Here is a 51920-nt window from a genome sequence, read left to right as displayed (position 1 = left end):
GCTCTTCCGCATCGTTTGTCTCCTCGTTTGGAGAACAGGCTAACTTCAAACCGCGGACTTTTCAGGGGAGCAGGTCACGCTCCACCGCTTCCAACGGTTATAAAGCGTTTTGTGTGGTCCATAGGCCGAAGGTGCGTCGCGCCACCTCAACCCATTGCGATTAATAAAGATAATTCCGCTCAACACACGTCGATCATCCCTCTCGGGACATTGCTGCGCAATGCCCTGCCGGGCAGTGAACGTGTGGCTTGCCGTAGGACCTCGGGGAAGAAGGGCTGAAGGCGCGCCATCTGCGCATCCGTCAGCCAGAAAAGATCAGACATGGGCACCGCTCGGTTTTCGAACCGTGAATCACGCGGCGGGACGGAAATCAATGGGTCCTGACCCTAGGCTATGGCCCATCGTCACGGCGCAAAGGAGCGACGGCGCATCAAGGCGCTGATGTTGTAGTCGAAAAGAAGTTACAGCTCAGCTGCCCAGGGCGGGTTCGCACCCGCGCGGGAGACGGTCACGGCGGCGACACCTGCGCCGAAGGACAGCGCATTTGCAAGCATGTCTGCGGGTAAGTTGCGCAGGGCCGCTTTTTGTAAGACGCCCAGTTCGCTGAGCCGGGCCAGCAGGCCGGCGTTGAAGGTGTCCCCGGCTCCGACCGTGTCTACAATCTGAACGGGACGGACCCGGGTTTGCACGCTTTCTCCGCCCGCCAGAAACCCCGTCGCCCCCTTACTGCCCTGGGTCATGACTACCACAGAAGGACCCTTGGCTTGCACGACCGCAACCTTTTCCGGCAGCGGCATCGGCCCTGGAACAATCCAGTTTAGGTCTTCATCCGACACTTTCACGATATCCGCCAGCGCCATCATCTTGTCCAGGCGGGCGCGGAAACGGTTGATATCTTCGATAAAGCCCGGCCGGATGTTCGGATCCAGCATCACCGCGCGGGATGCGCCTTCGCGCGCCAGAAGATCCTCATAGGCGGTGGCGCAGGGTTCGCAGGCCAGGCTGATGCCCCCGAAATAGAGCGCCGTGAGATCCTCCGGCAGCTGCGGCATATCAGCAGGCAGCAGCATCCGGCCAGCCGAGTTTTCATCGAAGAAGCTGTAGGACGCGTGGCCATCCGTCAGTTTGACAAAGGCCAAGGTCGTCGGGCGATCCGAGGTGATGACATGGGTGGTATCCACGTGACTGGCCTTCAGGTCCTCGACAAGCTGCTGACCGAACATGTCGCGGGACAGGCCGGTCAACATACCGGTCTGCACGCCAAGCCGCCCAAGCGCGATGGCGGTGTTGAACACGGCGCCACCGGAATGGGGCACAAACCCGTCGCGCCCGCCATCGGTCGGGGTCGGGATCATGTCGATCAGGGCCTCACCACAGCATAGGATCATGACATTCGCTCCGCGTAGTGCTGCGCCGCTGCCGCGCCTGCGCGCGGGATTTTGCATTGAAACCGGGTCATAACGCCGCCAGCCCGGCGTTGGTATCAAGCAGGAACTGCGTGAAGATCGGCCCCCCGGCAGCGCCAATGCTGCGGGCGTTTTCGCCGACGGCTCCAGCCTCGATCTGCGGCGAGATCAAACCGCGCTTGTCTTGATTGGCCAGATAGCGGCGCACGCGTTCGACCAGTTCCTCACGCACAGCGACCGGGAAGGCGCCATCGATGATGATGGCTTCAAAATCGATGACGGAGCATATCGACAAGGATGCCTTTGCCAACTCCTGTGCCGTTGTGCCGATCCAGGCCTCCACATAGCGTTCCAGACCGCTCCAGTCCTGCGGTTTGCGCCAGAGGATTTCGGGACCGATCCCGGCCTCTACCAGGCGCGCCTCAAGCAGGTGCAGCGACGCGGTATCGATCAGTTGCAGGCTTTCGCCCAGGGGGCCGGTGGTGCGCATCGATCCCAGCGCCCCGGCATTGCCCCGATTGCCTTCGAAAACGGTGCCATTCATCGCCACCCCGCCGCCGATGAAGGACCCAATGAAGAAATAGGCATAATCGCGGAAATCCTTGCCCCGCCCGAACATATGCTCGGCCTGACAGGCCGCCGTGGCATCGTTCACGACAAAAACCGGCAGGTCGCTGAACCTGGCCACTTCTGTGGCAAAATCGACATCTTCCCAGGATTGAAATTCTTCCGCAGCGGCTCCGGTCAGATCATGCCACTTCCACAGCTCAAAAGGCCGCCCGATGCCGATGCCGCAGACCCGGCCCTGCTGCTTTGCGGTCAGGCCGGACAGAAGGGTTTCAAGCCCATCTTTCAGGAATTCGAAGATCGCGTCCGGCATGGGATAATCATAGGTCGTACGCAGCTGCTGGCGCACGTTGCCGGCAAAATCCAGCAGCAGCAGATCCGCGCTCTTGCGGCCCAGGTTCATGCCCACGGACAGGGCCCCCTCGGAGCCGAGTTCGATGGGAATCGAAGGCTTGCCGACCTTGCCCTTGACCGGCTCCCCCCGCTGGACGAAGCCGTCGTCCTCCAGCCTACGCAGGATGGTGGAGACCGTAGGGCGGGACAGGCCGGTCCGGCGGGCGATCTCGGCGGCGGACACGGCGCGGTGGCGAAACAGAATGGACAGAATGAGGCGTTCGTTGTGATCGCGGACACCCCGCTGATTCACCCCGGCACTTCGTTCTTTGATACTGACATGGTCCATTCGGACGAACATAGTTTGCCGCCTTTCTTCAGAAAAGATACTCTGTGGCGATTAGTTAGTAAAGTTAACAAACAAATTGACACCCTATGAGGAATCAGGCTTTTTAGGGCTCACGACCTGCCCAGATCGCTCTAGGCGGGTCCGGTTGGAGAGGAGCCAGCCGGATTGAGAACAATAATTTCGGGAGGACCACGTGAAAAAACTCATGACCATTTCCGCGCTCGCCCTGGCCTCGGTGGCTGGCGCGGCGCATGCAGAGATCAACGCCTGTCTGATCACCAAGACCGACACCAACCCCTTCTTCGTGAAGATGAAGGAAGGCGCGACCGCCGCAGCCGAAGCAAACGGCATCAATCTGTCCACCTATGCGGGCAAGATTGACGGCGACGTGGAAAGCCAGGTCGCAGCGGTTGAGACCTGCATTGCATCGGGGGCCAAAGGCATCCTGATCACCCCGACGGACAGCCGCGCCCTGACGCCCGTCATCACCCAGGCCCGTGACGCCGGTGCGCTGGTGATCGCGCTGGACACTCCGTTCGAACCGGCCAATGTAGCCGATGCGACCTTTGCTACCGACAACTTCAAGGCCGGGGTGCTGATTGGCCAGTGGGCCGCGGCAAAGCTGGGTGACGAGGCTGCAAACGCCAAGATCGCCCTCCTGGACCTGAATGCCTCGGAAATCTCGGTGGACTACCTGCGCGACGGCGGGTTCCTGCAGGGCTTTGGCATCGACATCAAGGACCCCACCGACATCGGCGATGAAGATGACCCGCGTATCGTTGGCCACGACGTGACCAACGGCAACGAAGAAGGTGGCCGCACGGCGATGGAGAACCTTCTGCAGATCGACCCGGGCATCAACGTGGTCTACACGATCAACGAACCTGCCGCTGCCGGCGCCTATGAGGCGCTCAGATCGGTGGGCCGTGAAGACGACGTGCTGGTCGTTTCCGTCGATGGCGGCTGCCCCGGCGTGCAGAATGTCGGCGAGGGCGTGATCGGCGCAACCTCCATGCAGTTCCCGCTGCGGATGGCCTCGCTCGGTATCGACGCGATCAAGGCCTGGGCCGAGAACGGCACCAAACCGGCGAACACCGAAGGGCTGGATTTCTTCAACACCGGCGTTGAACTGATCACAGATGCGCCGGTCGACGGTATCCCGTCGCTCAGCTCGGCCGACGGCCTGAAGAAGTGCTGGGGCTAAATTCAGCAAACACCACAGGACCGGGGCAGCAAATGCCCCGGCCAAATGCCATCAATCTAAACCTTTGACCGTATCAGAGGCCGTAGCATAGGCTTCAGGCCGGGGAGGTCGTCATGTCAGAGACATCCGGAATGGGCTCAAAAGGCCAACACTACGAACAGGTTCTGGAGGGAAGTGATACACGCGTCGCCCAGTTCGAAGTTCGCAACACAACGCTGCTGAGCCGGGTGCAGCATATCCTGCACAACAACCCAACCTTCGTGCCGGTCATCGTGCTGGTCATCAGCCTGCTGGCCTTCGGGCTGATCGCCGGAGGGCGGTTCTTTTCCGCCTTCAACCTCAGCCTGATCCTGCAGCAGGTGTCGATCATCGGCATGCTCGCAGCAGCGCAGTCACTGATCATCCTGACCGCGGGCATCGATCTGTCGGTCGCGGCGATCATGGTGCTGATGTCGGTCATCATGGGCAATCTGGCGGTCAACTTGGGCGTGCCCAGCCCCTTTGCGATCCTGCTGGGGTTCGCTGGGGGCATGGCGGCGGGAGCCATGAATGGGCTGCTGATCACCAAGGTCAAACTGCCCCCCTTCATCACCACGCTCGGCACCTGGTCGATCTTCTTTGCGCTCAATCTCTGGCTCTCCGGAGCTCAGTCGATCCGCAGCCAGGACATCGACGATCAAGCGCCTTTCCTGAAGTTCTTCGGCAATGCCTTCAATATTGGCGGCGCCCGCATCACCTTTGGCGTGATCCTGATGGTCGTGATCTTTGTTGCGCTCTGGTACATGCTGAATAAGACCGCCTGGGGGCGCCACGTCTACGCCATAGGCGACGATATGGAGGCGGCGGAACTGTCCGGCATCCGCACCGAGCGCACGCTGGTCTCGGTCTATATGCTCGCCGGTCTGGTCTGCGCCATTGCGGGCTGGGCTTCGATCGGACGGGTCGGCTCGATCTCGCCGCAATCCTTTTACGAAGGCAACCTGCAGTCCATCACCGCCGTGGTAATCGGTGGCATCTCGCTGTTTGGCGGGCGTGGATCGATCCTTGGGGCGCTCTTCGGGGCGCTGATCGTCGGCGTTTTCCAGTCGGGGCTGCGCATGGCCGGGGTGGATGTGCTCTGGCAGGTCTTCGCCATCGGCTGGCTTATCATCATCGCGGTCGCCATCGACCAATGGATCAGGAGGGTTTCGGCATGACACCAGTCGTTCAGGCCAAAGGTATCGTGAAACGCTATGGGCACGTCACCGCCATCAACCATTCGGATTTCGAACTGCGCCCCGGGGAAATCCTGGCCGTGATCGGCGACAATGGCGCGGGCAAATCCTCGATCGTCAAGGCGATTTGCGGCGCCACCATCCCGGATGAGGGGGAAATCCTGATTGAGGGCAAACCGGTCAGTTTCTCTTCCCCCATCGAGGCCCGCGACATGGGCATCGAAATCGTCTATCAAACCCTCGCCCTGTCCCCCGCCTTGTCGATTGCCGACAACATGTTCACCGGACGCGAAATCCGCAAACCCGGATTTCTGGGCAAATACCTACGGATGCTGGACAAACCGGCGATGGAGAAATTCGCGCGGGAAAAACTGACCGAACTTGGCCTGATGACCGTGCAGTCGATCAAGCAGCCGGTCGAAACGCTGTCGGGCGGTCAGCGGCAGGGTGTCGCCGTCGCCCGAGCGGCCGCCTTTGCCACCAAGTTCATCATCATGGATGAGCCGACGGCGGCCTTGGGGGTCAAGGAAAGCCGCAAGGTGCTGGAACTCATTCAGGACGTGAAGGCGCGCGGCATCCCGATCATCCTGATCAGCCACAATATGCCGCATGTGTTCGAAGTCGCCGACCGGATCCATATCCACCGGCTGGGCAAACGGCTCTGCACCATCGATCCCAAGGACTATACCATGTCCGATGCCGTGGCCTTCATGACCGGCGCCAAGGAGCCACCTGCCCAGGACGCGGCATGAACGAGCCTGAAGCGATCGCCGAAAGGCTCCTGGATCCCATTCTGACAGCGCCGCGCTCCGGACAACGCAAACTTGTCGCTCTGGCCGGACCGCCAGCCTCTGGCAAATCCACGCTGGCGGCAGTCCTTGCGGACAAGCTGAACGACGCCGGGTGCCAGACCCAGGTCGTGCCAATGGATGGCTTCCATCTCGACAACGCCATTCTCACCCAGCGCGGTCTTCTGGACAGAAAAGGCGCGCCGGAGACCTTCGACCTAGGTGGTCTGCTTCGGCTGGTGAAAGCCCTGCCGGATGCACCGTCGGTGATCTTCCCGGTTTTCGATCGGGACCGGGACATCGCAATTGCTGGCGCGGGCCTACTTCCCGAGACATGCGACACCGTCATCGTCGAGGGCAATTACCTGCTGTTTGATGCCCCCGGATGGCGGGAGCTGCGCCGCTTCTGGGACTTCTCGATTTCTCTGGACGTCGACCTTTCCACTTTGCGCCAACGTCTGATCGATAGATGGCTCCACCACGGTCTCCCGCATAGCGAAGCCGTGGCCCGCGCCGAAGGTAACGACCTTGAAAACGCCCGCCTGGTCGCCGCGGCCTCGCTCAAGGCAGACAAGACGATCACCTAGTCTTCGGTATCGACCCAGATCAAAAACGGGAGAAGGGCAGCGTCGGCTCAGGCATCCTTGAAAACAAAAGACGTCTGAACTGAAATTTGCCCCCGCCCCAAGGCTGCGGCGTCCACGATCTGCTTGCCCAGCTCAGCGGCCAGTCGCAGGAATTTGCTTTCGCCCTGTAGCCCGGCGATATCGCACACGGCCATGCACTCCCTGATCCGCTCAGCCGGGAACAGCGGACCAGCGGTCTGATCTTTCCCGGTCGGGGTTGCGTCAATCAGAATGTCTGCCGCGCGCTCTTCCTCCCAAATACGGACCTTGGGCCAATGCGCGCGCAGGATGGCTGCCGTTTCCGCCAGCCGCCCCTCATCCGTGTCGCTGAGAACAACGTCGCTAACGCCCGTTTCGCACAGCGCATCGGCAATGGCCCGACCGGCACCGCCGCCTGCCCCCATGATATGCGCCGACCTACCAGCAACCGGCACCCCAGAAACGCGCAGCGCCTCCATAAGAGCCAGCCCATCCGTCATGTCGCCAACAAGCACATCACTCTCACGGCGCAGGGTATTCACGGCCCTGATGCGCCCGGCCCGGTCCGTCACCTGGTTCGCTTCCTGAAAAGCCGCCTGTTTGTGCGGATAGGTGATCGAGCAGCCCAGAAACGTTTCGGAGGCGCGCAGCAGCGCCCAGAACTCTGTCAGCACAGGGGCCGGAACGTCCAGGGGCAGCATCCGGCAGTCGATACCGCGGGTGCGAAACCAGTCGTTCATACCCGGCGGCGACACCACCCCCGCGACGGGGGCACCGATAATCGGCAGCAGCTTGGTCGTCCCTGAGATGTCCATAATGCGGCGCTCCGAAAGTTGACGGTTGACAGTAATGTGAGGCACTTTTAAAAATATCCAACATTTTTGCGTATATGGAATGAAATGATCTTCTCTGGCAAGAAAAATGAAGACAGCACCATCGTCGAACTGCTGGCGTCCTCGCTACGGAAGGACATCGCGTTCGGCACCCTGCTGCCGGATCAGAAGCTGAAGCTGAATGAGCTGCGCAGCCGCTATGGTGGCTCCAACCATTCCATGCGGGAAACCCTGCGCATCCTGTCCTCTGAAGGTCTGGTCGAAGGCGCCGCGCAGCGCGGGTTTCGCGTCACCTCGGCGACCGAGGACGACCTGCGCGACATTCAACTTGTCCGGCAGGAAATCGAAAGCATCGCCCTGTCGCGCGCGATCGCACTGGGAGATGTCGCCTGGGAGGGGCAGGTCGTTGCCGCCCATCACGCCCTGCAAAAGGCCGAGGCCGCCGTAGCCACGACCCCGGACGATCTGACGGCGCTGGAATGGGATGATGCCTGCCGCGCCTTTGCCACGGCATTGATCGCGGCCTGCGACAGCCCGCGCCTGATCGATTTGCAGCGCAAGTTCTTCGACCAGAGCCGCCGCTTTAGGCTGGCGCTGCTGCGCGAAGGCAAGCTGAACTGGGCCGCTCGCAAGGCCCGGCAAAAAGCGCTGCTGGATGCGGTTCTGGACAGAGATGAAATCACGGCTTTGGCCCTGCTGAAGGAAGAGATCGAGGCAGACCTGAAGGCGTAACACTGATCTATAAGGGAGGAAGATCATGATGAAACTTAATCGCCGCAAGGCATTGGCCCTGATGGGCGGAACCGTGGCCGCGACGGGGCTTGCCGCCCCTGCGCTGGCCCAGAACAAGAAAATCAAGGTGGGCGCGCTGCGCTTCACCTCGCATTCCGGCAGCTTTATCGCGCAGGAGCGCGGCTATTTCGCGGATGCCGGGCTGGACGTGGAACTGGAGTTCTTCCAGGCCGCGCAGCCGATGGCGGTGGCCATTGCCTCGGGCGATGTGGATTACGCCGTGACCGCCATTTCCGGCGGATTGATCAGCCTCGCGGACAAGGGAGCGATCAAGGTCATCGGCGGCGCCCTGACCGAAGAGGACGGCATCGACGGACAGAAGTACCTGATCTCGGATGCCTCTTATCAGGCCGGCATCAAGACGCTGAAGAATCTGGACGGTAAGAAATACGCCGTCACGCAGGCGGGTTCGTCCTTCCACTACATGGGCGCCAAGATGGCCGCTGCCGAAGGCATCAACCTCAGCTTCACACCGCTGCAAAAGGTCGGCGCGATCATCGGCGCGATGAAATCGGGCCAGGTCGATGGCTGGTCCATCGTGCCCCATATCGCCAAACCGCTGGCGGCCGCCGGTGCCTGGCACATGGTGGGCAACGTGTCGGACTACATTCCCGACTATCAGGTGACCACTGTCTTCACCTCGGCCAACAATGCGGCCAAGGAACGCGGACTGACCGAAAGCTTCCTTCAGGGCTTCTCGCGCGGGGTCGATGATTATGCCGCAGCCATGATCGATGGCACCGCAGATCAGGACGAGATGGTCGATCTGATCCACAAATACGTCTACACGGATCGCCCCCGCGAAAAGGCGGCCCCCTCGATCATCAATGGCACCATGCGGCTGAGCCAGGGCGCGGCGCTGAATATCGCCAGCGTTCAGGATCAGCTGAGCTGGTTCCAGTCCGAAGGTCTTGTCGATGGCGACATCACGCTCGACACGCTTGTGGACGATTCCTACGTCAAAACGCTGGGCGCCTAAGCCACGCCTTGTACGTTCTTCCGGGCGCCTTGCTTTTTGCGGGGCGCCCGTCCTTCTCCTGTAGTCAAAGGACAGCGCATGGACATCCGTCTGGACGGCATCAGCCATTCCTATAACGATTTCGAAGTGATGCGGGATATCTCTCTCGACATCGCGGACGGGCAGATCGTTTGCATCGTGGGACCGTCGGGGTGCGGTAAATCCACCCTCTTGCGCTTTATCGGCGGGCTTGAGCGCCCCAGTAAGGGCCAGGTTCTGCAACTGGGCACACCGCCCGAGGGGTGCCTGAACCCGCTCACCTATATCTTTCAGGATTTCGCCCTGCTGCCGTGGCGCAGCGTCTCGGGGAATATCTCGCTGGTGCTGGAGGACCACGGCATCAAGGGCGCCGAGGCAAAGCGGATCATCGACGATGTGCTGGCCCGCACCAAGCTCAGCGATTTCGCCCAGGCCCTGCCCAAGCAGCTGTCGGGCGGCATGAAGCAACGCGTCGCAATCGCACGTGCCCTTGCGGTGAAGCCCGCCGTGATGCTGATGGATGAACCTCTGTCTGCGCTCGACAGCCAGACCCGTGAATTGCTGATGGACGATCTGGTTGATCTCTGGATGCGCCAGCCGTTCACCGCCATCTACGTGACGCACAACCTGGCCGAAGCGGTCCGACTTGGCCACAAGGTCGTGGTTCTGTCGCGCCGCCCCGGCCAGATCCGGGAGATCGTCGAAATCGACAAACCCCTTTCCGAGCGCGCCTTTGGCGATGCTGATCTTGATGCCCACCAGAAACACCTGTGGCAGCTAATGCGCGAAGAGGCGCGGGCTGCAGATGCGGAGCTGATCCATGTCTGACATGACACAAGAAAAACCCGTCGCATTCCGGGGCGGTGGTTTTGCGCCGCACTCACGTCGCTGGGTCGGCGTGGCCGTTTTTGTCGCCCTGATCCTGCTGGCGGAATGGGGCACCCGCACGGGTTGGATTTCCGCCCTGACCCTGCCGCGCCCCTCGGACGTGCTGGATACTTTCCGGGAGCTGTATGACAGCGGCATGCTGTTCAAACATCTTGGCCCGTCGCTGACCCGTCTGGCGGTCGGCGCTGCCATCGGTGCGCTTCTTGGTATCTGTATCGGGGTGCTTATCGGCCTGTTTTCCTACATCCGCTCCGGGCTGGTGCCGCTGGTTGCGGCCATATTCCCCATTCCGAAAATCGCGCTATTGCCGCTTTTCGTGATCTGGTTCGGGATTGGCGAAGGATCGAAATATGCGCTGATCGCCTTTGGTACCTTCACCCCCACGGTGGTCGCTACCTACAGCGCGGTCGACAACGTCGACCGCACGCTGATCCGCATGGGGCAAAGCTTTGGCCTGTCCTGGTGGTCCATCGTGCGCAAGATCGTTCTGCCGGGCGCCATGCCGGGGATCCTGTCCGGTCTGCGCATCAGCCTTGCCATCGCCATCATCCTTCTGGTCGCTGCAGAAATGCTGGGCGCGGAATATGGTATCGGGGCCTATATCCTCGAAGCGGGCTCGCTTTATGATCTGGAACGGCTTTTCGCTGGCGTGGTGATCCTGTCGCTTCTGGGCGTCATCACCAGCGCAGTGATCGGGTTTATCGAACGGCGCCTGCTGGGGTGGCGGACATGATGGCAAAACCCGAAAGCGACTATGATGTCGTCGTCGCAGGGGGCGGCGCAGGGGGGGTTGGTGCCGCACTTGGCGCGGCCCAGTCCGGGGCGCGGGTCCTACTGGTCGAAAAATACGGTTTCCTTGGCGGCGCCGCGACCAACGCACAGGTGCTGGCCTACTGCGGTTTTTATCAGCAGGGGCCTGAGCCCATCAAAGTCGTAGGAGGGGTAGCCGATCTGGTCCTGGATGAGCTGCGCAACCTCGGGCTGGATTGCGCACCGTTTCAATCGCCGACGACGCTCAACTGGATCATCCTTCTGGAACCAGAAGCGGTCAAACTGGCACTGGACCGGGTGCTGGCGGCGCAGGGCGTTGACGTGTTGCTCCATACCCGCGTGGCGGCTGTGACACGCACGTCGGATCGTATCGAAGCGGTGACACTGGCCGGTATGGACGGGCGCACCCGGGTGGTGGCCGAGGCATTTGTGGATGCCACCGGAGATGCTAACCTGTCATTGGTCGCCGGTATTCCCTGCCGCACCGGGGATACCAACGGCAACCTGCAGGCAATCTCAGCACCCATTCGGATCGCTGGGCGTGACCGGTCACAGCCAATAGACCGCGAGGCCATCAAGGCAGCCTTTGCACGCTACAGGCGCAATGGACGCTGGCCCTCTGCCCGCGATGACGGCGGCATCTACACCGAAGTACCCAACACCGGCGAAATGTGGTGGATGATGTTCGACCACCCGATGCCGGATCTGAGTTCCGCCAGTTTCAGCACGGCCGAACGCGCCGCGCGCGAAGCGGCACACGACTATGTCGCGCTGCTGCGTTCTGATGTGCCTGGGTTTGAAAACGCCTATCTGGTGCAGACCGGCCCGCAGATCGGCATCCGGGAAAGCCGCCACCCAGCAGCCCGCTATGAACTGACCGGAGAAGATATTGCCACCGGGCGCCAGCGCGACGACGAGGTGGCCAAGGCGGCTTGGCCAATGGAGGATCACACGGTCCCCGGGCAACCGATTTATACCCCCGTAGGCGGAACCGGGTGTGCCTCCATCCCGCTGGACGCCTTGCGCGCCAAGGGCGTGGATAACCTCTATTTCGCCGGGCGCACCATCGGCGCCGATCCGATGGCCTATGCCTCTATTCGGGTGATGGGCACCGCCTTTGCGACCGGAGAGGCCGCTGGACGGGCCGCCGCTGCCCCGGGGCAAGGCATGGACGCGCAACAGGAATGGCGTAAACTGGGTTGACCCCCAGCCCAATCGCACCAGCCCAGCAATTGCCAGCCGCTGCCATCGGCGCAGCGCTGGTAAGAAAAGCTGGTGCAAATGCCGTCAGCGAATCAGGCTATGGACTGTGCCGACAGAATTTCCACTCAAAGATGATATCGATCAAAGTGTAGCGACTGCGCTTGCATACACTGGCCAACGTTAAATGCGACAGCACCAGGGCGTGCTTAACGATGGAGACGGTTATGGCAGATTCAGTTTCAACCTCCGGCGGCGCCGCTCAAGGCGACCTATATGGTGATCTTTGGGTGCTGACCCGGGATCTTGACCCAAGTGATGGCGGCGGCAACGGTGAACCGGTGCTGGATGAGAACGGCCAGATCGTGCCGATCGGCTATAATCCTGAAACCGGCGAGACCTTTCCGATCCACCTCGTCGAAGGCGGAGAAGGCGAATACGAAGTCCCAGCTGACCAGCTGGATTACATCCAGGAAATCGAGATGGAGCGGGCAAACATTATGCGCTCGCCCGATCAGGTGGTCGAATCCGCTCTGGAAGAGGCGCTTGGCAAGATCAACGCCGGAACCGAGATCTCGACTGATGCGTCGGGCCGCATCATGGTGGACGGTGTCCTGATCGATTCCCCACGCGAGAACCTCGCGCTTTACAAGCTGATCATGACCGCAGGCGGCGCAACAAGCTGGACCGAGGTTCAGGCGAATGTCGCCGGGAACATTCCGCAATCGCTGATCGACCTGATGAACACGGGCTGGAACCCCACCGGGCTGCTGGCCGGCGTCTTCTCCAAGTTCCACCCGGTCAGCATGGACGCGACGCTCACCGCGCATACCTTCATGGGGGTGAACGAAGTCACCGGTTCCGGCGACACCCAGACAATCGACTATTTCGGCTTTACCGACGGCAGCGCAGAGACCTTCGACTATGACCGTATCGCCACCTATGGAGATGCCTGGGTCCAGTGGTACCAGGACATGGACGGAGATCCCTCCGACCTTGAGGCAGTGCAGCGTACACTGCTGGACGTGATCTGGGGCAAGGACCGCAACGGCGACGGCGTCAATGACGTTGGCACCGGCAAGGACTGGGTGGACGAGTACATGACACTCTCTGCCGATGGCGAGAGCTATGAAATGGCCGAAGGCTCGGCCGCCGGGATCAACGACTGGGCTCAGTCGGTGGAAGACGCCCGCGAAGCCATCTACGTGCTGCACGAATACGTCGGCACCACGGAAATCGCTGCGCCAGAGGCGACCGACGACGTCATCGAGGGTAGTTCCTACGCCGACTACATCGCCTCCTGGGGCGGTGATGATCTGATCCTTGGCCACGAAGGCGACGATCTGATTGACGGCGGCGAAGGCAACGACACGCTGAAAGGCAACCTTGGCGATGACAGCCTCGAAGGTGGCGCGGGCAATGACGTTGTGCGGGGCGGGTTTGGCGACGATGTGCTGGTCCGCGGTGGCGGCAACGACAAGCTGTTTGGTGGTCGCGGGTCCGACAAACTGAACGGCGGCGCTGGTGACGATACCATGGACGGTGGCGCGGGCGATGACATCCTGCGGGGCGGCCGCGGCGCCGACCTTTTGACCGGTGGCGACGGAGCCGACGATTTCTTTTTCCGGCTTTCGGGTCCGAGAGGGACCGACACTATCGCCGATTTCGCGAGCGACGATCTCGATATCATCCGACTGGACCGGATCGACGCTGACAACTCCACTGAAGAGGACGACGCCTTTACCTTTATCGGCAGTGCTCACTTCAGCGGCACCGCAGGGGAACTTCGCGCGGCGGATCGTGGCGATTTCCAGCGCATCGCCGGCGATGTGGACGGTGATGGAAATGCAGACTTCGTGATCAAGGTCCTTGGCACCGATGCGGCGGAGGCCGACTGGTTCGCGCTCTGACCTCACCGCCCCGGGCGGAGCAATGAAAACGAAGAACGCTGCCAGCAACATATGCTGGCAGCGTTTTCATTTCTACGATCCGATGCTCACAGCAATTTGCCCCATGGCTTTCCGTGCTTTGGCAAAGCAGTCACAGCCCCGGCAGCCACAGCGCCAGCTGAGGAAACAGGATCAGCAAGGCGACCAGCAGCATCGAGCAGGCCATATAGGGAAAGGCCGACATGTAGATATCGCGCATCGTGGTATCCTTGGGCGCTACCCCTTTCATCACGAAGAGCAACAGCCCGAAGGGCGGCGTGGTGAAGCTGATCTCCAACGCCAGCAGGATGATCAAACCGAACCATATCGGATCGAACCCCAGCGAGGCCGCCAGCGGAAAGAAGATCGGCACGGTCAGCAGCATCATCGAGATCTGCTCCATGAACATGCCCAGCAGCAGCAGCACACAGAACATCACCAACAGCATCGCAACCGGCGCCAGATCAAAGGAGGTCGCCCAGCGGATCAGCCCGCTGGAGGCACCGGAAAAGGCCAGCAGCTGGCTGAAAGTGGCTGAGCCGAACACGATCAGATAGGCCATCAGCGTCACTCGCAGCGCGCCGACGACGGACTTCTTCATCGCCTCCCAGCTGAGACAGCGAAACAGAATGGCAAGGATCAGGACCCCAAGCGCGCCAAAGGCGGCGGCCTCGGACGGGGTGATCAGCCCACCAACCATGCCGATGACGATCAGAACCATGACCGACAGCATGGGCAAGACGTCTCCGAACAGCAGCCGTGCCTTTTCGCCAAAGGTGAGCGTCTCAACCTCATAGGCAGGGGCAGCGGTCGGGTCGATGCGGGTCTGCAGATAGATGACGCCGATATAAAGGCTGGCCAGCACCAGCCCCGGCAGGATCCCCGCGATCAGCAGCGCGCCGACGTCGATGCGGGCGAGCGTCGCCAGCAGCACCGCCAAAGCAGAGGGCGGAATGATGATCGCCAGACCACCGGTTCCAAGGATCGGCCCGATCGACATGTGCTTCTTGTATCCGCGGCTGGTCATCTCGGGCACCATTAGGCTGCCCAGCAGCGCGGTCGAGCCCATGGAGGAGCCGGACAGCGTTGAAAACGCTGTCCCGCCCAGCACAGTCACATAGGACAACCGCCCGGGCAGCTTACCCAGAAGCCGGTCGATGGCATTGAACATCCGTGCCCCAAGGCCAGTGTGAAAGAAGACCTCTCCCATCAGCAGGAACAGCGGGATCGGCACCAGCGCATAGTTCGTCAGCCCGCCAAACCCGTTGTTGAGCAGCAGCGTGATCCCCTTGGCACCGCCCATGAAAAACCAGGCCCCAACGATATTGGCCGCCAGAAAGGCAAGCGCGACCGGCATGCCGATGGCCATCAGAACCAGGATCGAACCCAGCAGCAGGGCCAGTGATTCAAACCATTCCATTATTCGTGTATCCCCGCTTCGCCCGAATGCATCAGGTCGCTGCCAAATACGAAACGGGAAAATTCAATCGCCATCAGTCCAAAGCTGACCGGAAAGGCGATCGTCAGGATCCATTTCGGAAAGTAGTAGGCGCGCACGTCCAGATCGTTGCGCGCGATATTGCCCAGAAACAGCTCTGCGCCCTTCCAGGCTAGGATCACCGACACCAGAACACAAAGCGCGGCCACAAGACGGCTGACCACCCGGCGCACCTCAGCGGGCAATGCAGCGGTAATCAATTCGATATGCACATGACCCTTTTCACGCACCAACCAGGGGGCGCCCATCATGGTCATGTACAAAATGGCGTATTCGGATGAGGTGAAAAGCCAGGCAAAGGGCTGAAGCCCAGCATTGCGCATCACCACGGACAGGGTGACCGAAATCATCAGCCAGACCAGCATGAAACCCGCGATGCCCGCCATCGCATATAGGAAGCCTTGATAGAGCTTTCCGACCATTGCCATTTCTCATCCTTTCCAAAGGCAGGCGGCACGCCGGACCCGCGATCCGGCGTGCCGTCCCGTGGCTGTTTACTTGTCGTAGAACAGCTCGATCAGCTTGTCGTAGTTGCCGTCTCCCTGGGGGCTGTCGGCCATCAGGCCCTTCATGCGGTCCCAGGTTTTCTGCGTGGCGGCCGCCAGATAGGCGTCGGCGGCGTCACCTTCCAAGGTCACGACTTTCATGCCGGCCTCTTCAAGGGCCGCGAAATCCGCGTCGCGCAGGGCACCCAGTTTGGCGGCGCTTTCCGCCTCGTGGGCGATTGCGACATCCTGCAGGATCTTGCGCGATTCCTCGGACAGGCTGTTCCACTTGTCGAGATTCACGATGGTGCCAAGGTCGGTCGAGAAGAAGCAGGGTTCGATCCGGTAGTTCAGGAATTCGTTCCACTTCAGATCGATCAAGCCGATCTGGGTCCAACCGGTCGCATCCACCACGCCGCGCTCCAGCGCCGAATAGACTTCGGTGGTGGGCAGGTCGATCACCTGCGCGCCCAGATATTCGGTGAAGAATGCGTTGTAGACCGCGTTGCCGCGCAGTTTCAGACCGGACACATCAAGGTTGCCGTCCGCGTCCAGCTTCGGCTCATTGCGGGTCCACAGGTTGTAGCAGACTCCCGAGTCGAACCAGCCCAGGTATTTGACGCCCATCTTTTCCTGGTGAATCTGGTCAATCAGTTCCAGACCGCCATTGGCGCGGGTTTCCACCGCCGTCAGGTTTGAGGTCACAAGCGCGTCTTTTTCCGGCAGGGCGCCGGCATAGAAGCTGCCCGGTGTGTAGACCATGTCCACAACGCCCGAACGCACCGCGTCCGGCTGCTGGAACATGCCGATGGCCTCGGGGCCGCCACGGACCTCGATATTGACGACACCTTCACCCGCCGCGTTCACCTTGTCGACGAACTCAAGGAAAGATTTGGTGTAGATCAGCGATTCCGGAAAGGCGTGTACGGCGGTCAGCGTGTCTTCGGCAAAGGCAGCCGAGGTCATCGCCGTGGTGACAAGGACTGCACCAATCATACTGTGCTTCATTTTGTCTTTCTCCCTGGTGATGGGGTGCCTTGTGACGCCCCTTTGGTTGTGGCCTCGGCCCCCATCAGGGCCCGTTGCCGTCTTACGTCGCGGGCCAGGCCCATGGGTGCTGAGAAGCACGGGCCGCCCGAAACGTTGAAATCCGTTCTTGGTGCTGAGCGGTCAGGTCGATGTCGTCCCAACCATTGACCAGTTTCTGCTGCCAGACGGGATCAATCTCGAAAGAGACCTCCTGCCCGGCGATGCTGGCACGGCCAGCAGCCAGATCGACGGTGACCGCCACATCATTGCTGCCGATGGCGCTGATCAGCGCCTCGATCTGTTCTTCTGGCAGGCGGGCGGGCAGCAGGCCGTTGTTGACGGCGTTGCCAGCAAAGATGTCGCCAAAACTGGGGGCGAAGACCGCCTTGATCCCGAAATCCACCAGCGCATAAACGGCAGCCTCGCGGCTGGAGCCGCTGCCGAAATTGCGCCGCGTCACGAGCACCGAGGCGCCGGGATGCAGGTTCAGCACATGCACGTCGTCATCCTGACGCGCATCGTGCAGCAGAAATTGGCCATACCCCTCGCTGCGCGGCGCCGACATGAACCGCGCCGGGATCAGCTGGTCCGTGTCCACATTCTCCTGCGCCAGCGCCACCGCCCGACCTTCGATCTTGCTCCACCCGCTCATGACCGGCCCTCCAGCAGCGGGCGCACATCGGCAAGATGTCCGGTAACGGCGGCGGCGGCGACCATGGCGGGACTCATCAGATGGGTCCGCGCGCCGCGTCCTTGCCGCCCGCGGAAATTCCGGTTGGTGGAGGAGGCGCAGCGTTTGCCCGCCTCGACCAGATCACCATTCATGCCCACACACATGGAACAGCCGGCATCGGCCCATTCAAGGCCCGCATCGGTAAAGATCTGCGCCAGCCCTTCAGCCTCGGCCTGTTTCTTGACAACGGCGGATCCCGGCGACACCAGACCGGGCACCTTGGCCTGGCGTCCCGCCAGAACCTTGGCCGCGAGGCGCAGATCCTCGATCCGGCCATTGGTGCAGGAGCCGATGAACACCTGATCAACCGCGATGTTCTCAAGCGGCATCCCTGCTTCAAGGCCCATGTAATCGAGCGTTGCACGCGCCTGATCCTGCTTTCCTCCGGGCAGGTCTGCCGGGCGCGGCACACGGCCAGTGATCGGCAGCGCCTCTTCCGGAGAGGTGCCCCAAGTCACCGTCGGGGCGATCTCTGCGGCTTCGATTGCAACCTCCTGATCGAAGATGGCCTCCGCATCGCTGTAGAGCTTTTGCCAATCCGCCAGAGCAGCCTCCCAGGCGGCACCCTTCGGGGCGAAATTGCGCCCTTTCAGATAGTCGAAAGTGATCTGATCCGGCGCGATCAGACCCAGCCGGGCACCACCCTCAATACTGAGATTGCACAGGGTCAGGCGACCTTCGATGCTCAACGCCTCAACCGCGCTGCCCGCGTATTCGATTGCGTGACCCCTGGCGCCATCCGCGCCCAGTTCGGCGATCCAGTGCAGTGCAAGATCCTTGGCCGTGACACCAGCGCCAAGGGCGCCATTGACCGAAATCCGCATGGTCTTGGGCCGACGCTGCCAGATCGTTTGGGTTGCCAGAATATGGGCGACTTCGGTCGCCCCGACGCCAAAGGCCAAAGCCCCAAGCGCCCCGTGAGTGGAGGTATGGCTATCCCCGCAGTTGATCAGTAGTCCAGGCAGCGTCAGCCCCTGCTCGGGGCCAAGCACATGCACAATGCCCTGCCCCGGATCGTGCAGATCGAACAGCCGGATGCCCTGTGCCCGTGCATTCTGGCCCAGAGTGTCGATCATCCGGCGGATATCGGGCGCGACAGCGCCCGGTCGTGTTGGCGCATAGTGATCGACCACCGCAAAGGTCAGATCGGGTTCGGCCACCTTCAGGCCCCGCTGCGCCAGCTTGGCAAAGGCGTGGTGCGAGCCTTCGTGCACCAGATGCCGGTCCACCCAAAGGAGGGACATGCCATCGTCGCGTCGCATGATTTCATGCGCAGCCCAAAGCTTGTCGAACAGGGTCTGCGGGGTGGTCATTCGGCTGCCTCTTTGCGGGCCGGATTGATCACCGGCTCCCAGTGGCGGGTTTCGCCCACGCCGACGTGGTTCAGCGACATCTCAAGCCGGAACATGTCAGGCCGGTAGAGCGCGGCAAGGTATTCGACCCCGCGGCCTTCCTCGTCGCGCACAACCCGGTCGAGGGACAAGAGCGGCGCGCCGATCCGAACACCCAGCGTTTCGGCAACTTCCGGAGAGGCCAGCGTCGCGCTGACCGTCTGATGGGCGGAATCGACTTTGACGCCCGAGCGCTCCAGAAGGCGGAACAGTGGCGTCGTGGCCAGTTCAGCCTCTGTGTAATTCTGCGCGATTTCTTCCGGCACCCATGTGGTCAGATGGGAGAAAGGTTCATTTTCAACCAGACGCAGGCGTACCGCTGTCTGAACCCGTACCTGCGCCCCAAGGCCCAACGCCTCGGCAACGCCGCCGGGCGCGGCGCCATAGCTGAAGGAGAGCAGCCGTGCGGTGGTGTTCTGCCCCATTTCGACCAACTGCGGCATCAGGGTACTGAAGTCCGCCGCCATCGAAGGACTGGACTTCTGCGCGCAGACCGTTGTGCCGGATCCGACACGGCGTTCAACCAGCCCGTCCTTCTCCAGCACATCTAGCGCCCGACGCACAGTGACACGGGACACGCCCAGAGTCGCGGCCAGCTTCTGCTCACCCGGCAGCACGCTCCCCGGCGCGTAGACACCACGGGTAATCTCTTGATGCAGATGCAAAAAGACACGCTGCGCCTTCCCCCCTTCAGGCAGACCTTTGCTTGCGGAAGATGCCAGATTCTGTCCCATATTTCTCCTTTCACTGCCTCTCAAGCCTAGCGATGGTTTTTTCAAAAGCAACAAATCTATTCACAGATGTTCAAAATATTTGACCTATGCGCAGCAAATAATCTGTATTACAAAAGATACCAATTTAGAAAGGGAGACTTCATGCCCGTCATCGAACTCCACGTGATGCAGGGATATAGCGCAGACGAGAAAACGCGACTGTGCGCGGCGCTGACCAACGCGATGCGAATCGTCGTGCCCGCCCCGCCCGAGGCCGTCACCGTTATGATTCATGAGCTGGATCCTGCGGGTTACATGCGCGGCGGCGCGCATCGCAGCCCCGCCCCCGCCCTCCCCGATCCGGTATCTCTGGTGCGCAACTACCTGACCGCGATGGAAGCGCGCGAGATAGACACGGCCCGGGCGCTGCTGGCTCCCGGCTTCTCCATGACGTTCCCCGGCACCGCCCCGATGACGACGCTGGAAGAGCTGATCGAATGGGCAAAGCCCCGATACAATTTCGTCACCAAGACATACGAGGGCTTCGAAGCGCTGCAATCGCCGCAGGACGCCGCCGTTGTCTATTGCCGCGGCACCCTGTCGGGCGAATGGCCGGATGGCACCCCCTTCAGCGGCATCCGGTTCATCGACCGCTTCGAAGTGGTGGACGGGCGTCTCACCCGGCAGGACGTCTGGAACGATATCGCTGAAACAAAGGCAAACCCATGACCAAAGAGATAGACCCGATCACGCTGGCCGTGCTGGCCGGACGGATGGAGCAAATCGCGGATGAAATGGATGCCACTCTGTTTCGCGCCGCCTTCAACCCAATCATCGCCGAGGCCCATGACGCATCGCACGGCCTCTATCACGCGGTGTCGGGCGACACTCTGGTACAGGGCAAATCCGGCCTGCCTATCTTTGTCGGGGTGATGTCCTTTGCGGTGAAGGCCGTCATCGAAAAGGCCGCCGAAAACGGCGACCTGGAAGACGGCGACATCTATATTTTCAACGATGCGCATCTGGGCGGCACCCACCTCAGCGACATGCGGCTGGTGCGGCCCTATTTCCACGATGGCAAACTGTTCTGCTATCTCGCCTCGGTCGGACATTGGCACGATGTGGGCGGCGCGGTGCCGGGCAACTACAACCCCGCTGCCACCGATGCCTTTCAGGAGGCCTTTGTCCTGCCGCCGGTCCGGCTGGCCAAGGCAGGCAAGATCCAAACCGACATCACCGACATCCTGATGCGCAACACCCGTCTGCCGCAGTCGGCGCAGGGCGATCTGAACGGTCAGCTGGGAGCGCTGGATCTGGGCGTGAAACGTCTTGATGAATTGCTGTCCGAATATGGCGCCGAAACCGTGCGCGCGGCCCTAGATGCCTTGCAGGACAGGGCCGAAGCGCTGATGCGTTCGGAGCTGACGGAACTGCCCGACGGTCGCTGGGAGGCCGAGGATTTCCTCGACAATGATGGCATCACCGATACGCCGCTGGCAATCAAAGTCGCGCTGGAGATCAATGATGACCGGATGACGCTGGATTTCACAGGAACGGCAGACCGCTGCGCAGGCCCGGTGAACATTGCACTGCCGACGGCGGTCGCAACCGCCTATGTGGCGATCAAGCATATCTTCCCGTCCCTGCCTGCGAACTCTGGCGTAATGCGCCCGATCGAGGTGAAGATCCCCGATGGATCGCTGCTGTCTGCGCCCTTCCCGGCGCCGGTCGGCGGCTACACCGAAACGATCCTGCGCATGGTTGACGTGATCTTTGCCGCGGCCTCACAGGCGGCGCCGGATCGCGTCGTCGCCAATGCCTATGGCACCATCAACGCCCTGTCGATTTCCGGCAAACGCGCCAATGGTCAACCCTGGGTCATGTTCAGCTTTTACGGAGGCGGCCATGGCGGCTCCATCGAAGGCGACGGGCTGAACCACGGCAATGCGCCAATTTCGACCGCGACAATCCCGCCGATGGAAATCCTTGAGGCCGCCTATCCGGTGATGTTCAAGCAATGGGCACTGCGCCCAGACAGCGCAGGCCCCGGCATGCATCGGGGCGGCATGGGCGCGACCTATGAAATTGAAGTACTGGAGGAAAACGCCACCGCCTTCCTGTTCGGTGAACGTGGCCGCTTTGCGCCCAAGGGCGCGGCTGGCGGCGGCGATGCTGCGCTCAATGTCTTTTCCTACGAGCAGGCAGATGGCTGGCATCACCCGCCGATGGCCTCGAAAATGGTTGGGATCAAGCTGGAGCGCGGCCAGTCAGTGCGGCTCGATACCCCAGGCGGCGGCGGCTACGGCCCTGCGTCACAGCGCCCGGCAGCCGATGTCGCCCGCGATGTCGCAGGCGGGTTGATGAGCCCTGACGCAGCGACCGAAACCTATGGCCCGGCCTGGAAAGAGGTGACCCAATGACCAGCAGCAACCGCATGATCGGCGTCGATGTCGGCGGCACCTTCACCGATATCTTCGTTCTGGACGAAGCCACCGGCACCGCCGAAGTCGCCAAGGTGCCCACCACGCGCCCGGACCAGTCCGGCGGCTTCCTGTCCGGGATCAATTCCCGCGTCGATGATCTTTCGACCGTCTCGGTGGTGGTGCACGGAACCACCGCAGGCACCAATGCGCTGCTGGAGCGTAAGGGCGCCCGGATCGGGGTGATCACCACAATGGGCCTACGTGACGTTCTGGAGATGCGCCGCCGCGATCGCCCGCGCACCTGGGGTCTGCGGGGGAACTTCACTCCGGTGGTGGACCGCGCCCTGCGGCTGGAAGTGCCGGAGCGCACACTGGCCGATGGCACTGTGCGCACGCCGGTGGATCTGGACGCGGTGCGCGCCGCAGCTCAGCAACTGATCGACGAAGGGTGCCTTGCCTGCGCGATCCTCTTTGCCAACAGCTATGCCAATGGCGAAAACGAACGCGCCGCCGTTTCTGCCGTGCGCGAGATGTGGCCCAATGCGCATGTTTCGGCATCTTCGGAGATCCTGCCGGAAATCCGGGAATTCGAACGTTTTTCCACGACCGCGCTCAATGCCTATCTGCAACCCGAAGTCTCGGGTTATCTAGCGCGGCTCGAAACCGCGCTGAAGGACGGCGGGTTCGCCGGGGAGTTCATGATCGTCCAGTCCAATGGCGGCGTGATGGATGTGGACACGGCGGCAAAACTGCCGGTCCGCACTGCTCTGTCGGGCCCGGCGGCCGGTGTCATCGCAGCCGGATACATTGCCGAAGCGGCCGGATTTCCAGATGTCATCACCGGCGACATGGGCGGCACCTCCTTTGATGTCAGCCTGATCGCCAAGGGCACATCCATGCTGTCGCCGCAAACCTCAATCGATTTCGGCATGGTGGTCCGCTCCCCGATGATCGAAATCACCACTATCGGCGCGGGCGGCGGCTCGATTGCCTGGGTCGACAAGGGTGGCCTGCTGAACATCGGACCGGAAAGCGCCGGCTCCACTCCCGGCCCAGTGGCCTATGGTCAGGGCAACACCCGCCCGACCGTGACCGATGCCAATGTCGTTCTGGGCCGCATCGATCCCGACAACCCCATCGGCGGTAAGCTGGACCGGCTGGATGTCGAGGCCGCCAAGGCCGCGATCCTGGAACACGTCGGGCGTCCGCTGGGCATGGACGCGCTGCAAGCCGCCGAGGCGATCCTGCGCGTTGCCAATAGCCGTATGGCCGGAGCGCTCAGGCTGGTCTCTATCGAGCGCGGCTTTGATCCCGAACGTTTTGCATTCATGCCTTTTGGTGGTGGCGGCGCGCTGCATTCTGGCGCCATGCTGGCCGAGGTCGGTCTCGCCCGCGCCATCGTGCCGCGCTATCCCGGCGTGACCTCGGCGATGGGCTGCGTGATCGCCGATATGCGGCAGGATTTCGTGCAGACCATCAATTCGGTCCTGGCCGGTATCGATCTGCAAAGCCTGACCGGGTTCATGCAAAGCCACGTCGACAGCGGGCTGGCCACACTGGACGCGGCGCGCACCCATTTCGAGCGGCGCGACACCGAATTCACCCTTGATATGGCCTATCTCGGGCAGACGCACACGGTGCCCGTCACCCTGCCGGTCACCGTTGAAAACGGCGTCGTGACACCGCCGACCGAGGCGCAGATCGCCGATGCCTTTGATGCGGCTTATCGCGCCACCTACGGTCGACTTCTGGAAAACGGCACCCGGCGGGTGATCAACCTGCGCTCGGCCATCACAGGCCGCCGTCCGCGGTTCGATCTGGCAACGCTGGCACCCAAGGGCGGCAGTACCGAGCAGGCCTTCCGGGGCACGCGGCAGGTGCATTTCGACGGCACCTGGCACGAAACCAGCCTCTATGACCGGCTGGCCCTGCCCGTCGGCGCCGAAATCGCGGGTCCGGCCATTCTGGAGCAACCCGACACCACCGTCTTGATCGAACCCGGGCTCGTCGGCAAAGTCGACGCCTACGGCAATACACTGATCGAAAGGGCCAGCGCATGACCCCTTCCTCCACTGCCCTGCTGACAATTGACCTGCAAAACGACTTTTTGCACCCCGAGGGTGCCTATGGCCGTGCGGGTCAGGGCGCCGACAGCATCAAGGCCCTTCCGGACCGGATCGCGCCGGTGAAAACCGCCCTGACCAAGGCCGGGGGTAGTTATATCTCCGCCCAGTTCACGCTGGTGCCGGGTCGTGGTGGGGAGCCGCTGATCTCGCCGCACCTGAAAAAGCTGCGCCCCTTTCTGACCAAGGGCGATTTTGAACCGGGCAGCTTTGGGCACAGCCTTGTCGATACTCTGGCTCCGGCCGATTTCACGGTGGAAAAGGTGGCCTATTCGGCGCTGTATCAGACCCGTCTTGAATATATCCTGCGGGCGATGAAGATCGACACGCTGATCATCGGCGGTATCGTCACCAATGGCGGCGTTGCCAGCACCGTCCGCGATGCCCACCTGCGCGACATTCACACCATCCTGCTGTCGGATGGCTGCGCGGCCTTCAAGGACGACGTGCACGAGGCCACTCTGAAATCTCTCGGCTCGGTGACGGAGATCATGACCTGCGCCGAGGCAGTGACACTGCTGGGAGGCACGTCATGAGCCTGCGCAAGCGCCTGACCTCGCCCGAGATCCTGCTGGCCCCCGGTGTCTATGATGGCCTGACGGCCGCGCTGGCCACCGATGCCGGGTTCGAGGCCCTATACCTGTCGGGGGCCGCGGTGGCCTACACCCGCCTTGGCCGCCCCGATATCGGTCTCACCACCGCCTCGGAGATGGCAGATACCATGGCGTTGATCGCGGATCGAACTGACCTGCCGGTGATCATGGATGCCGACACCGGCTTTGGCAACGCGCTCAATGCACGGCGCACCATGCAAAGCTATGAACGTGCAGGTGCTGCCGCCCTTCAGGTCGAAGACCAGAGCTATCCGAAAAGATGCGGCCACCTGTCCGACAAATCGCTGATCTCCAAGACCGAGATGTCGGGCAAGATCGCCGCCATGGCCGATGCCCGCCGTCAGGACACGCTGATCATTGCCCGCACCGATGCCATCGCCGTCGAAGGATTTGATGCCGCCATCGACCGGGCCGGCAGCTACATCGAGGCAGGCGCCGACGTGCTGTTCATCGAGGCCCCGCGCGATAGTGATGAGCTGGCAAAAATCGCGGCGACCTTCAAAGGCAAGGTGCCGCTGCTGGCGAATATGGTCGAAGGCGGAGCCACGCCGATTTCCTCGGCCACGACCCTTCAGGACATGGGCTTCGACATCGTGATCTTCCCCGGTGGTATCGTCCGCGCCCTGGCGATGACCGCGCAGAATTACTATGCCAGCCTGAAAGAATCAGGCTCTAACAAGCCATTTTCTGACCGGATGCACGATTTCGACGGGCTGAACGCGGCCATTGGAACACCTGAAATGCTGGCCCTTGGAAAGCGGTTCGATGGCAAGTCCTGATGTCGCTGAACCGCCCGCATCCTTTGACCTGACGGTCGAAACACTGATCATCGGGGCGGGCGCTGCGGGGATGGTGGCCGCCCTGGCCGCCCATGAGGCAGGACAGGAAGTTCTGCTGGTCGAGGCCGACGCCGTACCATCGGGGTCCACCGCGCTCAGCGCCGGTCTGATCCCCGCTGCGGGCACGCAGTTTCAGACCGAGGCAGGCATCCAGGATAGCGCAGAGCGGTTTGCGCAGGACATTCAGGCCAAGGCCCATGATGAAAACGATCCGGATCTGGTCGCCAGCATGGCCAGCACGGCGGCGCCGGTGATCGAATGGCTGGCCCGCGATCACGGGTTGCCGTTTTCACTGGTCACCGACTTTGACTACCCCGGCCACAGCCGCCGCCGCATGCACGGGCTGCCGACCCGTTCCGGGCAGGAACTGATCGACGCCCTGCGCGCCCGGATCGAAGCGCTGGATGTGCCGCTGATCTGCAATCGCCGCGCAATCAGACTCTATTCAAAGGAAAACCCCATCTTTGGCGCCCAGTTGCAGCTGCCCGATGACAGTACAGAAACCATCGGCTGCGCGCGGCTGATCCTCGCCTGCAACGGCTTTGGAGGCAATCGCACCATGGTCTCCACCCATATGGCCGAGATCGACAATGCGGTCTGGTTCGGCCATGACGGCAACCGCGGCGAGGCCGTGACCTGGGGGCAGGCTCTTGGCGCAGCGACCGCCCATCTGGGCGCCTATCAGGGGCACGGTAATGTCGCGCATCCGCATGGCATCCTGATCACCTGGGCCACCATCACCGAAGGCGGCGTGCAGGTGAATTGCCAGGGCAAACGGTTCTGGAACGAGGCGCAGGGCTATTCCGAGGCAGCCCGCGCCGTACTGGCACAGCCGGGCGGCACCGCCTGGGTGGTGTTCGACAGTCGCATCGCCGCCGTGGCGCGGCAGTTCGAGGATTTCAAGAACGCAGAAAAGCAAGGCGCGGTGCTAGCCGGTGAAAGCATTGCAGAGCTTGCCAAGGCGGCTGGCCTGCCCGCAGATGCGCTGGCCAATACCCTTGGCGATATACCCAACGAGGGCACGGACGCCTTTGGCAGACTCTGGAGCGGGCAGACCCCGCCACTGCGCCCCCCCTATCACGCGGTGAAGGTCACCGGCGCGCTGTTCCATACCCAAGGCGGGCTAGAGGTCGATCCCGCAACGGCCCGGGTGCGCCGCGCGGCGGGTGGAAGTTTTGACAACCTTCATGCCGTGGGTGGCGCGGCCTGCGGCGTTTCGGGTACCGGCGACAGCGGTTATCTATCGGGCAACGGGCTGCTGGCGGCGGTGACTTTGGGGTATCTTGCCGGGCGCGCCTGATCCAGCGCGCCCGTCGTTCGCAGTATTCGCGCCTGTCAGTCCGCGATGCTAAGCGACAGACCCAAAAGCGCGCGGCGTTTCAGCCAGAGGCTGGGGCGATAGCGTTCCGACCCGGTCGTGGATTGCAGCCCCTCCATGATCGACAGTACCCGATCTGCGCCAACCTTGTCGCCATACTCCAGCGGGTTGAACGGGTAGTTGAGACCCATGGTCATCGCCTTGCCCAGATCCTCGGGGCTGCCGACGCCGATCTGCGCCATCTCGCAGCACAGATTCACGATCATCGAAATGATACGCGGTGCAACAAAGCCGGGGCTGTCCTTGATAACCTCGACATGCAGGCCCGCGCCCGCCAGCCAGGTGGTCACCGCCTCCAGCACATCCGAGCCACCGGGAGCAGTCATGACGGTAACGATCCCGCGTCCGACCGCGCTCAGGTCCACTGCAACGGTGCGTTTGGGGTCAAGGCCAAGGCGGGCAACGGTGCTGGTGCAATCCTCGCCAAGCGGGCTGACCAGGATCGGCGCCTTGCCGTCATCCTCGGCAGCGCTGAGGCCCTTTTCCACCAGCGGAGCAAAGGCATCGGAGCGTTCCGGCAGAACTGCGGTCAGCGGGGTTTTTGGTCCGGCTTCGGGCCGGGTCGGCAGCTTGGGCAGGTCCTGCGCGTAGTCGTAGAAACCGCGCCCCACCTTACGCCCCAGCAGCCCTGCCTCAACCATATAACCATGGCGCGGCGTGGTGCGCAGGCGCGCATCGCTATGGTAGCCGTTGAAGATGAAGGTCGAGACCGGGAAGTTGGTGTCGATGCCGGTGAGATCCATCAACTCGAACGGGCCCATCCGGAATCCGCCCGCCATCTTCATGATGCGGTCGATCTGCTCAGGCGGGGCGACGCCTTCGGCCTCGATATGCAGACCTTCGGTGTAATAGGCCCGCCCACCCAGGTTCACGATGAAGCCGGGTCCATCCTTGGCGATCACCGGCACCTTGCCCATCGCCTTGCCCAATTCATAGGTCGCATCGACAACGCCCGCATCGGTGGCCGCGCCGCCGATCACCTCGACCAGCTTCATCAGCGGCACCGGGTTGAAGAAGTGCATGCCCACCACGCGGGCGCGGTTTTCGCAGTTCTTAGCGATCGATGCGATGGAGAGCGAGGAGGTGTTCGACGCAAGAATGCAGTCCGCGCTGACGATGCCTTCAAGTTCGGCAAACAGGCTCTGTTTGATGTCGAGCCGCTCGATGATGGCTTCGATCACCATCTGCGTATCCGCGAGGGAGGTGAGGTCGCCTGATGTGGTCAGCCGCCCCTTGGCCGCAGCGGCGGCGTCCGCCTCCAGCTTGCCCTTTTCGACCATACGGTCGATACGCCCTTCGATATCGGTCTTCGCCTTGGCCAGCGCCTCGGCATTCATGTCGTTCAGCACCACGTCATAGCCCACGGTCGCCAGCACCTGCGCGATGCCCGCCCCCATGAGCCCGGCGCCGATCACGCCAACCTTTTTGATGTCGTCGAATGCATAGGCCATCACTTATTGTCCTTTGAACTCAGGGGCGCGTTTTTCAAGAAAGGCGCGCATTCCCTCTTTTTGATCGTCGGTGGAAAACAGCATCTGGAACAGGCGGTTCTCCAGCATGAGCGCGGTATCCAGCGGCGTATTCGCCCCCTCGCGCACCGCGTCACGGATCGCCTGCACCGCCTTGGCAGGCTGGGCGGCAATCCTCTTGGCCATGGCAAGCGACGTGTCCATCACCTCGGCATCCGGCACCACTTCTGAGACGATGCCCAGATCCAACGCCACATCCGCCGGGAACAGATCGCCTGTCAGAAGGTAACGCAGCGCCTTGGCTTTGCCCGCCGTGCGCAGGATCTTCTGGGTGCCACCGGCGCCGGGCATGATGCCCACCTTGATTTCCGGCTGGCCGAATTTGGCGGTGTCGCCTGCAATGATGATGTCGCACATCATCGCCATCTCACAACCGCCGCCCAGCGCCATGCCACGCACCGCTGCGATGACGGGGGTATTCGAGGCTTCGAGCGCGCGTTTGACCGCGCCCAGACGGTCAAAGACCTCCTGCATCGGCCGTACCTCAGCCAGCTCGGCCAGATCCGCCCCGGCGGCAAAGGCCTTTTCATCGCCCGTCATCACGATGCACCGGATCCCGGGGTCGGCGTCCAGTTCAGTCAACGCCTTGGCGATTTCCGCCCGAAATTCGGTCGACAGCGCGTTGCGCCGTTCGGGGCGGTTGAGCCGGATCACACCAACCCGGTCAACGGGGCGTTCGATGAGCACCAAAGACATGTTTTCTCCTGTCGCATTGCAAAGGATGCCGGTCCGGTCTGCACCGGACCGGGCGCGTTAGCGCCCTTATAAGGCCGAATAGATACTTGGCAAACAATTAGCTTGGTAATTAACTGCAAATTCGTCCCGTCCCAAGAAGGTGCCGAGGCGAAGGGACGCGTCACAGGCGGTCGGGGGAATCGACTTGTACGGTGGAAGGAGCCGCGGCCAGCGGAGCCCGTGCATTGCCCGGACTGAGCCCAGCCTTAAGACTAGATCCTGACCCGCCTCAATCCCGCGTCATCGACGCCTTGAGGTTCTGCCGCATCTTCGCCAGCACCTTCATGGTGGTGGCCAGCTCTTCCGGTTCGATCCCTGTATTGGCGATGGTATCCACCTGGCGCTGCGTCTCGGTCATGATATCCATCAGCTGGTGCGCCTTGTCTGTTGCAAAGATCCGTTTCGACCGCCGGTCGCCGGGATCGGCGCGCCGTTCAACAAAGCCGCGTGCCTCCAACCGGTCGATCAGTTTGGAAGTGGTCACTGGCCCGATGTCCAGCTTGGCCGCAAGATCCGCCTGCCGCTGACCAGCCTCTCGCATGAGGCTGAGCACCGCCCAACCCTGCGCCATGGTGATGTCGTGCGGCCGCAATAGCCCGTCAAACAGAATGCCGCGAAACCGCGCGATATCCTGAAACACCGGGCCCGAGACCCCTTCATTGCGAGCCGTGGTTGCCTTATCGCTTTTGGTCATACTGCCGCCCCATACTTGGCCAATCTCCCCCGGCCCGCCCGCGCGACCGCTTGGCAAAAAATGTAATTAGCTTGATTATTATTTGCAAGATAAATACCCTAAGCAAAAGGCTTTGGCTCTGCTTCCGCAACCGCCGGAGGCAGCTCTCGCACGGAGCTGCACCACTCTAACCCGCACAGCTCTGAGGAGTTCTGACAAGATGGCCAAGCAAAACTCGCCGTCACGATACAGCGCCCAATAATGCTGTCATCCGCTTTTCTTCTTCTTGTCAGCCTCGGGGCCATCGGTGAAATCTTTACCGATGCGCCCGCTCTGCGGCTGATGGAGCTCGTGGGGATCCTGGGCTTTCTGGCGCTGGAGCTGCGCGGCCTGTCCAAAGTCGCTTTAATTCTCCTTTCACTGTGCATCGCGCTGCCGCTTTATGAGGTCAGCCAAGGCACCTTTGATCTTGCCCGCGCCTCCACTGCCATCGACCGGGCCGCGTTCTTCGCCTTTTTCCTCACCTCGCTCAGCTTCCTTCAGTTCGCCGCGAACAGCTCGCCGCTGATCCTGCGCTCTGGCGAGATCCTGGTGAACCAGCGCCCGGGCCGCCGCTATCTGGTCCTGACCTTCGGCGCGGCGGTATTTGGCATCCTCTTAAATTTCTCGACCATCGGCCTCTTGGGTACGATGATCGCCAAGGGTGTATCTCCCGGCGAAACCGACGAGCAAAAGCGCATCGCGGGCATCCGCCGCCGCCGCATGACGCTGGCCATGATGCGCGGGTTTTCCTCGCTTCCGATGTGGTCGCCGATGACCGTCACCATGGCACTGATCACTGCGGCCATTCCCAGCGTCGCCTATGGGCAGATCGTCATCTATTCACTGCCGCTGGCGGTGGTGATGCTGCTTTTGGGCTGGGGGATCGACCGGATGAGCTATCCGCGCCGGGTTCTTCCGGGCCTGCCCGAGGCGCCCTCCCTTGCCGGATTGCTGCCCCTGATGGGGATGGTAATCTTCGTGCCGTCGTTTTCCTGGGGCGTCTCCGTAATACTCGGCGTTACACTCATTCAGGCGCTGCTTCTGTGCTTGCCGCTGGTCTCCCTTGGCTGGATGGCGATCCAGCGCTGGCATGAGGGCGCGCTTCCGGCGATCACCGGCACCGCCCGAGCCACCGTGACCGGGCTGCTCCCCGGGTTGCCCAGCATGCGCTCCGAAATCGGCCTGTTCACAACCTCGGCCTTTCTGGGTGTTCTGGTGCTACCGCTGATCGACACCAATGCCCTTGGTCAGACCATCGTCGCCCTCGGACTTGGCAGCGGTGCGGTTCTGGCGCTGGCGGGCTGGATCGCCTATCTGCTGTCGATGGTGGGCGTCAGCCCGATCATCTCGGTCACCATCCTGGCGGGCACGCTGCCGAACCTGACGCCATTGGCCATCAGCCCGCTGGCGGTTGCGGTTACCATGGTGTCGATCTGGTCCATCGTGGTGAACGTAACGCCGTTTTCGGCCTCGGTCCGCTTGTCGGCGCGCATGATCGATGAAGATCCCGCCCGCGTCGGTCTGCGCTGGAACCTTGCCTATGGTACGCTCGCCATGTCGATCCTGACCGTTGCGTTGCTGGTTTTCGCATAGTCCGTTGCGTCACGTGGTTTAATTAGATTGCTAACAATCACCATGGCACCCTAAAATTTGCGAAAGAGGAGAAGCTTTGCATGTTCCGTTTCGCGGATATCCAGACCAAGACCGCGCGCCACTGCAATCGGCAGCTTCATGTACATACGGAAATCCGCGCTGCCCGCGCATGACACGACAGACCGAAAGGACCTCCCATGACCAAAGTCAAAGCCGCCGTTTGCCACAAGCACGGAGAGCCCCTTGTGATCGAGGAGGTGGTACTGCGCGCACCCGAACTGGGTGAAGTCGAGGTGAAGATTGATGCCGTGGCTGTCTGCCATTCGGACATCTCGCTGTGGCAGGGTGGGTTTGGCGGCGCCGTTCCCGCGGTCTTCGGTCACGAGGCTGCTGGCATCGTCACCGCTGTCGGCGTGGGCGTCAAAGGCTTTGCCGTGGGCGACAGTGTTGCCGTCACGCTGATCCGTTCCTGCGGTACCTGCCCGTCCTGCGGCCAGGGCCATCCGACCGTCTGCGAAGAACCGGGCGATCCGGCCGAGGGCCCGATCACCACGACCGAAGGCGACCCGGTCTGGCAGGCGGTTTTCACCGGCGCCTTTGCCGAAAAGGTGGTCGTGGATCAAAGCCAGATCGTGAAGATCCCCGCCGACATGCCGAAAGATGCGGCCTCGCTGATCTCCTGCGGCGTGATCACCGGCGTCGGCGCCGCGATCAATACCGCCAATGTCCGCCCCGGTGACGACGTGGTGGTGATCGGCGCGGGCGGTGTCGGCCTCAATGCCATTCAGGGCGCCCGTATCGCTGGCGCCCGCCGCATCGTCGCGGTCGACATGAACCCCGCCAAACTGGAAGACGCCAAAGCCTTTGGCGCCACCCATGGTGTGCTGGCCGAAGGCAAACCCTTCAAGGAGGTGAAGGCGCTGCTGGACGGGCGCGGCGCAGATGCGGTACTGGTGACGGTCGGTGTCGCTGCGGTCTATGATCAGGCGCCCCGTTACCTTGCCCACAACGGCAAGATCGTCATGGTCGGCATGCCGCATTTCGGCTCTAACGCGAGCTATTCGCCGCTTGTGATGGCGGACGCGGGGCAGAAAATCCTCGGCTCGAAAATGGGCGACGTGGTGATCAAGCGCGACATTCCCTGGATCGTGGACCTCTACCAGCAGGGCCGCCTGAAGCTGGACGAGCTGATCACCGGGCGCTGGACGCTGGATCAGGTGAACGAGGCCTTTGCCGACACCATGGCCGGCAACGCGCGGCGCAACGTGATCATGCTGAACAACGACTGACCAACGGGCTGACAGACCCTGCGGCCGTCCCAGTACATCGGGGCGGCCGTTTCTGTCACCTACTCCACACACGAAAAAGGGCCGCTCCAGCCAGAGCGGCCCTGTCCGTTTTAAGATCAGGCGCAAAGCGCGGCCCGGTCAGACCTTTTCAAAGATCGCGGCCAGACCCTGACCGCCACCGATGCACATGGTTTCAACCCCATACAGCGCATCGCGGCGGTGCATCTCGCGCAGCAGCCCAGCCATGATCCGTCCGCCGGTCGCACCCACCGGGTGCCCCAGCGAAATGCCCGAGCCATTGACGTTCATTCGCTCAAAATCGCTGTCGGCGAATTGCCATTCACGGGTGCAGGCCAGAACCTGCGCCGCGAAGGCTTCATTGAGTTCGATCAGGTCGATGTCCTTCAGCGCCATACCCGCACGGTCCAGCGCCTTGGCCACCGACGGCACCGGGCCGATGCCCATGACCTCGGGACCGACACCGGCCACGGCCCAGGACTTGATCCGGGCATAGGCCTTGAGCCCCAGTTCCTCCGCGATGGCGCGGGTGGTGATGATCGCCGCCGAGGCGCCGTCGTTCTGACCAGAGGCATTGCCCGCCGTGACCGTCGCCTGACTGTCGATACCGCCCCGGATCGGGCGCAGCTTGGCCATGCTCTCCATCGTGGCCTCGGGGCGCGGATGCTCATCCTTCGAGAAAGTCTCTTCGCCCTTGCGGCTTTTGACGGACACCGGAATGATTTCATCATCGAACAGCCCGCCGTCCTGCGCCGCCACCGCGCGGCGATGGCTTTCCACCGCAAAGGCATCCTGTTCCTCGCGGCCGATATTGTATTCTTGGCGCAGGTTCTCGGCGGTTTCCAGCATGCCCCCCGGCACCGGGTGGTTGATCCCGCCTGCCGTCACACGTCCCTTCGCCAGCGCATCATCGAACACCATCGCGGTGCCCTTGATGCCCCAGCGACCCTTGGTCGAATAGAAGGGCGCATTCGACATCGACTCGGCGCCGCCTGCGATCACCAGCGAAGACCCTCCGGTCGCCACCTGCATTACTGCGTTGATCACCGCCTGCAGGCCAGAGCCGCAGCGGCGATCGATCTGATAGCCGCCAATGCTGATCGGCAGACCGGCATCCAGCCCCACCACACGGCCCAGCGCCGGCGCATCCATCGATGGGTAGCATTGGGCGAAGATCACCTCGTCCACGCGATCACCCGGCAGGTCGGTGCGCGCCAAGAGGCCTTCGATCACCATGCGGCCCAACTCATGGGCGTGCAGGTCGCGGAACTGGCCTCCGAAACGGCCAACCGGCGTGCGGACCGGTTCGCAAATTACGACGTCTTCAAACATATTCTTTCCTTCCCTGCCGCTTACATGCGGTCTTTTGCGGCCTTCACGATGTTGCGGGCAATGATGATCTGCTGGATCTGGCTGGTACCTTCGTAAATGCGCAGCAGCCGCGCGTCTCGGTACAGTCTTTCGATGGCGTATTCGGCCATGTAGCCGGCGCCGCCATGCACCTGCACCGCGCGGTCTGCAACCCGGCCCGCCATTTCGGTGCAGAAATATTTGGCACAAGAAGCTTCCAGCGCCGCAGCTCCGGTTTCGTCATACGTGCGCGCCGCATCCCGGACCAGCGCGCGGGCAGCGGCCAGCTCGGCCTGCCTGTCGGCCAACAGCCCCTGCACCAGCTGGTTTTCCGCAAGTCCAAAGACCTTCTTGGCGCCAAACCTTTCATCAAAAATACAATATGTCTCCCTTTAGGGATCCGAAGATGCGGAGACACGATGGCTTCCTTCAGATTGAATGTCTGCGGGCAAACAGGGTGAGATCAATTTGGCGAGACCTGCCCGAACAGCTATATAAAGCAGCTAAAGACCAACTTCCGAAAGAATAGTAGCAGAACGACCGGTCCAGACTTCTCATGATTGCGCACATGCCGAAGCCGTTGCTTCACGTCGTATTCAAGCGTGAATCTGTTAGCGGTAAGCTGGCGGGTAGGCTTCCCTAATCGCCGTTTCCCATGATTTCTTGGGTGATGGCGGAGACGAAGGGATTCGAACCCTCGAGACCCTTCCGGGCCTACTCCCTTAGCAGGGGAGCGCCTTCGACCACTCGGCCACGTCTCCGTCGACGCGTATAGCCCAGCAACTATCGGATATACAAGGGCATTCTTGAAACGACGGGCATTTTCTTGGAAAATCCAAGAACTCCTTGAAATCGCTGTTTTTCATGGCTCCTCCCGCCCACGGTTGAGACGCCAGTCAGGAAAGGTGCACAGAAAAACGCCCGCCAGGGATACTGGCGGGCGCTGCGATCTTCGTGGGCATACCGAGTGTTCAGGTGTTAAACAGGAAATGCAGCACGTCGCCATCCTTGACGATATAGGCCTTGCCCTCGGCGCGCATCTTGCCGGCTTCCTTGGCGCCCTGTTCGCCATTGTTGGCGATGAAATCCTCATAGGCGATGGTTTCTGCCCGGATGAAACCTTTTTCGAAATCGCCGTGGATGACGCCTGCGGCTTGCGGTGCCGAGGTGCCCGCGCGGATGGTCCAGGCGCGGGCCTCTTTGGGGCCGACGGTGAAATAGGTTTCCAGATGCAGCAGCTCGTAGCCCGCACGGATCAGACGGTCGAGCCCGGCTTCGCTGAGGCCCATTTCCTCAAGGAACATCTCTGCCTCTTCGGGATCCAGCTGGCTGATTTCCTCTTCGATCTGGGCCGAGATAATCACATGGGCATTGCCCTGTGCCGCTGCCATTTCTGCCACTTTGGCAGAGTATTCGTTGCCTTCAACGGATTCGGATTCGCCGACATTGCAGACATAAAGCACCGGTTTGGTGGTCAGCAGCTGCAGCATCCGCCAAGCCTTTGCATCTTCGGCGTCAACCTCGACGAGGCGCGCGGGTTTGCCCTCTTCCAGCATTGCCTGGGCGTCGGCCAGAAGGCGATCCTGCTGCTGGGCCTCCTTGTCATTGCCCTTCAGCTTGCGCACGAGGCCCGCACGGCGTTTCTCGATGCTTTCCAAGTCGGCCAGCATCAGTTCGGTTTCGATGGTTTCAGCATCGGCCACCGGATCGACGCGCCCTTCGACGTGGGTCACATCGCCGTCTTCGAAACAGCGCAGCACATGGGCAATGGCGTCCACTTCACGGATATTGGCCAGGAACTGGTTGCCCAGCCCTTCGCCCTTGGAGGCGCCTTTGACGAGGCCGGCGATGTCCACGAATGTCATCCGTGTCGGGATGATCTGTTTCGATCCCGCGACGGCTGCCAGTTTATCAAGGCGCGCATCGGGCACCCCGACCTCACCCACATTCGGCTCGATCGTGCAGAACGGAAAATTCGCTGCCTGCGCCGAGGCTGTTTTCGTCAATGCGTTGAACAATGTCGACTTACCAACATTGGGCAGACCGACGATTCCCATTTTAAAGCCCATACCGGCCTCCTGATGCCACTTGGGAGCCGCTTCTAGGCAGCATTGGGCGGTGGCGCAAGCGGTCATGGCCCCGCAGCAACCATTGTCATCTGCCCCGGCCGCCCCGTTCACGCCATATCACGGCCGCTATCATTGTCTTGATTTTCCTGTTGCAAACGGACTTCAATACCCATGTCCCGGTCACCCAATTCTCCTGATGCTGAGTGAGACGATGAAATACATTGCTGCCCTGACCGCCGTCCTTTTGTCCGCAGGCGCTGCCGCCGCGCAGGACCGCGAACTATCTGTCGGGATCGGATACTCCGAATTCTCCCGGCCCGGTTCGGAAAACAGCGCACTTGTGTCGCTGGATTACCGGCACAACGCGTTTTACGAAAAGGGCATCTTTTCCGCCCGTTTCGGTGCTGCCCTGGACGTGCAGGAGACCGGAGACCTCTTCATCGGCGCCGGTGTGGCGGGCAAATGGGATCTGGGCCAATCCTGGTTCATCGAGGCCAGTGTCCTGCCGGGCGCCTATTTCGAAAGCGTGGCACTGAACGATCTGGGGTCAACCTTCGAGATCCGCAGCATGGCAGGCGTCGGGCGCAGTTTTGCCAACGGAACCGCCCTGTCGCTGTCCCTGTCGCATAAATCCAACGCTTCGACCGCCGATATCAATCCCGGCGTAAATTCCCTGCATCTGCGCTGGCATTTTCCGCTGTGATCTGGGGCATGTGCTGCAGGGTTGATGTGGCTTGGGATTGATTTCCGGCAGAACATTCGGCACACCAGAGCGGACATCACAAACAAGGCCCGATCATGACCCGCATTGACGCCAAATTCGCCGAGCTTTCGGCCGCCGGAAAGAAAGCTTTCGTCTCCTATGTCATGGCCGGAGATCCGGATTTCGACACCGCGCTGGAGGTGGTCAAGGGACTGCCTGCCGCCGGGGTCGACATTATCGAACTGGGCCTGCCCTTTACCGATCCGATGGCGGATGGGCCCACCATTCAGTTGGCCGGGCAACGGGCGCTGGACGCCGGGATGACCCTGGAACGTACCCTGCAGCTGGCCGCGGAATTCCGCAAAGGTGACGACACCACGCCGATCGTGCTGATGGGCTATTACAACCCGATCTATAACCGCGGCGTCGATAAATTTCTGACCGACGCCAAGGCCGCCGGGATCGACGGGCTGATCGTGGTCGACCTGCCCCCGGAAGAAGACGATGAGCTGTGCATTCCCGCCCAGGCCGCCGGGCTGAACTTCATTCGCCTTGCGACGCCCACTACCGATGACAAACGCCTGCCGCGGGTGCTGCAAAACACCTCTGGCTTTGTCTATTACGTCTCCATCACCGGCATCACCGGCGCCGCCGAGGCCGAAGCAGGCGATGTTGGACCGGAAGTGGCGCGCATCAAGGCCGCCACCGACCTGCCGGTGATCGTGGGCTTTGGCATCAATACCCCGGAAAAGGCGCGCAACATCGCGTCGATTTCGGACGGTGCCGTAGTCGGCAGCGCCATCGTCAGCCAGATCGCAGCCGGAAAACCGGTGGAAGAAGTTCTGGCCTTTGTGAAATCGCTGTCGGATGGCGCCCACGCCGCCTGACGCCTCCTTCAGAACAACAACCTGATCCGCGCTGCGGATCAGGTGGGTCAGGGTAGGCTGCTACCGGCGAGCGCGCGCGCCATTGCCGCAACAAGGTCGGATTTGCGGGTTGGTTTGGCCACATGCGCCGTCATACCCTGCGCCAGATAGCCCTCGATCTGATGCGCCATCGCATTGGCCGAAATGGCAATGATCGGTACCGGTGCACGACCCTCTTCACGTTCAGCGCGGCGGATCTCACCGGTTGCGGCAACACCGTCCATAACGGGCATGTTCACGTCCATCAGGATCAGATCAGCGCCACCCGCCCGCCAAAGCGCACAGAGCTCGGCCCCATCCGGCAGAATGGTCAGATCCAGATCGAACTCCTTCAGCAGGTGGCGCAGGACGAGTTGATTGGTCAGATTGTCCTCAGCCGCCAGCACCCGCCAGCGGTGACGCTGCAACACCTCATTACTCCAGTCCAGTTCGTCCTGCGCCGGATCCTCCGCACTGGGTTCGCTGCTTTGCAACACCAGTGAGACATGGAATTCGCTGCCCTCCCCGGCTGCACTGGTGAAATCGATCCCGCCGCCCATTTCCCGGCAGATCTGCTGCGCCACCACCAGCCCCAGCCCGGTCCCGCCATGCAGCCGGTTCACGCTGACCTCGGCCTGTGCAAAGGGACTAAACAGTTTCTTGTGCTGCGCCGCGTGGATGCCACTGCCGGTATCGCGGATTCTGAAATCCAGCGCCACGCAGCCGTTTGTTACCTCCCGCGCGTGAACGGTAAAGGTCACCGCCCCTTCGGAAGTGAACTTCAGCGCATTGGCCAGAAGATTGCCCAAAACCTGAGTAAGCCGCGTCGGATCCAGTTCAGCCCAGACCTCTTTGCGGGCCATCAGCCCGCTCAGCACGCTGGTAAAGGACAGGCCCTTTGCTTCGACCCGGGGGCGAAACTGGCGGCAGAGGGAGTGAAATACCTCAGTCACGCAGGTTGGCATCATCTCCAGTTCAAGCTTACCCGCTTCGACCTTGGAGAGATCCAGAATGTCATTGACGATGGTCAGCAACAGATTGCCGCTGTCAGCGATGGTATCAAGCGCCTGTTTCTGATCCTCGCGCATGCCGCTGTCGGCCAGCACCTCGGCCATGCCCAGAACGCCGTTCAACGGCGTCCTGATTTCATGGCTCATTACCGCCAGAAAGGCCGACTTGGCCTGGTTGGCCGCTTCGGCCTCCTGCCGAGCGGCCCGTTCCTGCTCAAGTGCAAGGCGCAGATCGGCAATTGTTGCTGTTGCGGGCAACCTGGGTTCGGAATTGCGGTTCACTGTCGAAATGACATGCCTCAATCGGTTCGTACGTTTCAATAATCGCCCAAACCCATACAGACACCGCCCTGAGCCGGCCTCAAATGGCGCCAGAAATACGGCTACCCTGCAAGATTTCGACGTCTTGTTTTGAAACCTATAGGTTTTTTACAATAAATATACCGTAAAATTTTACCGACAGACAATTTGCGCAGGCCATCATTGCGCCAGCAGGGTGAAATTGGTAAACAATCCTGACCACCACTAGGGCGAGGACGAACCGGTGCCTGTTATCACCAATATCAACGACCTGAAGCGCATCTACGAACGCCGCGTTCCCCGGATGTTTTACGACTACGCCGAAAGCGGCAGCTGGACCGAGCAGACGTTCCGCGAGAACACCTCGGATTTTGAACAGATCCGCCTGCGCCAGCGGGTGGCCGTTGATATGTCCGGCCGCTCCACCGCCAGCCAGATGATCGGCCAGGACGTTGCGATGCCCGTGGCACTGGCGCCCGTCGGCCTGACCGGCATGCAGCACGCCGATGGTGAAATCAAAGCCGCCCGCGCCGCCGAGGCCTTTGGTGTGCCCTTTACCCTCTCGACCATGTCGATCAACTCGATCGAGGACGTGGCGGAGGCGACCACCAAACCCTTCTGGTTCCAACTATATACCATGAAGGACGAGGATTACGTGCGGCGCCTGATCGAACGCGCCAAGGCGGCTAAATGTTCGGCGCTGGTGATCACGCTGGACCTTCAGATCCTTGGGCAGCGCCACAAGGACCTGAAGAACGGTCTTTCCGCACCGCCGAAACTGACACCCAAGACCATCGCCAACCTGATGACGAAATGGGCTTGGGGCATCGAAATGCTGGGCGCCAAACGTCGCGAGTTCGGCAATATCGTCGGCCACGTCGAAGGCATTTCCGACGCGTCTTCGTTGGGCGCCTGGACGGCCGAGCAATTCGACCCCTCGCTCGACTGGGGCAAGATCGAAAAGCTGAAGGAAATGTGGGGCGGCAAGGTGATCCTGAAGGGGATCCTGGACGCCGAGGACGCCAAGATGGCCGCCAAGGTCGGCGCCGATGCCATCACTGTCTCAAACCACGGCGGGCGCCAGTTGGACGGCGCGCTCAGCTCGATCCGGATGCTGCCGCAGATCATGGATGCTGTGGGTGATCAGGTCGAAGTGCATCTGGACAGCGGCATCCGCTCGGGGCAGGACGTCCTGAAGGCGCTGGCGCTGGGGGCCAAGGGCACCATGATCGGACGCGCCTTTGTCTATGGTCTGGGCGCCATGGGGCAGAAGGGTGTGACCACCGCTCTGGAAGTCATCCAGAAAGAGCTGGACACCACAATGGCCCTGTGCGGCGAGCGCAACGTGGCGGATCTTGGCCGTCATAACCTGCTGGTCCCCGAAGGGTTCGAAGGACGCTGGCAGGACTGATCTCCGGCAGCGATTTTTAAGCTTTGCATTGCGGGGATTCTCCGTTATACGCGCGGCTTCACGCGGGGTGACAGCCTTGGAGGCATCCCGCCCTAACATATTGGAGAATTAAAATGGCTGGAGAGATTCCTGATCTCGTTTGCCAGGAACGTGCGGGGACGGGCAAGGGCGCCGCTCGCGCAGCGCGTCGCGCTGGCATGGTTCCTGGTGTTGTTTTTGGTGGTGACGTCGATCCCATTGCGATCCAGATCCCCTTTAACGAGCTGTTCAAAAAGCTGAAAGCCGGTCGCTTCAAGTCCACTCTGTGGAACCTGAAGGTTGAAGGTCAGGAAGACGTCCGCGTCATCTGCCGCGACGTCCAGCGTGACGTGGTCAAGGACCTGCCGACTCACTTTGACCTGATGCGCCTGCGCCGCACCACCAAGATCAACCTGTTCATCCCGGTTGAGTTCGTCGGTGAAGACGTTGCACCCGGCATCAAAAAAGGCGGCATGCTGTCCGTCGTCCGCCCCGAGGTGGAACTGGTCGTGACCGCTGGCGACATTCCGGAAAAGCTCGTCGTGGACATCTCCGAGCTGCAGATCGGTGACACCGTCACCATCTCGTCGATTGACCTTCCGAACGGCACCAAGCCGACCATCGACCGCGACTTCGTGATTGCGAACATCGCAGCACCTGCTGGTCTGGCTGCCTCGGACGACGAGGAAGAAGGCGAAGCGGAAGAAGCCGCAGAAGAATAAGATCTACGCCACATTGGCAGGATCAAGGAACGGAGCCCTTTTCGGGCTCCGTTTTCTTTTGCCACACCGAAAACCGTCGACGGGCCCCGGCACTGGATTTCCCGGCGCGCAGCAGGCATGTATCAGGCAGAGATCTGCAAACAGCGAGAGAGCCCATGAAACTCTTTGTCGGACTGGGAAACCCCGGCGCCAAATACGAAAGAAACCGGCACAATATCGGCTTCATGGCGCTGGACCGGATCGCCGAAGACCACGGGTTTTCCCCCTGGAAGTCGAAATTCCAGGGACAGATCTGCGAAGGCACCCTGGGCGGTGAAAAGGTGCTGCTGCTGAAGCCGCAGACCTTCATGAACAATTCCGGCCAGTCCGTCGGGGAAACCATGCGATTCTACAAGCTGACACCAGCGGATGTCACCGTGCTGCATGACGAACTGGACCTGGCTCCCGGCAAGGCGCGCGTCAAACAGGGCGGTGGCCACGCGGGCCACAACGGGCTGCGCTCGATCCACGCCCATATCGGCGCAGACTACGCCCGCGTACGTCTGGGCATCGGTCATCCCGGCCACAAGGACGCCGTGGCAGGTTATGTGCTACGCGATTTCCCCAAGGCGGACGAAGACTGGCTCGACGATTTAATGCGCGGCATTTCCGACGGCGCAGCATCGCTGGCCAAAGGGGACGGCGGCAAATTCATGAATGCGGTTGCCCTGCGCACCGCGCCGCCACGCAGCTCCACTTCGCCCAAGGGCCAGGAGACGCAGGCCAAGGCGGAAAAGCAGGCGGACAAAGCCCCCGAGACACAGGACAACCGCTCCCCGCTTGAGCGTCTGGTGGACAAGTTCAAGTAGGCTGCTTTCCGTTGCGTCCGCTTTGCGCGGGCTCACCCCGGCGGCTAGGCTGACCGCAAAGGGGAGGAAAGACATGCGCAAACTCATGCGGATAGCCGGGCGCGTCCTGGCCATTGCAGCCGTTGTCCTGCTCGCGGCAGGCCTGTGGAAACGGGAAGAGATCATGCGCCTCTGGACGGTGAATTCGCTGTTTGCCGAAGACAGGATCGTTGCGAATTTTTCCAACATGGAGGGCGCCTTTCTGACCCGGTCGGTGCCGCGCGGCGACGGACCCGTCGTACCCCTTGCCAAAGGCGAGGCGATGTCCCTGCCCGCCGGAGCGGGCGACTGGATCGATGCCCGCGCCGTGACCTCTCTTCTGGTGCTGAAGGACGGGAAGATCCGCCACGAAAGCTATCACCTTGGCACCGAAGAGACGGACCGGCGGATTTCCTGGTCGGTGGCGAAAAGCTATCTTTCGGCGCTGTTTGGGATCCTGCTGGAGGAAGGCGCGATTGCCTCTCTCGACGATCCGGTCACCACATACGCGCCGCTGCTGAAAGGCAGCGCCTATGACGGCGCCAGCATCCGTAACGTGCTCAACATGGCCAGCGGCGTCACCTTTGACGAGGATTACCTGGATTATGACTCCGACATTAACCGCATGGGCCGCGAGATCGCATTGGGCGGGGCGCTGGACCAGTTCGCTGCCGATCTGAAGGACAGCTTCGCCGCTCCGGGCAGCACCTGGCAATATGTGTCGATCGACACCCATGTGATCGGCATGGTGATCCGGGGCGCCACCGGGCGCAGCATTCCGGATCTCCTGTCGGAAAAGATCATCACCCCGCTGGGGCTGGAACAGGCACCCTATTACGTGACCGATGGCGACGGCGTGGCCTTTGTGCTGGGCGGGCTCAATATCACCACCCGCGATTATGCCCGGTTCGGTCTGTTGATAGAACAGGACGGCCGGTACAACGGACAGCAGATCGTGCCTGCCGACTGGATCGCCGCCTCGACCCACCCCTCTGCTCCGACCAAGGAGGGCAAGATCGGATATGGCTATCAATGGTGGGTGCCCATCGGCGCCCATGACGGCGAATTCCTCGCCCGAGGTGTCTACGGCCAATACATCTATATCGACCAGGACCGGGACGTGGTGATCGTCAGCACGGCAGCAGACAGAAAATTCCGCGACAAGGGCGTAAACCGCGCTAATATCGAGATGTTTCGACAGATCGCCCGCGCATTATAGGGAGGCCCGCATGGAAAAAGACGACAGCATCAATGTTCTGGGAGAGGCGCTTGAACCCTGCTCCACCGATCCGATGACCGGCTTTTTCCGCGACGGCGCGTGTAACACCTGCGCGGCGGATCAGGGCAGCCACACCGTCTGCGCGGTGATGACGGCAGAGTTCCTTGCTTATTCGAAATATGTGGGAAATGACCTCAGCACGCCACGACCCGAATTCCAGTTCAAGGGACTAAAACCCGGCGATTGCTGGTGCCTCTGCGCCGCTCGGTTCCTGCAGGCCGCCGATGAAGGCTGTGCGCCGCGAGTGAACCTGAAAGGCACCCACCAACGGGCGCTCGACGTCGTGCCAATCGACGTCCTGAAGGCCCACAGTGCCTAAGCGCAGACCCTAGCCGTCGTCACTCATCAGATCCTCGATGAACAGGCTCAGCAGCTGCGTGCGGCCGCTAACCCCGGCCTTGCGGTAGATCGCATTGCTCTGCGCCTTGACTGTGCCGTCCGAGGTTTGGCGCAGCTCTGCGATTTCGGAAAGGCTGAGCCCTTTGAGGGAAAACAGCGCCACATCGCGTTCGGCTGGGGTCAGACCCCAGGCGCAGAACCGTTCTTCCAGGTGATCCTTGAAGGCGGATTGCATCAGGCGCAGGCTTTCCTCGACCGCGCGCACCCGCTGCTGGCTGCGCCGGTAGGCAATCCAGCCCAGCACCACCCCCAGCACGAGCCCCAGTGCGGCGCCGATTTCCAGAAATTCGCGGGTTTGCCAACTGATCGGACGGGACCGCAGCCCCAGCACCGTAAGCGCAATATCGGAAACAAAGAACGTGGCGCAAATGCCCTGCACCAATACCAGAACGGGAAGAAACCAACCCGTCTTCATGCGGCTGCCCTGCGTTTGGTCAGCACAGGCGCGCCCGGCCCATGATCAGTCATCGCCGTCCCCGCCTTCGCCATCACCGCCTTCACCGGAGCCGCCCTGCCCTTCGCCACCCTGTCCGTCACCCCCATGACCGCCGTGGCCGCCCGCGCCGGGACCATCGCCGTTGCCGCCATCGTCATCCCCGTCTTCGCCGCCATCATCCCCGTCGCTGTCTCCGTCTTCGCCACCAAGGCGATCAAACAGGCTGAAAAGACCGCTGCTGGCGCTGTCGTCATCCTTGTCTTCGATGTAATCGCGCAGGATCTCACCGGTGCCGGGGTTCACAATGATCTCGCGCTCGATCCGGTCGGTTGTGGCCACGATCCTGTAGCGGCCAAGGAAAGTCCGCGTCACCACGATCTCGCCATAGCCCTGACTGCGCAGCTGATCGGTAATTCTGTCCGTGAAGGAGTCGGCCAAGGCGACGCCCGGATAGGCCAGCAACATGACAAGAACAAAGAGGACGTCGGCGATCCGGCTGCGCATGGGCTGTGTCCTCCTTCGTGTGATTTCAACGGGGCGATGGGTTGCTCTGTGGGACAATGCCACTGATCGGCAGAAAAGCTCAACCGCGGTATCAGGCAGAAAATACCGCGGTTGAACCTTGTGAGGCGCCGGGGGGAAATGGAGCGTTGGGACGGATGCTCCACAGGCGCCTTGGGTGCGCTTAAGGGACGCGCGTCGGGTTAGTCGTGACCTTCACCACCGTTTCCTTCACCACCATGGCCTTCGCCACCGCCGCCATGGCCCTCACCGCCATGGCCTTCACCACCGTGGCCCTCGCCACCGTGACCTTCACCGCCATGGCCCTCGCCACCTTCACCGTGGCCTTCGCCGCCCTCGCCGTGGCCCTCTCCATGGCCTTCGCCGTGGTCGTCTTCACCCGCATCATCGGACTTCCCATAGGCATAGGCATGCTCGTTCTGGTTCTGATGCTGGTTCTGGTTCTGATAGGCGTGCTCGTAGGAATTCTGGTTCTGCTCGCCCGAGCCTGTCTCGGTAGAGGCATAGGTGGTCGCTGCAAGGCCCAAGAGGATTGCGGTGCTGGTCAGAAGTACGCGGTTCATCAGGATCTTCCTTTTATTGATCACGTTGGCGGTGGGTTTTCAGCCGCCTCGACCCAGACTGAACCGCTCGGCCCGGCAAGAACCATTCGACAGAGGTTTAAATTCCGGCCGGACTGCGGTTGGTTTAGGGTGCATAAACCTGGGTTTATGGCCCCGAAAACGAAAAAAGAGCCGCCAAATGGCAGCTCTTTTCCTGTGTTTACAGATAGATCAGGAGATCTGGATCAGTCTTCCAGATCGCGCCCCTCTTCGGTGTCGGACATGTCAAACCCCAGATGGCGCGCCACAGTGAAGATGTCCTTGTCGCCGCGACCGCACATGTTCATCACGATGATATGGTCCTTGGGCAGGGTCGGCGCGATCTTCATCACATGGGCCAGCGCGTGGCTCGGCTCCAGCGCCGGGATGATTCCCTCCATCGCGCAGGACAGTTGGAACGCCTCCAGCGCTTCCTTGTCGGTGATCGACACATATTCGGCGCGGCCCGTGTCATGCAGCCAGGCGTGCTCCGGGCCGATGCCGGGATAATCCAGACCCGCAGAGATCGAGAAACCTTCGAGGATCTGACCATCGTCATCCTGCAAGAGGTAAGTGCGGTTGCCGTGCAGCACGCCCGGGCGGCCGCCGGTGAGCGAGGCACAATGCTGCATCTTCTCGTCAACGCCCTTGCCGCCAGCCTCGACGCCGATGATGCCAACGCTCTTGTCGTCCAGGAACGGGTAGAACAGACCCATCGCGTTCGAACCGCCGCCAATGGCTGCAACCAGCGTATCAGGCAGGCGGCCTTCGCCTTCCTGCTCGGCCAGCTGCCAGCGCACTTCCTTGCCGATGACAGACTGGAAGTCCCGGACCATCGCCGGATAGGGATGCGGGCCTGCCACGGTGCCGATGCAGTAGAAGGTATCGCGCACGTTGGTCACCCAGTCGCGCAGCGCATCGTTCATCGCATCCTTCAGCGTGCCCCGGCCCGAAGTCACCGGAATCACTTCGGCGCCCAGCAGACGCATGCGGAACACGTTCGGGGCCTGACGTTTGACATCATGCGCCCCCATGTAGACCACACATTTCAGGCCGAACTTGGCGCAGACAGTCGCCGTGGCGACGCCGTGCTGACCCGCACCGGTTTCGGCGATGATCCGGGTCTTGCCCATGCGACGGGCCAGCAGGATCTGACCCAGCACGTTGTTCACCTTGTGGGCGCCGGTGTGGTTCAGCTCGTCGCGCTTCATATAGATCTTGGCGCCGCCCAGATGATTGGTCAGGCGCTCGGCGAAATACAGCGGGCTGGGACGGCCCACGTAGTTCTTCCACAGATCGTCCATTTCGGCCCAGAAGGTCGGGTCGTCCTTGGCCCGGTCGTATTCCTCTTCAAGGCTGAGGATCAGCGGCATCAGCGTTTCACTGACGAAACGCCCGCCGAAAATGCCAAAGCGACCCTTTTCGTCGGGCCCGTTCATGAAGCTGTTGAAAAGATCTTCGGCCATGATTGTTCCTCTCTGCGCGGCACTGCTTCTGAGTATAGCGCAGCAGGCGACGGGTAAAGAGACACCAGACAGGAATCGCGCCATCTGCGGTAAAGTCACCGGGATGATCGGCACGAAGCCGGGACGCAGCTCCGGTAGCCGCAAGCCCGTTGCCAACCTGGGCTTAACCCGTTGCGTGCTGCACAAAGGCGCGGATAAGGTCCGCATCCTTGACGCCGGGGGCGCTTTCAACGCCCGAGGACACATCAACCTGACGGGCACCGGTCATCCGGATTGCCTCGGCGACGTTCTCCGGGGTTAGACCACCGGCCAGCATCCAAGGCTTGCGCCAGTATTTGCGCCCGGCCAGCAGGCGCCAGTCAAAGGCTAGCCCGTTGCCGCCCGGAAGGTCAGCGCCCTTGGGCGGTTTGGCATCGATCAGAAGTTGGTCCGCCACATCTGAGTAAAGATCAATCTGCGCCAGGTCCGCCGCGTCAGCCACCCCGATGGCCTTCATCACGGGTAGGCCGTAGCGCGCCTTGACCTCGGCCACGCGCTGGGGCGTTTCCTTGCCGTGCAGCTGCAACATGTCCAGCGGCACGGCCTCTGTCAGCGCATCCAGCTCCGCATCGCCCGCGTTGACCGTCAGGGCAACCTTGCACAAGCCGACAGGCGCAGCAGCAGCTAGGGTTGCCGCGGTTTCATAAGAGACGTTGCGTGGTGATTTTTCGAAGAAGACAAAGCCCGCGTAGGCCGCGCCCGCGCGCGCCACGCAATCGACGTCCTGCGGCGTGCTGAGGCCGCAGACCTTTACCCGGATGTCAGCAGCCATCAGATCAGACCGCGTCGTCCAGCAGCGCAAGAACTTCGTCCTTGCCTTCGTGCTTTTGCTTTTTCAGCTTCTGCACTTCGCGGGACAGTTTCTTCACCTCGCGGGTCTGGTTTCCGACCTCGCGGCGATGCTTGTGCTCGCGCAGCCATTCCCAGATGAAGCCAATCACCAGACCAGCGGCAACGCCGCCCAGAACCACGACAAACAGCGGCAGGGCGATGCCCGGGTTCCAGCCCACCAGTTCCGCCAGGGCGGTCGGCATCAGCTTCAGCTCCACGACAGAGCGGTTCGCAAGGCTCACCGAGACCAGAATGATCCCAAGCGAAGCCAGGATGGCATAACGAATATAGCGCATTTAAGCCTTTCCGTTCAGACGGTCCCTCAAGAGCTTTCCAGTCTTGAAGAACGGCACATGTTTTTCCTCAACATGGACCGTTTCGCCGGTACGGGGATTGCGACCAACCCGCGCATCGCGCTTTTTCACCGAAAAAGCGCCAAAGCCGCGCAGCTCGACCCGGTCACCCCGGGCCATCGCATCGGTCACTTCCTCAAATACCGTGTTCACGATCCTTTCGACGTCCCGCTGATACAGGTGCGGGTTTTCGTCTGCAATCTTCTGAATCAGTTCAGAGCGGATCATCCTTTCTGCCCTCCCAAGCCAACGCAATCCTTTGTCGAGTGTTCCCGACTATAGGAAAAAATCGGCGCGCCGGGAACAAAAACAGGCGTCGCCAACCTCCATATCTGAGGAGATTGCACGAAATTGCTTTGTAAAACCAGCCATTTGCTGCCCATAGGGCAGTTTGCCGCCTCCCGGGCCCGGTTTCGCGCCGCCGACGGCCTGCGGCCGGACCTGATTCGCCGCCCGCCCAGACCTGGGGTTCAGAGACATCAAAATTAGCAAGGAAATCTCATAATGAGATCAAATTCTCTGATCGACAGGCCCCTTGGGTTCCAGTCGCAACATCACGGTTTCCAGTGATCCTGCGGTAGAAAATAGTTCAAGGTCTCCACTCCAGCGCTTGGCAGCGATGACGGCGTCGCGCAAAGCACTGTCTTTGCCAGTCATCTGGATCTTACGCCCAATTCCAGCGGCAAGCATCCGTCGGCCGCCTCTTTCAGCTTGTAGCGAGATTGCTGCGTCTTCTCCCGAGGCTGTCACCTTCCATGCCCCAGAACACAGAAAAGCCCCGCAAATTGCGGGGCTTTCCAGATTGTCAGAACAGAGAAATCTCTGAAGATCAGTCGCCGGTCTTCAGCGCTGCGCCCAGGATGTCGCCCAGCGATGCGCCGGAATCCGAGGAGCCATACTGTTCCACTGCTTCTTTCTCTTCCGCGATCTCGCGTGCCTTGATCGACAGACCCAGACGGCGGGTCTTGCTGTCAACGTTGGTCACGCGGACGTCGATCTTGTCACCAACCGAGAAACGCTCGGGGCGCTGATCGGCACGGTCACGCGACAAGTCGGAGCGGCGGATGAAGGACTTCATGCCTTCGTATTCCACTTCGATGCCGCCGTCTTCGATGGCGGTCACTTCGACGGTCACGATCGAGCCACGCTTCACGCCGCCCACGGCTTCGGCGAACTTGTCGCCGCCCAGGGCTTTGATCGACAGGGAGATACGCTCTTTTTCAACGTCCACTTCGGAGACAACGGCCGAAACCATGTCGCCTTTGCGGTAGTTCTGGATCGCATCTTCGCCACGCTCGTCCCAGCTGAGGTCGGAGAGGTGAACCATGCCGTCGATGTCGCCTTCGAGGCCGATGAACAGACCGAATTCGGTGATGTTCTTGACTTCGCCTTCGACTTCGGTGCCCTCGGGGTGGGTCTCAGCAAAGACTTCCCACGGGTTGCGCATGGTCTGCTTGAGGCCCAGGGACACGCGACGCTTGGCGCCGTCGATTTCCAGAACCATGACGTCGACTTCCTGCGAGGTCGAAACGATCTTGCCGGGGTGCACGTTCTTCTTGGTCCAGGACATCTCGGAGACGTGGACCAGACCTTCGACACCGGGCTCCAGCTCAACAAATGCACCGTAATCGGTGATGTTGGTGACGCGACCCTTGTGCACCGAACCCAGCGGGAACTTGGCGCCAACCAGATCCCACGGATCTTCCTGCAGCTGCTTCATGCCGAGGGAGATACGGTGGGTCTCTTTGTTGATCTTGATGACCTGAACCTTGACGGTTTCGCCGATCGACAGGATCTCGGAGGGGTGGTTCACACGGCGCCATGCCATGTCGGTGACGTGCAGCAGGCCGTCAACGCCGCCGAGGTCAACAAACGCACCGTATTCGGTGATGTTCTTGACCACGCCGTCAACCGCATCGCCTTCGGACAGTTTGCCGATGACTTCTGCACGCTGTTCGGCACGCGATTCTTCCAGGATGGCGCGACGGGAGACAACGATGTTGCCACGGCGACGGTCCATTTTCAGGATCTGGAAGGGCTGCTTCAGACCCATCAGCGGGCCAGCGTCGCGCACGGGGCGCACGTCAACTTGCGAACCGGGCAGGAAGGCCACGGCGCCGCCGAGATCGACAGTGAAGCCGCCTTTGACGCGACCGAAGATCGCGCCTTCGACGCGGGCATCGTCTGCGTATGCTTTTTCCAGGCGATCCCATGCTTCTTCGCGGCGCGCCATCTCGCGGGAGATGACAGCTTCGCCACGGGCGTTTTCAGCCGAGCGCAGGAAGACTTCCACTTCATCGCCAACGGCGATTTCGGGAGTTTCACCAGGATTTGCGAATTCTTTCAGATCAACGCGGCCTTCCATTTTGTAGCCGACGTCGATGATGGCCTGGCCCGCTTCGATTGCGATGACCTTGCCTTTAACAACGGACCCCTCATCGGGTGTGTCCATTTCGAAGCTTTCGTTCAGGAGGGCTTCGAATTCCTCCATCGATGTGTTCTGAGCCATGTGGTCTCGGATTTCCTTTACATATCTTATTTAGCTGGCCATGCGGTTGTCTCCGCCGGTCTGAATGGGTTGGTCGGTCTGAGATCACGCATCTGAACCGTCTGGAGCAAACAAACACAAAGGGCCGGAGGTTGCCCCGACCCTGCTCAGACTGTCCGTGGTGCGTTTTCGCATCTCTTTCGACAGGGGCCGTATAAGCAGATTCCCCCTTGCTGGCAAGGGGAAATGGACTCGGCATCCCTGTCAGGACAAGGGAACGGCCCGGCTATTGGCGGTGGAAACAGCCGCCGCCTCCCCCGTTTCCGGTCAGCCTTGCCGGTCCTTGATCGCCGCAATGGCCGCCGCGATAGCGGCTTCGATGCTCAGATCGCTGGTGTCGATCACCACCGCATCATCCGCAGGCTTCAGCGGCGCCTCGCTGCGGTTCATGTCGCGTTCGTCCCGGGCCTTCACATCAGCCAGAACGGTGTCGTAATCGCTGTCCGATCCGTTTTCGCTCAGCTCCAGGAACCGGCGGCGGGCGCGGACCTCGGCGCTGGCGGTGACAAAGAGTTTCGCCTCGGCATCCGGGCAGATCACCGTTCCGATGTCGCGCCCGTCCAGCACCGCGCCCCCGGCCCGGCGGGCAAAGCTGCGCTGGAAATCCACCAGGGCCTGACGGACCTCGGCGATCACTGCCACTTTCGATGCGGCCTGGGCCACCTCGGCCGTGCGCAGCCCCTCGGCCTCCAGATCCGCAGCCACAAGGGACCGCGCGGCCTCAAGCGGTTTTTCACCACCCAGCACCCGCGCCCCGACAGCGCGGTACAACAGGCCGGTGTCCAGATGAGCAAAGCCGAAATGCGCGGCGACCGCTTTGGAAATCGTGCCTTTGCCCGCTGCTGCCGGACCGTCGATGGCGATGGTGAAACGGGTGGTCATGCTACAAAGCGCTCCGAAATCTCAGGCGTGGGTGAACTTGGCGCCAAGCGCCGTCATCAGCGGCTCGAAAATCGGGAAGGAGGTCGCAATCGGGCCGCCATCATCAACGGAGACCGGATTTTGTGCCGCCATGCCCATCACCATGAACGACATGGCGATCCGGTGATCAAGGAAGCTTTCGCAGGTGCCGCCGCCCGGCACGCCTTCAGGGCCAAGGCCGGTCACGGCCCACCAATCATCCCCTTCACGT

52 protein-coding genes, 1 tRNA gene and 1 pseudogene (1 of these 54 only partly in view) are annotated in these 51920 nt (G+C 61.6%); 25 read left to right on the top strand and 29 right to left on the bottom strand.

Annotation, left to right across the window (positions count from 1 at the left end):
• Nucleotides 1-78: 78 nt before the first annotated feature.
• From SM765_RS16595 to SM765_RS16585, 3 genes and pseudogenes are all read right to left on the bottom strand, one after another.
• A pseudogene (locus tag SM765_RS16595) lies at nucleotides 79-323 on the bottom strand (transposase); the annotation flags it as partial.
• A 138-nt stretch (nucleotides 324-461) separates the two neighbouring features.
• On the bottom strand, nucleotides 462-1388 hold the full coding sequence (locus SM765_RS16590) for a carbohydrate kinase family protein (protein WP_274838027.1): 927 nt from the start codon (nucleotides 1386-1388) through the stop codon (nucleotides 462-464).
• Between the two features lie 67 nt (nucleotides 1389-1455).
• Nucleotides 1456-2667, bottom strand: coding sequence for an ROK family transcriptional regulator (locus SM765_RS16585; RefSeq protein ID WP_274839009.1), 1212 nt, complete (start codon nucleotides 2665-2667; stop codon nucleotides 1456-1458).
• A 181-nt stretch (nucleotides 2668-2848) separates the two neighbouring features.
• Between SM765_RS16585 and SM765_RS16580 the strand changes: the two genes are divergently transcribed.
• The 4 genes from SM765_RS16580 (at nucleotide 2849) to SM765_RS16565 (ending at nucleotide 6448) form a co-directional block, all read left to right on the top strand.
• The gene (locus SM765_RS16580) at nucleotides 2849-3859 is read left to right on the top strand and encodes a sugar ABC transporter substrate-binding protein (RefSeq protein ID WP_217593298.1); all 1011 of its coding nucleotides are present in this window, start codon (nucleotides 2849-2851) and stop codon (nucleotides 3857-3859) included.
• Between the two features lie 113 nt (nucleotides 3860-3972).
• A complete protein-coding gene (locus SM765_RS16575; protein ID WP_065272378.1) occupies nucleotides 3973-5055 on the top strand; it encodes an ABC transporter permease in 1083 nt (360 codons plus the stop codon).
• Nucleotides 5031-5825, top strand: a complete 795-nt coding sequence (locus tag SM765_RS16570) for an ATP-binding cassette domain-containing protein (RefSeq protein ID WP_065272377.1) — start codon at nucleotides 5031-5033, stop codon at nucleotides 5823-5825. The genes SM765_RS16575 and SM765_RS16570 overlap by 25 nt, the downstream gene beginning before the upstream one ends.
• The gene (locus SM765_RS16565) at nucleotides 5822-6448 is read left to right on the top strand and encodes a nucleoside/nucleotide kinase family protein (RefSeq protein ID WP_274838025.1); all 627 of its coding nucleotides are present in this window, start codon (nucleotides 5822-5824) and stop codon (nucleotides 6446-6448) included. The genes SM765_RS16570 and SM765_RS16565 overlap by 4 nt, the downstream gene beginning before the upstream one ends.
• 47 nt (nucleotides 6449-6495) lie before the next feature.
• Here SM765_RS16565 and SM765_RS16560 read toward each other — a convergent pair whose 3' ends face one another.
• On the bottom strand, nucleotides 6496-7281 hold the full coding sequence (locus tag SM765_RS16560; RefSeq protein ID WP_274838024.1) for a shikimate dehydrogenase family protein: 786 nt from the start codon (nucleotides 7279-7281) through the stop codon (nucleotides 6496-6498).
• 84 nt (nucleotides 7282-7365) lie between these two features.
• On the opposite strand from SM765_RS16560, the gene SM765_RS16555 reads away from it, so the two are divergent.
• The 6 genes from SM765_RS16555 (at nucleotide 7366) to SM765_RS16530 (ending at nucleotide 13857) form a co-directional block, all read left to right on the top strand.
• Nucleotides 7366-8031: a GntR family transcriptional regulator gene (locus tag SM765_RS16555; protein ID WP_274838035.1), complete on the top strand. Its 666-nt coding sequence runs from the start codon at nucleotides 7366-7368 to the stop codon at nucleotides 8029-8031.
• A 25-nt stretch (nucleotides 8032-8056) separates the two neighbouring features.
• Complete coding sequence (locus tag SM765_RS16550) at nucleotides 8057-9070, top strand: ABC transporter substrate-binding protein (RefSeq protein WP_274838023.1); 1014 nt, start codon at nucleotides 8057-8059, stop codon at nucleotides 9068-9070.
• Between the two features lie 78 nt (nucleotides 9071-9148).
• Complete coding sequence (locus SM765_RS16545; protein ID WP_274838022.1) at nucleotides 9149-9916, top strand: ABC transporter ATP-binding protein; 768 nt, start codon at nucleotides 9149-9151, stop codon at nucleotides 9914-9916.
• Nucleotides 9909-10709 carry an ABC transporter permease gene (locus tag SM765_RS16540; RefSeq protein ID WP_274831510.1) on the top strand — a complete coding sequence of 267 codons (801 nt, stop codon included), beginning with the start codon at nucleotides 9909-9911 and terminating at the stop codon, nucleotides 10707-10709. The genes SM765_RS16545 and SM765_RS16540 overlap by 8 nt, the downstream gene beginning before the upstream one ends.
• Nucleotides 10706-11950, top strand: a complete 1245-nt coding sequence (locus SM765_RS16535; RefSeq protein WP_274831511.1) for an FAD-dependent oxidoreductase — start codon at nucleotides 10706-10708, stop codon at nucleotides 11948-11950. The genes SM765_RS16540 and SM765_RS16535 overlap by 4 nt, the downstream gene beginning before the upstream one ends.
• A 224-nt stretch (nucleotides 11951-12174) precedes the next feature.
• A complete protein-coding gene (locus tag SM765_RS16530; RefSeq protein WP_274838021.1) occupies nucleotides 12175-13857 on the top strand; it encodes a calcium-binding protein in 1683 nt (560 codons plus the stop codon).
• A gap of 130 nt (nucleotides 13858-13987) precedes the next feature.
• Here SM765_RS16530 and SM765_RS16525 read toward each other — a convergent pair whose 3' ends face one another.
• The 6 genes from SM765_RS16525 to SM765_RS16500 form a co-directional block, all read right to left on the bottom strand.
• On the bottom strand, nucleotides 13988-15295 hold the full coding sequence (locus SM765_RS16525) for a TRAP transporter large permease (RefSeq protein WP_274838020.1): 1308 nt from the start codon (nucleotides 15293-15295) through the stop codon (nucleotides 13988-13990).
• Nucleotides 15295-15801 carry a TRAP transporter small permease gene (locus tag SM765_RS16520; RefSeq protein WP_065272367.1) on the bottom strand — a complete coding sequence of 169 codons (507 nt, stop codon included), beginning with the start codon at nucleotides 15799-15801 and terminating at the stop codon, nucleotides 15295-15297. Before SM765_RS16520 ends, SM765_RS16525 begins: the two co-directional genes overlap by 1 nt.
• A gap of 66 nt (nucleotides 15802-15867) precedes the next feature.
• Nucleotides 15868-16866, bottom strand: coding sequence for a TRAP transporter substrate-binding protein DctP (dctP, locus tag SM765_RS16515; protein WP_065272366.1), 999 nt, complete (start codon nucleotides 16864-16866; stop codon nucleotides 15868-15870).
• Nucleotides 16867-16948: 82 nt separating this feature from the next.
• The gene (leuD, locus tag SM765_RS16510) at nucleotides 16949-17539 is read right to left on the bottom strand and encodes a 3-isopropylmalate dehydratase small subunit (RefSeq protein WP_274838019.1); all 591 of its coding nucleotides are present in this window, start codon (nucleotides 17537-17539) and stop codon (nucleotides 16949-16951) included.
• Entirely contained in the window at nucleotides 17536-18933 is a 1398-nt protein-coding gene (leuC, locus tag SM765_RS16505) for a 3-isopropylmalate dehydratase large subunit (RefSeq protein WP_274838018.1), read from the bottom strand. Before leuC ends, leuD begins: the two co-directional genes overlap by 4 nt.
• Nucleotides 18930-19745 (bottom strand): GntR family transcriptional regulator, encoded by an 816-nt coding sequence (locus SM765_RS16500; RefSeq protein ID WP_065272363.1) that lies wholly within the window; start codon nucleotides 19743-19745, stop codon nucleotides 18930-18932. Before SM765_RS16500 ends, leuC begins: the two co-directional genes overlap by 4 nt.
• A gap of 141 nt (nucleotides 19746-19886) precedes the next feature.
• Here SM765_RS16500 and SM765_RS16495 point away from each other — a divergent pair, with 141 nt between their 5' ends.
• From SM765_RS16495 to SM765_RS16470, 6 genes are read left to right on the top strand one after another with little or no spacing between them, the layout of a single operon-like run.
• The gene (locus SM765_RS16495) at nucleotides 19887-20453 is read left to right on the top strand and encodes a nuclear transport factor 2 family protein (RefSeq protein WP_274838017.1); all 567 of its coding nucleotides are present in this window, start codon (nucleotides 19887-19889) and stop codon (nucleotides 20451-20453) included.
• Entirely contained in the window at nucleotides 20450-22144 is a 1695-nt protein-coding gene (locus SM765_RS16490) for a hydantoinase B/oxoprolinase family protein (RefSeq protein ID WP_274838016.1), read from the top strand. The genes SM765_RS16495 and SM765_RS16490 overlap by 4 nt, the downstream gene beginning before the upstream one ends.
• Nucleotides 22141-24207, top strand: a complete 2067-nt coding sequence (locus SM765_RS16485) for a hydantoinase/oxoprolinase family protein (RefSeq protein WP_274838015.1) — start codon at nucleotides 22141-22143, stop codon at nucleotides 24205-24207. Before SM765_RS16490 ends, SM765_RS16485 begins: the two co-directional genes overlap by 4 nt.
• Nucleotides 24204-24806 (top strand): cysteine hydrolase family protein, encoded by a 603-nt coding sequence (locus tag SM765_RS16480; RefSeq protein WP_274835330.1) that lies wholly within the window; start codon nucleotides 24204-24206, stop codon nucleotides 24804-24806. The genes SM765_RS16485 and SM765_RS16480 overlap by 4 nt, the downstream gene beginning before the upstream one ends.
• Complete coding sequence (locus SM765_RS16475) at nucleotides 24803-25663, top strand: isocitrate lyase/PEP mutase family protein (protein WP_274830598.1); 861 nt, start codon at nucleotides 24803-24805, stop codon at nucleotides 25661-25663. The genes SM765_RS16480 and SM765_RS16475 overlap by 4 nt, the downstream gene beginning before the upstream one ends.
• Entirely contained in the window at nucleotides 25650-27023 is a 1374-nt protein-coding gene (locus SM765_RS16470) for an FAD-dependent oxidoreductase (RefSeq protein ID WP_274838013.1), read from the top strand. Before SM765_RS16475 ends, SM765_RS16470 begins: the two co-directional genes overlap by 14 nt.
• Nucleotides 27024-27058: 35 nt before the next feature.
• Here SM765_RS16470 and SM765_RS16465 read toward each other — a convergent pair whose 3' ends face one another.
• From SM765_RS16465 to SM765_RS16455, 3 genes are all read right to left on the bottom strand, one after another.
• Nucleotides 27059-28552, bottom strand: a complete 1494-nt coding sequence (locus SM765_RS16465) for a 3-hydroxyacyl-CoA dehydrogenase (protein ID WP_368981632.1) — start codon at nucleotides 28550-28552, stop codon at nucleotides 27059-27061.
• Between the two features lie 3 nt (nucleotides 28553-28555).
• Nucleotides 28556-29326 carry an enoyl-CoA hydratase-related protein gene (locus SM765_RS16460; RefSeq protein WP_274838011.1) on the bottom strand — a complete coding sequence of 257 codons (771 nt, stop codon included), beginning with the start codon at nucleotides 29324-29326 and terminating at the stop codon, nucleotides 28556-28558.
• 268 nt (nucleotides 29327-29594) lie between these two features.
• Nucleotides 29595-30059 (bottom strand): MarR family winged helix-turn-helix transcriptional regulator, encoded by a 465-nt coding sequence (locus tag SM765_RS16455; protein ID WP_274831522.1) that lies wholly within the window; start codon nucleotides 30057-30059, stop codon nucleotides 29595-29597.
• Between the two features lie 240 nt (nucleotides 30060-30299).
• Here SM765_RS16455 and SM765_RS16450 point away from each other — a divergent pair, with 240 nt between their 5' ends.
• Together SM765_RS16450 and SM765_RS16445 are read left to right on the top strand one after the other, a co-directional pair.
• Nucleotides 30300-31673, top strand: coding sequence for a hypothetical protein (locus tag SM765_RS16450; protein WP_274838010.1), 1374 nt, complete (start codon nucleotides 30300-30302; stop codon nucleotides 31671-31673).
• A gap of 197 nt (nucleotides 31674-31870) precedes the next feature.
• Nucleotides 31871-32962 (top strand): Zn-dependent alcohol dehydrogenase, encoded by a 1092-nt coding sequence (locus SM765_RS16445; protein WP_274838009.1) that lies wholly within the window; start codon nucleotides 31871-31873, stop codon nucleotides 32960-32962.
• Nucleotides 32963-33100: 138 nt separating this feature from the next.
• Here SM765_RS16445 and SM765_RS16440 read toward each other — a convergent pair whose 3' ends face one another.
• From SM765_RS16440 to ychF, 4 genes are all read right to left on the bottom strand, one after another.
• Entirely contained in the window at nucleotides 33101-34312 is a 1212-nt protein-coding gene (locus tag SM765_RS16440; protein ID WP_065272351.1) for an acetyl-CoA C-acetyltransferase, read from the bottom strand.
• Nucleotides 34313-34332: 20 nt separating this feature from the next.
• Nucleotides 34333-34707, bottom strand: coding sequence for an acyl-CoA dehydrogenase family protein (locus SM765_RS16435; RefSeq protein WP_368981633.1), 375 nt, complete (start codon nucleotides 34705-34707; stop codon nucleotides 34333-34335).
• A gap of 294 nt (nucleotides 34708-35001) precedes the next feature.
• Nucleotides 35002-35091, bottom strand: a tRNA-Ser gene (locus SM765_RS16430).
• A gap of 210 nt (nucleotides 35092-35301) precedes the next feature.
• The gene (gene ychF / locus SM765_RS16425; RefSeq protein ID WP_065272349.1) at nucleotides 35302-36399 is read right to left on the bottom strand and encodes a redox-regulated ATPase YchF; all 1098 of its coding nucleotides are present in this window, start codon (nucleotides 36397-36399) and stop codon (nucleotides 35302-35304) included.
• A gap of 211 nt (nucleotides 36400-36610) precedes the next feature.
• On the opposite strand from ychF, the gene SM765_RS16420 reads away from it, so the two are divergent.
• Nucleotides 36611-37102, top strand: coding sequence for an acyloxyacyl hydrolase (locus SM765_RS16420; RefSeq protein ID WP_082996165.1), 492 nt, complete (start codon nucleotides 36611-36613; stop codon nucleotides 37100-37102).
• Between the two features lie 95 nt (nucleotides 37103-37197).
• Entirely contained in the window at nucleotides 37198-37989 is a 792-nt protein-coding gene (trpA, locus tag SM765_RS16415) for a tryptophan synthase subunit alpha (RefSeq protein ID WP_065272348.1), read from the top strand.
• A gap of 47 nt (nucleotides 37990-38036) precedes the next feature.
• On the opposite strand, the gene SM765_RS16410 is transcribed toward trpA, so the two are convergent.
• Entirely contained in the window at nucleotides 38037-39275 is a 1239-nt protein-coding gene (locus SM765_RS16410; RefSeq protein WP_274835338.1) for an ATP-binding protein, read from the bottom strand.
• A gap of 286 nt (nucleotides 39276-39561) precedes the next feature.
• On the opposite strand from SM765_RS16410, the gene SM765_RS16405 reads away from it, so the two are divergent.
• The 5 genes from SM765_RS16405 to SM765_RS16385 all read left to right on the top strand — a co-directional run bounded on the left by SM765_RS16405 (nucleotide 39562) and on the right by SM765_RS16385 (nucleotide 43932).
• Nucleotides 39562-40728 (top strand): alpha-hydroxy acid oxidase, encoded by a 1167-nt coding sequence (locus SM765_RS16405; protein ID WP_274835339.1) that lies wholly within the window; start codon nucleotides 39562-39564, stop codon nucleotides 40726-40728.
• A 113-nt stretch (nucleotides 40729-40841) separates the two neighbouring features.
• Nucleotides 40842-41468, top strand: a complete 627-nt coding sequence (locus SM765_RS16400; protein ID WP_065272345.1) for a 50S ribosomal protein L25/general stress protein Ctc — start codon at nucleotides 40842-40844, stop codon at nucleotides 41466-41468.
• A 155-nt stretch (nucleotides 41469-41623) separates the two neighbouring features.
• Nucleotides 41624-42316, top strand: a complete 693-nt coding sequence (gene pth, locus SM765_RS16395) for an aminoacyl-tRNA hydrolase (RefSeq protein ID WP_274838008.1) — start codon at nucleotides 41624-41626, stop codon at nucleotides 42314-42316.
• 73 nt (nucleotides 42317-42389) lie between these two features.
• On the top strand, nucleotides 42390-43553 hold the full coding sequence (locus SM765_RS16390; RefSeq protein ID WP_274838007.1) for a serine hydrolase domain-containing protein: 1164 nt from the start codon (nucleotides 42390-42392) through the stop codon (nucleotides 43551-43553).
• 10 nt (nucleotides 43554-43563) lie between these two features.
• Nucleotides 43564-43932, top strand: a complete 369-nt coding sequence (locus tag SM765_RS16385) for a DUF2237 family protein (RefSeq protein ID WP_368981631.1) — start codon at nucleotides 43564-43566, stop codon at nucleotides 43930-43932.
• 9 nt (nucleotides 43933-43941) lie between these two features.
• Here SM765_RS16385 and SM765_RS16380 read toward each other — a convergent pair whose 3' ends face one another.
• The 11 genes from SM765_RS16380 to aroA form a co-directional block, all read right to left on the bottom strand.
• On the bottom strand, nucleotides 43942-44427 hold the full coding sequence (locus tag SM765_RS16380) for a helix-turn-helix transcriptional regulator (RefSeq protein ID WP_274838005.1): 486 nt from the start codon (nucleotides 44425-44427) through the stop codon (nucleotides 43942-43944).
• Between the two features lie 45 nt (nucleotides 44428-44472).
• On the bottom strand, nucleotides 44473-44952 hold the full coding sequence (locus SM765_RS16375; protein WP_274838004.1) for a hypothetical protein: 480 nt from the start codon (nucleotides 44950-44952) through the stop codon (nucleotides 44473-44475).
• Between the two features lie 200 nt (nucleotides 44953-45152).
• Nucleotides 45153-45533, bottom strand: a complete 381-nt coding sequence (locus tag SM765_RS16370; RefSeq protein ID WP_065272339.1) for a hypothetical protein — start codon at nucleotides 45531-45533, stop codon at nucleotides 45153-45155.
• 224 nt (nucleotides 45534-45757) lie between these two features.
• The gene (gene trpB / locus SM765_RS16365) at nucleotides 45758-47017 is read right to left on the bottom strand and encodes a tryptophan synthase subunit beta (RefSeq protein ID WP_065272338.1); all 1260 of its coding nucleotides are present in this window, start codon (nucleotides 47015-47017) and stop codon (nucleotides 45758-45760) included.
• 163 nt (nucleotides 47018-47180) lie between these two features.
• Entirely contained in the window at nucleotides 47181-47828 is a 648-nt protein-coding gene (locus tag SM765_RS16360; RefSeq protein WP_274838003.1) for a phosphoribosylanthranilate isomerase, read from the bottom strand.
• Between the two features lie 4 nt (nucleotides 47829-47832).
• On the bottom strand, nucleotides 47833-48183 hold the full coding sequence (locus SM765_RS16355; RefSeq protein ID WP_274838002.1) for a lipopolysaccharide assembly protein LapA domain-containing protein: 351 nt from the start codon (nucleotides 48181-48183) through the stop codon (nucleotides 47833-47835).
• Nucleotides 48184-48468: an integration host factor subunit beta gene (gene ihfB, locus SM765_RS16350; protein WP_065272335.1), complete on the bottom strand. Its 285-nt coding sequence runs from the start codon at nucleotides 48466-48468 to the stop codon at nucleotides 48184-48186. It abuts the gene before it with no gap.
• 282 nt (nucleotides 48469-48750) lie between these two features.
• Nucleotides 48751-48930, bottom strand: coding sequence for a hypothetical protein (locus SM765_RS16345; protein ID WP_274835345.1), 180 nt, complete (start codon nucleotides 48928-48930; stop codon nucleotides 48751-48753).
• Nucleotides 48931-49069: 139 nt separating this feature from the next.
• Nucleotides 49070-50749, bottom strand: coding sequence for a 30S ribosomal protein S1 (gene rpsA, locus SM765_RS16340; protein ID WP_065272332.1), 1680 nt, complete (start codon nucleotides 50747-50749; stop codon nucleotides 49070-49072).
• Between the two features lie 306 nt (nucleotides 50750-51055).
• A complete protein-coding gene (gene cmk / locus SM765_RS16335) occupies nucleotides 51056-51670 on the bottom strand; it encodes a (d)CMP kinase (RefSeq protein WP_274835346.1) in 615 nt (204 codons plus the stop codon).
• Nucleotides 51671-51691: 21 nt separating this feature from the next.
• Nucleotides 51692-51920 carry the final stretch of a 3-phosphoshikimate 1-carboxyvinyltransferase gene (gene aroA, locus SM765_RS16330; protein WP_368981630.1) on the bottom strand. It continues 1118 nt past the right edge of the window, so the window shows 229 of its 1347 coding nt (coding positions 1119-1347); its start codon lies beyond the right edge, outside the window; the stop codon is at nucleotides 51692-51694.

It is taken from the genome of Pseudophaeobacter sp. 1A09344 (assembly GCF_041008745.1).
Lineage (GTDB): Bacteria > Pseudomonadota > Alphaproteobacteria > Rhodobacterales > Rhodobacteraceae > Phycobacter > Phycobacter gallaeciensis_A.
The sequence above is the reverse complement of the archived record's forward strand: the minus strand, read 5'-3'. Positions and strand labels throughout refer to the sequence as shown.

What these genes read in the sequence shown, in the direction of transcription:
- SM765_RS16545 (WP_274838022.1), top strand. Translation starts at nt 9,149, where the DNA reads ATGGACATCCGTCTGGACGGCATCAGCCATTCCTATAACGATTTCGAA.
- SM765_RS16445 (WP_274838009.1), top strand. Translation starts at nt 31,871, where the DNA reads ATGACCAAAGTCAAAGCCGCCGTTTGCCACAAGCACGGAGAGCCCCTT.
- SM765_RS16450 (WP_274838010.1), top strand. Translation starts at nt 30,300, where the DNA reads ATGCTGTCATCCGCTTTTCTTCTTCTTGTCAGCCTCGGGGCCATCGGT.
- SM765_RS16555 (WP_274838035.1), top strand. Translation starts at nt 7,366, where the DNA reads ATGATCTTCTCTGGCAAGAAAAATGAAGACAGCACCATCGTCGAACTG.
- SM765_RS16525 (WP_274838020.1), bottom strand. Translation starts at nt 15,295, where the DNA reads ATGGAATGGTTTGAATCACTGGCCCTGCTGCTGGGTTCGATCCTGGTT.
- SM765_RS16520 (WP_065272367.1), bottom strand. Translation starts at nt 15,801, where the DNA reads ATGGCAATGGTCGGAAAGCTCTATCAAGGCTTCCTATATGCGATGGCG.
- SM765_RS16560 (WP_274838024.1), bottom strand. Translation starts at nt 7,281, where the DNA reads ATGGACATCTCAGGGACGACCAAGCTGCTGCCGATTATCGGTGCCCCC.
- ychF (WP_065272349.1), bottom strand. Translation starts at nt 36,399, where the DNA reads ATGGGCTTTAAAATGGGAATCGTCGGTCTGCCCAATGTTGGTAAGTCG.
- SM765_RS16375 (WP_274838004.1), bottom strand. Translation starts at nt 44,952, where the DNA reads ATGCGCAGCCGGATCGCCGACGTCCTCTTTGTTCTTGTCATGTTGCTG.
- SM765_RS16440 (WP_065272351.1), bottom strand. Translation starts at nt 34,312, where the DNA reads ATGTTTGAAGACGTCGTAATTTGCGAACCGGTCCGCACGCCGGTTGGC.
- SM765_RS16475 (WP_274830598.1), top strand. Translation starts at nt 24,803, where the DNA reads ATGAGCCTGCGCAAGCGCCTGACCTCGCCCGAGATCCTGCTGGCCCCC.
- trpA (WP_065272348.1), top strand. Translation starts at nt 37,198, where the DNA reads ATGACCCGCATTGACGCCAAATTCGCCGAGCTTTCGGCCGCCGGAAAG.
- SM765_RS16455 (WP_274831522.1), bottom strand. Translation starts at nt 30,059, where the DNA reads ATGACCAAAAGCGATAAGGCAACCACGGCTCGCAATGAAGGGGTCTCG.
- cmk (WP_274835346.1), bottom strand. Translation starts at nt 51,670, where the DNA reads ATGACCACCCGTTTCACCATCGCCATCGACGGTCCGGCAGCAGCGGGC.
- SM765_RS16490 (WP_274838016.1), top strand. Translation starts at nt 20,450, where the DNA reads ATGACCAAAGAGATAGACCCGATCACGCTGGCCGTGCTGGCCGGACGG.
- SM765_RS16550 (WP_274838023.1), top strand. Translation starts at nt 8,057, where the DNA reads ATGATGAAACTTAATCGCCGCAAGGCATTGGCCCTGATGGGCGGAACC.
- SM765_RS16565 (WP_274838025.1), top strand. Translation starts at nt 5,822, where the DNA reads ATGAACGAGCCTGAAGCGATCGCCGAAAGGCTCCTGGATCCCATTCTG.
- SM765_RS16360 (WP_274838003.1), bottom strand. Translation starts at nt 47,828, where the DNA reads ATGGCTGCTGACATCCGGGTAAAGGTCTGCGGCCTCAGCACGCCGCAG.
- SM765_RS16370 (WP_065272339.1), bottom strand. Translation starts at nt 45,533, where the DNA reads ATGAACCGCGTACTTCTGACCAGCACCGCAATCCTCTTGGGCCTTGCA.
- SM765_RS16585 (WP_274839009.1), bottom strand. Translation starts at nt 2,667, where the DNA reads ATGTTCGTCCGAATGGACCATGTCAGTATCAAAGAACGAAGTGCCGGG.
- SM765_RS16420 (WP_082996165.1), top strand. Translation starts at nt 36,611, where the DNA reads ATGAAATACATTGCTGCCCTGACCGCCGTCCTTTTGTCCGCAGGCGCT.
- SM765_RS16570 (WP_065272377.1), top strand. Translation starts at nt 5,031, where the DNA reads ATGGATCAGGAGGGTTTCGGCATGACACCAGTCGTTCAGGCCAAAGGT.
- SM765_RS16400 (WP_065272345.1), top strand. Translation starts at nt 40,842, where the DNA reads ATGGCTGGAGAGATTCCTGATCTCGTTTGCCAGGAACGTGCGGGGACG.
- SM765_RS16380 (WP_274838005.1), bottom strand. Translation starts at nt 44,427, where the DNA reads ATGAAGACGGGTTGGTTTCTTCCCGTTCTGGTATTGGTGCAGGGCATT.
- ihfB (WP_065272335.1), bottom strand. Translation starts at nt 48,468, where the DNA reads ATGATCCGCTCTGAACTGATTCAGAAGATTGCAGACGAAAACCCGCAC.
- SM765_RS16535 (WP_274831511.1), top strand. Translation starts at nt 10,706, where the DNA reads ATGATGGCAAAACCCGAAAGCGACTATGATGTCGTCGTCGCAGGGGGC.
- SM765_RS16345 (WP_274835345.1), bottom strand. Translation starts at nt 48,930, where the DNA reads ATGCTTGCCGCTGGAATTGGGCGTAAGATCCAGATGACTGGCAAAGAC.
- leuC (WP_274838018.1), bottom strand. Translation starts at nt 18,933, where the DNA reads ATGACCACCCCGCAGACCCTGTTCGACAAGCTTTGGGCTGCGCATGAA.
- SM765_RS16465 (WP_368981632.1), bottom strand. Translation starts at nt 28,552, where the DNA reads ATGGCCTATGCATTCGACGACATCAAAAAGGTTGGCGTGATCGGCGCC.
- trpB (WP_065272338.1), bottom strand. Translation starts at nt 47,017, where the DNA reads ATGGCCGAAGATCTTTTCAACAGCTTCATGAACGGGCCCGACGAAAAG.
- SM765_RS16485 (WP_274838015.1), top strand. Translation starts at nt 22,141, where the DNA reads ATGACCAGCAGCAACCGCATGATCGGCGTCGATGTCGGCGGCACCTTC.
- SM765_RS16355 (WP_274838002.1), bottom strand. Translation starts at nt 48,183, where the DNA reads ATGCGCTATATTCGTTATGCCATCCTGGCTTCGCTTGGGATCATTCTG.
- rpsA (WP_065272332.1), bottom strand. Translation starts at nt 50,749, where the DNA reads ATGGCTCAGAACACATCGATGGAGGAATTCGAAGCCCTCCTGAACGAA.
- SM765_RS16460 (WP_274838011.1), bottom strand. Translation starts at nt 29,326, where the DNA reads ATGTCTTTGGTGCTCATCGAACGCCCCGTTGACCGGGTTGGTGTGATC.
- SM765_RS16540 (WP_274831510.1), top strand. Translation starts at nt 9,909, where the DNA reads ATGTCTGACATGACACAAGAAAAACCCGTCGCATTCCGGGGCGGTGGT.
- dctP (WP_065272366.1), bottom strand. Translation starts at nt 16,866, where the DNA reads ATGAAGCACAGTATGATTGGTGCAGTCCTTGTCACCACGGCGATGACC.
- leuD (WP_274838019.1), bottom strand. Translation starts at nt 17,539, where the DNA reads ATGAGCGGGTGGAGCAAGATCGAAGGTCGGGCGGTGGCGCTGGCGCAG.
- SM765_RS16385 (WP_368981631.1), top strand. Translation starts at nt 43,564, where the DNA reads ATGGAAAAAGACGACAGCATCAATGTTCTGGGAGAGGCGCTTGAACCC.
- SM765_RS16470 (WP_274838013.1), top strand. Translation starts at nt 25,650, where the DNA reads ATGGCAAGTCCTGATGTCGCTGAACCGCCCGCATCCTTTGACCTGACG.
- SM765_RS16590 (WP_274838027.1), bottom strand. Translation starts at nt 1,388, where the DNA reads ATGATCCTATGCTGTGGTGAGGCCCTGATCGACATGATCCCGACCCCG.
- SM765_RS16530 (WP_274838021.1), top strand. Translation starts at nt 12,175, where the DNA reads ATGGCAGATTCAGTTTCAACCTCCGGCGGCGCCGCTCAAGGCGACCTA.
- SM765_RS16390 (WP_274838007.1), top strand. Translation starts at nt 42,390, where the DNA reads ATGCGCAAACTCATGCGGATAGCCGGGCGCGTCCTGGCCATTGCAGCC.
- pth (WP_274838008.1), top strand. Translation starts at nt 41,624, where the DNA reads ATGAAACTCTTTGTCGGACTGGGAAACCCCGGCGCCAAATACGAAAGA.
- SM765_RS16575 (WP_065272378.1), top strand. Translation starts at nt 3,973, where the DNA reads ATGTCAGAGACATCCGGAATGGGCTCAAAAGGCCAACACTACGAACAG.
- SM765_RS16480 (WP_274835330.1), top strand. Translation starts at nt 24,204, where the DNA reads ATGACCCCTTCCTCCACTGCCCTGCTGACAATTGACCTGCAAAACGAC.
- SM765_RS16500 (WP_065272363.1), bottom strand. Translation starts at nt 19,745, where the DNA reads ATGGGACAGAATCTGGCATCTTCCGCAAGCAAAGGTCTGCCTGAAGGG.
- SM765_RS16495 (WP_274838017.1), top strand. Translation starts at nt 19,887, where the DNA reads ATGCCCGTCATCGAACTCCACGTGATGCAGGGATATAGCGCAGACGAG.